The sequence below is a fragment of the Streptomyces sp. XM4193 genome (assembly GCF_023072595.1).
In the GTDB taxonomy this organism is placed as follows: domain Bacteria; phylum Actinomycetota; class Actinomycetes; order Streptomycetales; family Streptomycetaceae; genus Streptomyces.
The window spans coordinates 114,196-164,799 of sequence record NZ_JALLGK010000011.1 but is presented as its reverse complement, the minus strand read 5'-3'; the positions used below and the strand labels follow the sequence as shown (position 1 = coordinate 164,799).

Below are 50,604 nucleotides of genomic sequence, written 5' to 3'. Positions count from 1 at the left end.
AAGGAACGGACGCTTCCTTTGTACTCACCCAATCTCTCGGGCTTTCCTCCGGGCTTCCCTTCGGTGTTTCCAACCTTACCAGAGTATTTCCGGCCCGATTTCCATCGGAGCGAATCTGCTCTGCGGGCGGTTGAAAGCCCGTCCGTCTTCGGGCGCACCGCTCCGCATCGGAAGATGTGGATCTGGTTTGCCCCTCGGAGCCAGGTTGCTCGCAGTGTCTGCGGCGTGGCCCCGTCGACGGGTTCGTAAACGTACTGGAGCGGGGCGCTCGATTGCAAATCGAGGGCCCCGCTCCGGTTTGAGGCTGCTGAGGGACCGTCAGACCTCGACGACCACCGGCAGGATCATGGGCCTGCGGCGGTAGTTGTCCGAGACCCACTTGCCCAACGTGCGGCGGACGAGCTGCTGGAGCTGGTGCACCTCGGTCACCCCGTCCTGTGCGGAGCGGTTGAGGGCTTCCTCCAGCTTCGGGATGACGGCGGTGAAGTCCGCGTCGTCGATGCCGGATCCCCTGCTCTGGACGTGCGGACCGCCGGTGATCTTCCCGGTCGAGCTGTCGACCACCACGAAGATCGAGATGATCCCCTCGTCCCCGAGGATCCGACGGTCCTTCAGGGCGGTCTCGGTGACGTCGCCGACCGAGAGGCCGTCCACGTACACATAGCCGGCCTGGACCTTGCCGACGATCTTCGCCTTGCCCTCGACGAGGTCGACCACCACACCGTCCTCGGCGATGACGACCTGATCGTGCGGCACTCCGGTCAACGCGCCCAGCTCGGCGTTGGCGCGGAGGTGGCGCCATTCACCGTGCACCGGCATAAGGTTGCTCGGTTGGCAGATGTTGTAGAAGTACAGCAGCTCACCCGCGGAGGCGTGGCCGGAGACGTGCACCTTGGCATTGCCCTTGTGCACGACGTGCGCGCCCCAGCGCGTCAGGCCGTTGATCACGCGGTACACCGCGTTCTCGTTGCCCGGGATCAGCGAGGAGGCCAGGATCACCGTGTCGCCGGGGACGATCCGGATCTGGTGATCCCTGTTGGCCATCCGCGAGAGCGCGGCCATCGGCTCACCCTGGGAACCGGTGCAGACCAGTACGACCTCGTGGTCGGGGAGGTCGTCCAGCGTCTTGACGTCCACCACCAGTCCGCCGGGCACCTTCAGATAACCGAGGTCGCGCGCGATGCCCATGTTGCGGACCATCGACCGGCCGACGAACGCGACGCGGCGGCCGTACTCGTGGGCGGCGTCCAGGATCTGCTGGATCCGGTGGATGTGGCTGGCGAAGCTCGCCACGATGACGCGCTTCTGGGCGCCGGCGAACACCTGCCGCAGCACCTGGGAGATCTCCCGCTCGGGCGCGACGAAGCCGGGGACCTCCGCGTTGGTGGAGTCCGACAGCAGCAGGTCGATGCCCTCCTCGCCCAGGCGGGCGAAGGTGCGCAGGTCGGTGAGCCGTCCGTCGAGCGGCAGCTGGTCCATCTTGAAGTCGCCGGTGTGGACGACGAGGCCCGCGGGGGTGCGCACGGCCACGGCGAGGGCGTCGGGGATGGAGTGGTTGACCGCGACGAACTCGCAGTCGAAGGGGCCGATTCGCTCGCGGTGCCCCTCCTCGACCTCCAGGGTGTACGGCCGGATGCGGTGCTCCTGGAGCTTCGCCTCGATGAGGGCGAGCGTCAGCTTGGAGCCGATCAGCGGGATGTCCGCCTTCTCCCGGAGGAGATAGGGGACGGCGCCGATGTGGTCCTCGTGGCCGTGTGTGAGGACGATGCCCTCGATGTCGTCGAGGCGGTCCCTCAGGGTGGTGAAGTCCGGCAGGATCAGGTCGATGCCGGGCTGCTCCTCCTCCGGGAAGAGAACACCGCAGTCGATGATCAGCAGACGGCCGTCGAACTCGAAGACGGTCATGTTTCGGCCGATCTCGCCCAGGCCGCCGAGCGGTGTGACACGCAGGCCGCCCTCGGGCAGCTTGGGCGGCGGGCCGAGTTCGGGGTGTGGATGACTCAAAAGACTCTCCTCACCGCACACGCCACGCACCCTCGAAGGGGCACGTGGCGCGTGCGATCTTTGTGCGCTTGCAGTTGTGGGTCGTTCGCTATGCAGTTGTGGAGTCTGCGGGTGACAGGCGTACGCCACCGGCGGTCAAATCGCGACGGAGCTGCTCAGCTTCCTCGTCGGTGAGCTCGACCAGCGGGAGGCGCAGCGGCCCGCCGGGCAGGCCCTGGCTCATCAGCACCGCCTTGGTCGTGATGACGCCCTGGGTGCGGAACATCCCGGTGAACACCGGCAGCAGCTGCTGGTGGATCTCCGTCGCCTTGGTGACGTCACCGCTCAGGTGGGCTTCGAGCATGGCACGCAGCTCGGGCGTGACGACGTGGCCGACCACCGAGACGAACCCGACGGCGCCGACGGAGAGCAGCGGGAGGTTCAGCATGTCGTCGCCGGAGTACCAGACGAGTCCGCTGGTGGCGATGGCCCAACTCGCCCTGCCCAGGTCGCCCTTGGCGTCCTTGTTCGCCACGATGCGCGGGTGCTCGGCCAGACGCACGATCGTCTCGGTGTTGATCGGCACGCCGGAGCGCCCCGGGATGTCGTAGAGCATCACCGGCAGCTCGGTGGCGTCGGCGATCGCGGTGAAGTGCCGGTGCAGGCCCTCCTGCGGCGGCTTGTTGTAGTACGGCGTCACGGCCAGCAGGCCGTGCGCGCCCGCTGCCTCGGCAGCGCGGGCGAGCTCCAGGCTGTGCCGGGTGTCGTTGGACCCGGCGCCCGCGACGACGTGGGCACGGTCGCCGACCGCCTCCACCACGGCGCGCACGAGCGCGGCTTTCTCCGCATCCGTGGTGGTCGGGGACTCGCCGGTGGTGCCGTTGACGATCAGGCCGTCATTGCCGGCGTCCACCAGGTGGGCAGCGAGACGCTGCGCGCCGTCGAGGTCGAGTTCGCCGTCGGCGGCGAACGGGGTGACCATCGCGGTCAGGACCCGCCCGAAGGGCGTCTGCGGTGTGGAGGTCGGAGCCATGGATCCCACGCTACTCGCAGCAGGCTGTTCGGCGCTCCCTCGGGGGAGGTCATGAGGGAGCCCGGTACTGCCTGCTCGGGGGTTCAGGCAGTACCGGGTCCGGACTTCAGCCTAGATGAAAATGGAGAAAAGCCGCAATTCGGACACCGCGATCCGTGCACCCGCCGTTCGCCGCCGGGCGGGTCGGGCGCTTACGGAGCGACGCGACCGTTGGTGTTGAACGCCTCGTGGGTCAGCGGCATGAGTTTGGTCCACTGCTCCTCCATGAGCTCGGCGACCATCTCGATCTCGCGCTGCGGGAAGGACGGCACCTTCGCCTGCTCGTGCTTGGTGCGCAGGCCGAGGAAGTGCATCAGCGAGCGGGCGTTGCAGGTGGCGTACATGGAGGAGTAGAGGCCGACGGGCAGCGTCGCGCGGGCGACCTCGCGTGCGACACCGGCGGCCAGCATCTCCTGGTACGCCTCGTAGGACTGGCGGTAGGAGTCCGCCATGCTGCGCCCGACCAGCTCCAGCTGCTCCGGGGTGCCCTCGACGAACTCGTACTTGCCCGGACGGCCCTGCTGCACCAGCTTGCGGGCGGCATCGGGAATGTAGAAGACCGGCTCCAGCCGGCGGTAGCGCCCGCTCTCCTCGTTGTAGCTCCAGCCGACGCGGTGGCGGTGGAACTCGCGGAAGACGAACAGCGGGGCGCTGATGAAGAAGGTCATGGAGTTGTGCTCGAAGGGACTGCCGTGGCGGTCCCGCATCAGGTAGTTGATCAGGCCCTTGGAGCGCGCGGGGTCCTTCTCCAGCTCCTCCAGGGACTGCTCCCCCGCCGTGGAGACCCTGGCCGCCCACAGCACGTCCGTGTCGGTGGCGGTGTGCTTGACCAGCTCGACGGTCATGTCACTGCGGAAGCGAGGGGTGTCGGCGTCGGTCACCGGTGGGGTCCTTCCCAGGTGGAGCGGTGCGTGCGCCGTACAGCCTACGGCCGGGCAGTGACAGCCCGGGCCCGCCTCCCGCACTTTCGGGTGACACGAAACAGACGGTGTGACCAGAACGTTGCCGGAAGCGGGCAACGAACGTGCTCGTCCGCTCGTCTGTACCCATAGCACAGGAAGTAGCGGTTGGGGAGGGGTCAGAGATGTTCAGGCGTTCCGAGAGGGTTCCGTTCGCCTTCGTCGCCGAGGGCGAACAGTTCCGGGACAACGTCGCGCCGCCGCCGCGGGAGCGCGCCTCGCTGGGCCAGGTGGCCGGGCGGACGCTGACCGGACTCGTCGTGGTCGCCGGGCTGGTCGGCTCGCTCCTGCTCGGGATGCCCGCGCTCGACGCGGAGCAGCAGCGCGAGCGCGTCCAGGAGCAGGAGCAGGCCGGCCACGAGCGCTGAGCGGGTACGACGGGCGGGCCGGCGTGGTTGGCGGACGTGCGGCGGCCGGTGGGCGGTCGACGCGCGGAGTGTCGTGATCGGACGTACCCGGTCAAGTCGCGCTTCACGGGTGGGTGTTGAGGTGGCACGGTGGTGCGGGCTTCGGCCCGACCGCCTGGAGAGTGGGCGGACGGACCGCTAGCCTCACCCGTCACAGGCTTCGGCCTGCCACGAGATCGCGACCGTGAACGAGGATCCGCCGTGCCCATGCCCTTCCTGACGGCCGACCGTGAGCTGCACTCGCCGTCCGAGCCCGCCGACATCCCACTGCCGTACTCGGACCGGGGGCGCTGGCGGCGCCCCTACCGGCCCGGGCCGTGGCGGGTGGCGCGCTCCGCGGTGCTGCTGCTCCTGGCGGCGTTCCTGCTGATGACCGCGGTGCTGAGCACCCTCGCCGGCAGTCTGCCCGCGGCCGGGCTGAGCCTGGCGCTCGGCGTGCTGGTGATCGGCTGCTCCCTGCGGATGCTGCGGGTGGGGATCTGGGTGAGCTCTCACGGGATCCGACAGGTCGGCCTGTTCTGGACCACCACGCTCGACTGGCACCGGGTCGCCGCGGTGCGCACCGTGCAGCAGCCGGTGCGCTGGCTCGGACTGCCGCGCACGGTGCAGGGCCAGGCGCTGGTGGTGCACCGCCGCGACGGCGACCCGTTGCGAGTGCTGCTATCCGACCACAGCGCGGACTTCTTGAGGAAGCCCGCGGCGTTCGACCGGGCCGCCGACGTGCTGGAGAGCTGGGCCGAGGACTACCGGGCCGAGCCCGTCTGAGTCGCCCGGCGTGTGAAATCCCTGCGCCCCGGCCCCGGAACGGCATCTGCCGCCTCCGGGGCCGGGGCGCAGTGGTGCTCGGTCGGCACCGGGCGCGGAGGCGGTGGGTCAGAGGGCCAGGGGATCAGGGGGCAGAGGAGTCAGGGCCGGCGGTGCAGAGTGATGGCGTGCTGCATCGCCTTGCGAGCGCGCGGAGTGTCGCCGGCGTCGTGGTAGGCCACCGCGAGCCGGAACCAGCTGCGCCAGTCCTCCGGCTGCTCCTCGGTCTCCGCCTGTCGGCGGGCGAAGACCGCGTCCGCCGAGGCGCGGTCGATGCGGCCGCTGGGTGTGCGTTCGAGTTCGTCGACGGGCAGGCCGCCCTCCTCCTCCAACTGCTTGGACAGCCGCCCCGCCCGCTGGGCGAAGAGGGTGCTGTGCCAGAGGAACCAGAGCCCGATCAGCGGCAGCACCAGCACCGCGATGCCGAAGGCGACGGTGGCGGCGGTGCCGTGCCGGATGAGGGCCACGCCCCGGCCGCCGACCAGCAGGAAGTACACCAGCAGGAGGGCGACCAGGACGAAGTAGGTGATCTTCGCGCGCATCGGTGGACTCAGCCGTCCAGGTCGAGGAAGTGCTCGAGCCCGAAGGTCAGTCCCGGGGTCCGGGCGATCCGCCGTACGCCGAGCAGGACTCCGGGCATGAAGGAGCCGCGGTTCATCGAGTCGTGCCGGATGGTGAGGATCTCCCCCTCGCCGCCGAAGAGGACCTCCTGGTGCGCGACGAGGCCGCGCAGCCGTACGGCGTGCACGGGTACGCCGTCCACGTCCGCTCCCCTGGCCCCGTCCAGCGCCGTGCTGGTGGCGTCGGGCTGCGGCGGGCAGCCCGCCTCGTCCCGGGCCGCGGCGATCAGCTGAGCGGTGCGGGCCGCCGTACCGCTCGGGGCGTCGGCCTTGTTCGGGTGGTGGAGCTCGACGACCTCGACGGATTCGAAGAACCTGGCCGCCTGTTGGGCGAAGCGCATCGTCAGGACGGCGCCGATGCCGAAGTTCGGGGCGATGAGCACGCCCGTGCCCGGTGACGCGGCCAGCAGCTCGCGCAGGGTCGCCAGGCGCTCGTCGGTCCAGCCGGTGGTGCCGACGACGCAGTGGATGCCGTTGCGGACGCAGAACTCCACGTTCTCCATCACCGAGTCGGGATGTGTGAGTTCGACGGCGATCCCGGCGCCGGCTCCGGTCAGAGTGTCCAGGCTGTCGCCCCGGCCGAGCGCCGCGACCAGCTCCAGGTCCTCCGCGGCCTCCACGGCCTGTACGGCTTCGGCGCCCATCCGGCCCCTGGCTCCGATGACGGCGACGCGCGGCTTGCTCATCTCGTGGGTGTTCCTTCGCTGTTCCAGTGGTGCGGGACGTTGCGGTGGTGCGGGGACGGGAGTGGTCAGGCGACGATCCGGTCGAGCCGTGCGGTCTGCCGGTCCGTCAACGGGCCGATGACCGAGATCGAGGGCGTGCGCTCCAGGATGTCGGCCGCCACCTCGCGCAGTTCGTCCGGGGTGACCGCGGCGATGCGGCCGAGCATGTCGTCCACCGACAGCTGGTCGCCGAAGCACAGTTCGCCCTTGCCGATGCGGTGCATCAGCGCGCCGGTGTCCTCCAGCCCCAGGACGGTGGAACCGGAGAGCTGCCCCACCGCGCGGCTCAGCTCCTCGCCGGACAGCCCCTTGCGGGCGACCTCCTGGAGCTGCTCCCGGCACAGGCGCAGTACGTCGTACACCTGGTTCGGGCGGCAGCCGGCGTAGACGGTGAAGTGGCCGCAGTCGGCGAAGGCGGAGTTGTAGGCGTACACCGCGTACGCCAGCCCGCGCTTCTCGCGCACCTCCTGGAAGAGCCGGGAGCTCATCCCGCCTCCCAGCGCCGCGCTGAGCACCGACAGCGCCCAACGCCGGTCGTCGGTGCGGGAGATGCTCGGCATGCCCATCACGACGTGCGCCTGCTCGGTGCTGCGGCGCACCACCTCCACGCGGCCCTCCGCCGGAATGTGCAGGCTGCCGGCGCGCGGCGCCAGCGGTACGGCGTGCGGGTCGGTGGAGGCGCCGGCTCGCGCGAACGCGGTCTGCACCTGCTGCACGACGGTGTCGTGGTCGATGTTGCCGGCGGCGGCCACGACCAGCCTGGTGGGGTCGTAGTGCTCCCGGTGGAAGGCGGTGAGCCGGTCGCGGGTGAGCGCGTTGACCGAGTCGGCGGTGCCGAGCACCGGGCGGCCGAGCGGGGTGTCGCCGAAGAGCGTGGCGGCGAAGAGGTCGTGGACGCAGTCGCCGGGGTCGTCCTCGGTCATCGCGATCTCCTCGAGGATGACGCCGCGTTCGGCGTCCAGGTCCTCGGTGCGGATCAGCGAACCGGTGAGCATGTCGCAGACGACGTCGATGGCCAGCGGGAGGTCGGTGTCCAGGACGCGCGCGTAGTAGCAGGTGAACTCCTTGCCGGTGAAGGCGTTCATCTCGCCGCCGACGGCGTCCAGCGAGGCTGAGATGTCCAGGGCGCTGCGTCGCTCGGTGCCCTTGAAGAGCAGGTGCTCCAGGCAGTGGGTGGCGCCGGCCAGCGCGGGCGTCTCGTCCCGCGAACCGACGTGTGCCCAGATGCCGAAGGTGGCCGAGCGGACGGACGGCAGGCTCTCGGTCACCACGCGCAGACCGCCGGGCAGCACGGTTCTGCGGACGGTTCCGACGCCGTCCCGGCCCTCGACCACGGTCTGGGCGGAGGGCGTACCGGTGAGCGGCTGACGGGCGACGGCCCGCCCCACCTGTGCGGTGGGACGGGCCGTCGGGAGGGACGGGTGCGTCACTTGGCGGCGTTGTCCTTCGAGTCGTCCGCGGAGTCCTCGGCCTGCTCGCCGTCCTCGTCCTCCAGGACGGGGATCAGCGAGAGCTTGCCGCGCTGGTCGATCTCGGCGATCTCGACCTGGACCTTCTGGCCGACGCCGAGGACGTCCTCGACGTTCTCCACGCGCTTGCCGCCGGCGAGCTTGCGGATCTGCGAGATGTGCAGCAGACCGTCCTTGCCGGGCAGCAGCGAGACGAAGGCGCCGAAGGTGGTCGTCTTGACGACCGTGCCCAGGTAGCGCTCGCCGACCTCGGGCATCGTCGGGTTGGCGATGCCGTTGATCGTGGAGCGGGCGGCCTCGGCGGCCGGGCCGTCGGCGGCACCGATGTAGATGGTGCCGTCGTCCTCGATGGTGATGTCGGCGCCGGTGTCCTCCTGGATCTGGTTGATCATCTTGCCCTTGGGGCCGATGACCTCACCGATCTTGTCCACCGGGATCTTGACGGTGATGATCCGCGGGGCGTTCGGGGACATCTCGTCGGGGACGTCGATGGCCTCGTTCATCACGTCGAGGATGTGCAGCCGGGCGTCGCGCGCCTGCCCGAGGGCGGCGGTGAGCACGGAGGCGGGGATGCCGTCCAGCTTGGTGTCCAGCTGGAGCGCGGTGACGAACTCACGGGTGCCGGCGACCTTGAAGTCCATGTCGCCGTAGGCGTCCTCCGCACCGAGGATGTCGGTGAGGGTGACGTAGTGGGTCTCGCCGTCGATCTCCTGGGAGATCAGGCCCATGGCGATACCGGCGACGGCGGCCTTCAGCGGCACACCGGCGTTCAGCAGCGACATGGTGGAGGCGCAGACCGAGCCCATCGAGGTGGAGCCGTTGGAGCTCAGCGCCTCGGAGACCTGGCGAATCGCGTACGGGAACTCCTCGCGCGTCGGCAGCACCGGCACCAGGGCGCGCTCGGCGAGCGCGCCGTGGCCGATCTCGCGGCGCTTCGGGGAGCCGACGCGGCCGGTCTCACCAGTGGAGTACGGCGGGAAGTTGTAGTTGTGCATGTAGCGCTTGCGGGTCACCGGGGAGAGGGTGTCCAGCTGCTGCTCCATGCGCAGCATGTTCAGCGTGGTGACGCCCAGGATCTGGGTCTCGCCGCGCTCGAACAGCGCCGAGCCGTGCACCCGCGGGATGGCCTCGACCTCGGCGGCCAGGGTGCGGATGTCGGTGACACCGCGGCCGTCGATGCGCTTCTTCTCCTTGATCACGCGCTCGCGGACCAGCTGCTTGGTGAGCGAGCGGTACGCGGCGGAGATCTCCTTCTCGCGACCCTCGAACTGCGGGAGCAGCTTCTCGGCGGCCAGACCCTTGACGCGGTCCAGCTCGCTCTCGCGCTCCTGCTTGCCGGCGATGGTGAGCGCCTGGGCCAGCTCGTCGCGGACGGCGGCGGACAGCGCCTCCAGGACGTCGTCCTGGTGGTCCAGGAAGATCGGGAACTCGCCGGTGGGCTTGGCGGCCTTGGCGGCGAGGTCCGACTGGGCCTTGCAGAGCGCCTTGATGAAGGGCTTCGCGGCGTCCAGTCCGGCGGCGACGACCTCTTCGGTCGGCGCCTGGGTGCCGCCCTTGACCAGCTCGACGGTCTTCTCGGTGGCCTCGGCCTCGACCATCATGATCGCGACGTCGCCGTCGGGCAGGACACGGCCGGCGACGACCATGTCGAAGACGGCGTCCTCCAGCTCGCTGTGCGTCGGGAAGGCGACCCACTGGCCCTTGATCAGCGCGACACGGGTGCCGCCGATCGGGCCGGAGAAGGGCAGGCCGGCGAGCTGCGTGGAGCAGGAGGCGGCGTTGATGGCGACCACGTCGTAGAGGTGGTCGGGGTTGAGCGCCATGATCGTCTCGACGATCTGGATCTCGTTGCGCAGGCCCTTCCGGAAGGAGGGACGCAGCGGACGGTCGATCAGGCGGCAGGTGAGGATCGCGTCCTCGGAGGGGCGGCCCTCGCGGCGGAAGAAGGAGCCGGGGATCTTGCCGGCGGAGTACATCCGCTCCTCGACGTCCACCGTGAGCGGGAAGAAGTCGAGCTGGTCCTTGGGGTTCTTGGACGCAGAGGTGGCCGACAGCACCATGGTGTCGTCGTCCAGGTACGCGACGGCGGAGCCGGCGGCCTGCTTGGCCAGGCGTCCCGTCTCGAAGCGGATGGTGCGGGTGCCGAAGGAACCGTTGTCGATGACGGCCTCGGCGTAGTGGGTTTCGTTCTCCACTAGGTGTTTCTCCTCGTCTGTGTCCGCGACGCGTGTCGCCGCGGACTCCTCAGCGGTGGAGCGCCCCCGGTGCGGGCCGGTCTTCGATCGAAGCCCCCGGACGCGGTGTGCGTGTCCGAGCGCCACTACCGAGGACCGGCGTCGAGGGGGTGCGCTCCGCCTCGTGGTGCAGGCCGGGACTCGTTGTGCCCGGTCTGCCGTCAGTGGTGGTGCTGTGCTTGCCGTGCTCGTCGGTCTGTCGGGCCCGTGCGCGGCGCGTGCGCCTGCCTCGGGCCGGGGTCGTACCTCGTGACGAGCTGGAACCAGCCTACAAAGGTTCCGCTCCCGGGGCGGCGCGGCCCGTCGGGAGAAGCGAGGTACGACGAAGGGAGCGGTCCCCGGTCGGGAACCGCTCCCTGCACGTCATTCAGCGGGCGCCGGCCGCACCGCGGCGGATGCCGAGGCGCTCGACCAGGGCACGGAAGCGCTGGATGTCCTTCTTCGCCAGGTACTGCAGCAGGCGGCGGCGCTGACCGACGAGCAGCAGCAGACCACGGCGGGAGTGGTGGTCGTGCTTGTGGGTCTTCAGGTGCTCGGTCAGGTCGGTGATCCGCTGGGTGAGCAGGGCAACCTGGACCTCGGGGGAGCCGGTGTCACCCTCCTTGGTGGCGAAGTCCGAAATGATCTTGGTCTTGGTGGCAGCATCGAGAGACGACACGCGTACTCCTTGGTGAGTCGTTGCCCTGGTGGGGCAGCCTTCGAGTGCCCCTGGTCTCGTTCACAGGGGAGCTTCCGCAACTCGGGAGGCGGGCTCGCTGGGCGCTTCCGACGGATCTCCGCGCACGGCGGATCCGGGGTGCGTACACAAACGGCCGCCCTCAGGGTACACGAGGCCGGAGGGCGGCCATTCGGGGGTGCCGGGTGGGTGGGAACCGGGCTGTGCCGGGTGGGTGGGAACCGGGGCCCGGCCGGGTCAGCTCGTCATCGACCTGGCCGCCGCGTACACCTCGAGAACGGCGAGGGCGAGCGGCAGCAGCGAGAGCAGCACCAGCCCCTCGAACATGTCCAACAGCCTTCCCCAGAACGGCGACACGCCCTTGCTGGGAACGATCAGACCGACGCCGATGATGACCGCGGCGCCGATCGCGATGCTGCTGGCGAACCAGACGGTGTGGACGTTGAGCGGGCCGCTGTCGCCGTCCCGGTAGAGCGCCTGGAGCGCCTCGACGGGCGGGTCGAGCGTCATGCCCAGAAGCAGCAGCAGGATGGTCACCAGGCCGCCGATCATCAGGCAGGCGACCTGGGCGGTGTAGTCGAAGAGCCGGGCGCGCAGTATCAGCGCCAGACCGCAGGAGAGCGCCAGCAGTTGGGCCCAGGTGTTGTCGGTGAAGCCGAGGATGACGCCGGCGGCGACCGCGACCAGGGCGGAGGAGCCGGCGACCAGGCCGAGGAGCAGCTCGTGGCCGCGGCGGGCCTGGGCGCCGATGCGCAGGAAGTCGACGGCCTCGTCGTGGTTCTGGTTCTTGCTGTCGTACTCGCGGCCCTGGGCGATCTGGTCGGGCGAGCGGTAGCCGATCGGCAGGCGCGCGAAGCGGGCGGAGAGCCCGGGGAGCCAGGCGACCAGCGCGATGCCGACAACTGCGGTGATGGCGGCGACCTCGCGCGGCGGCGCGTCGGTCAGGATGCCGACGAAGGTGGCGACCGTACCGGCCGCGGCGAGGAACGCGGCGGCGACGAACGGGGAGTCGCCGTGCGGCAGCAGCGCGACCAGGAGCACCGAGGCGATCAGCACGACGACGCAGCCGACCAGCAGGTGGAGCCGGCCGGGGCCCTCGCCGTTGTCCAGGCCGAAGACGCCGGAGCCGGCGAGCATCAGATGCGGGAGGGAGGCGAGGCCGAGCGCGATGGCGGAGCCGCGGTCGTCGTAGACCCGCGCACGTACGCCGGAGAGCGCGACGAGCGCGACACCGGTCACACCGGCGATGATGCCGGCCAGGCTGTGCATGTCGCGCTCGAGCGGGTTGGAGAACCACAGGACGAACGCCATCATGCTGAGCAGGAGCACACCGGCGGTGAGCCCCGCGAGGTTCATCAGGTCGTCGCTCCAGCGCCGGCGGTCGCGGCGGACGGTGGAGGCGACCGCGTCGGAGACGTCGTCGAAGACGGCGGGCGGAAGCGATTCCGCGAAAGGCCGCAGCAGCAGTACGTCGCCGTCGAGAATGCGCTGTTCCGCGAGGGAGCGACCGGCGTCCAGCACGGTGCCGTCGCGGCGAACGAGGTGATATCCGGTCGGACTTCCCTCATTCTGCGACTGTCCGGAAAGCTGGAGGATTTCCGGATAGATATCGACAAGCGGCACGTCCTCGGGCAGCGCCACGTCTATCCGTGCGTCCGGCGCGGCAACGGTGACCCGGCAGAAGCCGGTACCTGCGGTCGTACTCACCTGGCGGTGCCCCCTCGGCCTGAAGTTTGGGTGTTGTCCGAACGCCTGCAGGGATATGCGGCGGCGGAGCGTCAGCGTACCGTCGGATACGGCAACGGCCCCACCCACCCCGGGTGTTGTTGCATGTCAGTAGGATCACGGGCAGGGCCAACTTCGATCGACGCGTGTCTGTCGGTACCTGTGCGGTGTATGTGACACGTGGGTCGTGGCAGTGGGTCGGGGGGATCGCTACACACGGGAGCGGTCCGACACTTGCGAGAAGCTGAAGGACTGGTGCGCCGGTGAGCGTGATTGTCGTCAAGCGCCCTCCTCGGGCCCTTCCGCCCGAAATACCCGATGAGGAGGTCACGCTCGAACCACCGCCGGAGATTCCGCGCGAGACCGACAACAACATGCTGATGAACCTCCTTCCCATGCTGGGAATGGGAGGTTCGGCCGCGTTCTTCTTCATGCCGGGTATGGGCAACCCGTTTATGAAGGTGATGGGCGTGATCATGCTGGCGTCCACGCTCGCGATGGTGATCGCGCAGATCGTCAAGGCCCGGCAGGGCCCTTCCGGCCAGATGACGCAGGACCGCCAGGACTATCTGAAGTACCTGTCCCAGAAGCGGCGCGAGATCCGGCGGACCGCGCACCGGCAGCGGGACAACCAGCTCTTCCTCCACCCGGCGCCCGACCAGCTGTGGTCGATCGTCGCCGAGGGCAGGCGAGTGTGGGAACGCCGCGCCTCGGACGCCGACTTCGCCCAGATCCGGGTGGGGCTCGGCCCGCAGCAGCTGGCCACCCCGCTCAAGGCCCCGGAGACGGCGCCGCTGGACGAGCTGGAGCCGCTGACCGCACACGCGATGAAGCAGTTCCTCGCGGTGCACGGCACCCTCGACGGTCTGCCGCTCGCGGTCTCGCTGCGCGCCTTCTACCACATCACCGTCTCCGGCGAGCCCGACACCGTGTACGGGACCTCGCGGGCGATCGTCGCGCAGCTGTGCACGCTCCAGTCGCCGGAGGACCTGACCGTCGCGGTGGTCGCCGCGCCGGGTGCGCTGGCCGAGTGGGAATGGGCCAAGTGGCTGCCGCACACGCAGCATTCGGCGCTGGACGGCGCCGGCACCAGTCGGCTCATCACCGACGACCTCGGCGAGATCGAGGAGCTGCTCGCGGACGCGCTGGACGGCCGTACCCGCTTCAACCCCAAGAGCGCACCGGTCGCCGACACCCAGCACGTGGTGATCGTGCTGGACGGCGGCAATGTGCCGCTGGACTCGGTGATCGCCGGCTCCGAGGGTCTGCAGGGCGTCACGATCATCGAGGTCGTACCCGGTGAACTCGACGAGCTGCGCAGCTCGTTGGCCGTGATGGTGCGACCGGGCCGACTGGAGCTGGAGTCCTCGGGCGGAGCGGTGTACGAGGGCGTGCCCGACGTGCTCTCGGTCTCCGAGGCCGAGTCGCTGGCGCGGCAGCTGGCGCCGCTGCGGGCGGGCAGCGCCGACGGCGACGAACCGCTGCTGGCCAACCTGGACTTCACCGATCTGATGAACATCGGCGACGCCGGCTCCGTCGACGTCTCCCGCACCTGGCGTCCGCGCACGCTGCACGAGCGGCTGCGGGTGCCGATCGGCGTCGGCCAGGACGGCATGCCGGTCATGCTCGACGTCAAGGAGGCTTCGCAGGAGGGCATGGGCCCGCACGGCCTGTGCGTCGGCGCCACCGGCTCCGGCAAGTCGGAGCTGCTGCGCACGCTCGTGCTCGGCCTCGCGGTGACGCACTCCTCGGAGACGCTGAACTTCATCCTCGCGGACTTCAAGGGCGGCGCGACCTTCACCGGCATGTCCGACATGCCGCACGTCGCGGCCGTCATCACCAACCTCGCCGACGACCTCACCATGGTCGACCGCATGCGCGACGCGATCACCGGTGAACTCCAGCGCCGACAGGAGCTGCTGCGCTCGGCGGGCAACTACGCCAACATCACCGACTACGAGAAGGCGCGCGCGGCCGGCGCACCGCTGGAGCCGCTCTCCTCGCTGGTGATGGTGCTGGACGAGTTCTCCGAACTCCTCAGCGCCAAGCCGGACTTCATCGAGATGTTCATCCAGATCGGCCGCATCGGCCGCTCCCTGGGCGTGCACATGCTGCTGGCCTCGCAGCGCCTGGAGGAGGGCAGGCTGCGCGGTCTGGACACCTACCTCTCGTACCGCATCGGTCTGCGGACCTTCTCCGCGGCCGAGTCGCGGGCGGCGATCGGTGTCCCGGACGCCTACCACCTGCCGAACGTCCCGGGTGCCGGCTATCTGAAGTACGACACCGAGACGATGGTGCAGTTCAAGGCGGCGTACGTCTCCGGCCCGTACCGCGCGGGCGGCGGGGGCGGCGGCGGGGGCGGCAGCCGTACCGACCGGCTGCCGGTGCTCTTCACCGCCTCGCACGTCGAGCGGTACGTCATCGAGGAGCCGGCCGAGCCGCAGAACCAACAGCCCGAAGAGGACGACGCGTTGGCCGACACGGTGCTGGACGTCATCGTCCAGCGGCTCCAGGGCCAGGGCCCGCCCGCCCACCAGGTGTGGCTGCCCCCGCTGGAGGACTCGCCGTCGCTGGACAGGCTGCTGCCCGCACTCGCGGTCACGCCAGAGCGCGGAGTGCACGCCGCCGAGTACACCGCCACCGGAAAGCTCGTGGTGCCCGCGGCGATCGTGGACAAGCCGTTCGAGCAGCGCCGCGACGTGATGTACATGAACTTCTCCGGCCAGCTCGGCCACGGCCTGGTGGTCGGCGGTCCGCAGTCCGGCAAGTCGATGATGCTGCGCGGCATCATGGGCGCCTTCGCGCTCACCCACACCCCGTTCGAAGTGCAGTTCTACTGCCTGGACTTCGGCGGCGGCGGCATGCTCGCCTTCGAAGGGCTGCCGCACGTGGGCGGCGTGGCGACCAGGCTCGACGCGGAGAAGGTGCGACGCACGGTCGCCGAGGTCGTGGGCATCCTCAACGCCCGCGAGGAGTTCTTCCGGGACAACAGCATCGACTCCATGGGCACCTACCGGCAGCGCCGCAACGCCGGCCAGTACCCGGACCAGGCGTGGGGCGACGTCTTCCTGCTCATCGACGGCTGGTCCACCTTCAAGACCGACTACGAGATGATGGACCCGGTCATCCTGGACATCGCCAGTCGTGGTCTGGGCTTCGGCGTCCACCTGGTCGTCACCTCCTCCCGCTACACCGAGGTGCGACCCGCGCTGCGCGACCAGCTGCTCAACCGCGTCGAGCTGCGGCTCGGCGACCCGATGGAGTCCGAGTTCGACCGCAAGCGCGCGGAGAACGTCCCGACCGGCCAACCCGGCCGCGGTCTGACCCCGGACAAGCTGCACTTCCTCGGCGCACTGCCGCGGATGGACGGCTCGGGCAACGCCGAGGACCTCTCGGACGGCATGACGCACTTCGTCTCGACCGTCTCCGAGCACTGGCAGGGCCGTCCGGCCCCCAAGGTGCGGATGCTGCCGACCATGCTCTCGGTCAACGAGATCCCGGCCGGCGGCGACTACCCGCAGCGCGGTGTCGCGCTCGGCGTCGACGAGACGACCCTCTCCCCCGCGTTCATCGACTTCGAGAACGACCCGCTCTTCGTCATCTTCGGCGAGAGCGAGTCGGGCAAGTCCTCCGTGCTGCGACTGCTCGCCAAGCAGATCGCCGAGCGGTACGCGACGGACAAGGCGCTCATGGTCGTCGCCGACTACCGCCGTGCGCTGCTCGGCGAACTGCCGGACAGCCATGTGTACAAGTACTGCGCGGCCGGACCGCAGCTCCAGGAGGTCCTGGAGGGTCTGGCCGGCTCGCTCGGACGCCGGATGCCGGGGCCCGACGTGACGCCCGAGCAGCTGCGCAACCGCAGCTGGTACGACCTGCCGGACGCCTTCGTCATCGTGGACGACTACGACCTGGTGGCCAGCGGTCAGAACCCGCTCAACCCGCTGCTGGAGTACCTGCCGTTCGCCCGCGACGTCGGCCTGCGGCTGATCCTGGCACGCAGCTCGGCGGGTGCGTCGCGCTCGTCCTTCGAACCGGTCATGCAGCGTACGAAGGAGCTGGGCGCTCAGGGCCTGATCCTGTCCGGCGACCCGGCGGAGGGCCCGCTGATGGGCAACTTCAAGGCGACCAGGCTGACGCCCGGCCGTGGGCAGTTCGTCACCCGCAAGGGCGGCGGACAGCTCGTGCAGACCGGTTGGATGCCGCCGCGGAGCTGAGCATCGTGTGACGAGAGGGCGGGCCCGGTGGAGTCTTCACCGGGCCCGCCCTCCGTCGTACGGGTGGGGTGCCGGGGTGCGGGGTGCGGGTGGGCGCAGACGCGGGTGGTGCCGGCGCGGGGGCGGGCTGGACGCGGGGTGCGGGTCTGGGTGCGGGACGCGGATGTGGTGCGGGACGCGGGTGCACGGGGTGGTGCGGACGGGCGGACGGCGCGGGCCGGTGCGCGTACGCGGGCCTCGGGCGCGGGCCTCGGGCGCGGGCCTCGGGCGCGGGCCTCGGGCGCGCGCGGTGGGGTGGGAACGTGCGCCGGCCGACCCGGCGGCAGGTGCGTACGGGCCGAGTTGCGCGCCTGCGGGCGGCGGGCGAGTGGGAGCGGTCAGCCGAAGGCGCCGCGGGGCGGGTGGTCCGCGCCTCCGGGCACCGTTCCCGCGATCGGCGCCGAACCCGCGGCGGGGTCGACACCCTCCGGGTCGACGCCTTCGGGGTCCGTACCCTCCCGATCCGGGCGGTCGCGGTCCCCCGTCCCCGTCCCGGTGTCGGGGTCGGCGCCGGGGTCGGTGTCCGGGAACAGGTCGCTGTCGATCCGGCTGCCCGCCGAGTCTCCTCCGCCCGTGGTGCCGTCCCGCCCTTCGCCGGGGGCGCGGTCCCCGGGACCTTCGCCCGCGCCGTCGCCGGGGTTGCCGCCCTCGATCGGTTCGGCCCCGGTGCTCTCGCCGAGCATGCCGTCCGAGCGGCGCAGGAAGGCCGGGTCGTACGGCGTGGTGGGCAGCGCGGGAGCGCCGGCACCCGCGCCGCCCCCGGTGCGCTCGAAAACGGTGGCGATGGTGGCGGCCAGCTTGGCGAGGGCGGAGACGACGGATTCGGTGTTCATCGGCGTCGGCAGCCCACCGCCCACCGGACCGTCCCCTTCGCTGCCTCCGGAGCCGACTCCGGCCCCCGGCACGGAGGCGCCTGTCGAGGTACCGGAAGAGCTCCCCCCGGGCGCGCCGGTGGCGGAGAGGTCGCTGTCGAGCGCCAGGCTGCCGTGGGTGAGCCCCGCGCCCAGTCGCTGACCGACGAAGCTGTCGAGCGCGCTCGTGGAGTCGCCGCCGTCGCTCGCCGCGCCGTCCGGCTTCCCGTCCGAAGCGCCGTGCGCCTCCGTACGGGAGAGGCTGCCCGCCGAGGCCGAATCGTCCGCGCCGCCCGGCTCGGCGCCCGCGAGCTGGTCGCCGCCGACACCGGCGTCGCCGGACCCCGCGGGGTCGCCGGCGAGCTGTTCGGCGGCGTCCGCCGCCTGTTCGAGATCGCCCGCGGCCAACTCGAAGGCGGGCAGGGCCTCTTGGACGGCGGAACGCAGCAGCGCCCACTGACCGGCGAACCCCTCGGCTCCCGAACCGCGCCAGTCGCCCGTGAGCACTCCGCCCACCTGCCGGTCGAGCGCCTGCACGGTCTCGTCGACCCTGGCGCCGAGCTCGCGCCAGCCCCGCGCGGCTTCCCGCAGCGCCTGTACAGCTTCGTTCCGGTCGCTCACAGCAGGTCCCTGATGTCGTCGGCGAAGTCGTCCTGGACCGAGGAGGTGTTGCGCACGACCTCCTTGACGCCGCTGGACGCCTCGTCCAGCCGGTCCTGGAGCTTGCCCACCACGGACCCGGCGAGCTCGACGGCCTCGGCCAACTGCTCGTAGGAGACGGAGTCCAACCGCTCCAGCACCTCGCGCACCGGTTCCAGGTCCGTGCTGCGGCGGAAGTCCGAGACGTAGCTGCCCAGGTCGTAGGCGTGGTGTGCGAGCGAGCTGCCGAGCTGCCCCAACTCTTCGATGTTCACATGGAGTCTGTCGGACATCTCTTCTCCCGCATCGGCCGCCGTACAGCTTTCACAGATGTAACACACATCATCCGACAAAGGTCCGCCCAGACCCCGTTCCCTCCGCCTACCCCGGTACGGGCGGCCCTACGACGGTTCGGAACGTGCCGCACACCACTGCCGCTTGGCGAAGCCCCCTGCCCGACCGTGCCCGGCTCGGCCAACCCTCTGGTGGGCAGCGGCGGCGAGGGCTGAGAATATGAGGACGCGGCCGGGAGCACGGGCCGCGGCAACGACGCGAGGGAGGGGAGCCCGGTGAAGGACGAGCGGGACATTCAGGAAGAGAACCTCATGGAGGATCTCGAGGACCCGATGCAGGCCCGCGACGTGCGCAGGTCGCTGGAGCAGCTGCGCACCATTCCCGGCGTCGACCCGCGCCTCCAGGAGATGGCGCGCGAACTGCTCTCCGGCCGCACGGGGCTCAAGGACATCATCGAGAACCCGCGCTACCTCGCCGCCCTCGGCGACAACATGCGCGAACTCCAGGAGCGGGACGACCGGATGACCCCCGAGGAGCGCGAGCGCTCCAAGGAGCAGGCCGCCGAGTTCTTCCGGCAGCAGGAGGAGGACGCGGCCCGCGAGGACGCCGAGCGCGAGCAGACCGCGCGGGAAGCCAGGGAGAACGGCCCGAAGCCGCGCCACCGCGGCGGTCAGTGACCAGCGAATCCCGTGTGACGACCCTGTCCCATCGGGGAGTTGACGGATGACGCCGTCCACCGACTGTGCGACGGTGGACGAGCCAGCAGCACCAGCGGCAGCGCGCGGCGTCCGGTGACACCGCGCGAGAGAGAACGGGGGTGGCCATGTCGAACGAGAGTCTGCAGTCCAAGCCGGCGGTCCTTCAGACCGAGGGCAAGAACATGCAGCAGGTCAGCAAGGACTTCAACACCGCGCTGACGACGCTGAAGAACACCTTGACCGGCATCGAGGCGGGCGACCGTCCACCGTGGGGCGGCGACGACATCGGCAGCAGCTTCGGCGCCCTGTACGAGGGGTTCCGGGACGGCATGTACGAGTCGATGGGGCACCTGGTCGGCCGGGTCGACGACATCGGCAAGGGACTGACCGGGATGGGCGACAACCACGAGGTCAACGAGGACTTCAACGACTCGCTCGTCAAGGCCGAGGAGGCCAGGGCCGAGAAGCTGGGCATCGGCAAGATCCCCCACCTCGGCGGCGGCTGACCCCGGGCGGCGGGCCAGGCGGGGCAGGGCGCGACGACGCGGCTGCGCGCGGGGGTCCCGGAGGTGCGCGGCGAAGGCTGATCCCGATTAGCGGGGCGCGACGACGCGGCTGCGCGCGGGGCGGGCTCGACGGCGGCGAAGGCTGACTCCGATTGCGGGGCGCGGGGGTACGCGTGCGGGGCGGGTGTGAGCCGCGGTTGCGCGCGTGAGGAGCGGCGGTTCTTCGCCTGAGCGCCGCAGTTCTCCGTGTGAGAACCACAGTCGTTCGCCCGAGGGCCGCCGTTCTGTTGGTTCTGTTCGGTTGAGGGGCTGAGGTCCACGCGCGACGTTGTGTGCCTCGCGGGCGGGAGCCTCCGACCCCACGGGCACCCGACTTCAGCGCGCCCGATGTTCGGACCGGACGCCGAGCTGCCGCGGGCGGGAGGTGTTGCCCACGCCGGCCGCCCCTCCTGCGACGGTTCCCGTTGCGACGGCTGCCGCGGGGGCGGGGGCTGTGGTGGCAGGAGCCGTGACAACCGGGCTGTGGCAACCGTGCCCAGTCTGCTGTGGTGAAGGTTCGTGCGGCGGCGACCCCCGCAAGGCGTACCCGCCCGCCCGCGTGAAGTGGCGTACAGCTGCGAGGAACGCGGACACAGAGTGCCCGGCCGCTGCCCGACCTCGTACGGATCCGGCAGATGCGGTGACGAGCCCGATCTCAACTGCCGTTACAGAGCGGGGAGTTGATTACGACTCGCGACGAACGGCCGTCCGTCCGCACCGGGTTCGTCAGTGCTCGACCCCGTCGTACCCGGCCCACTCGTCTCCACCAGTGGGCTCGCACATACGATTTCCACGTACGGTTCGACGTTCGCGTGCGGCACGGACCGTCGGCAGCGCCCCGGGATTCCGGGCGTCGTCGGCGTCGACGCGACAGCAGAGGAGGGGAGCACCATGTCCGGCTCGTCGCAGCCCCACAGGCCCCACCCCTACATCGGCGGGCGCAACGCCGTGCTGCGCACCCTCGCCGCCTGGCAGATGGACTGGCCGGGCGCGCCGCGCGTCGTCGTCCTCACCGGCAGCCCCGGCACCGGTCGCACCCGGATCCTCGAGGGCTTTCTGATGTTCGGCGACCCCGAGCAACGGGCCCGGCTCGACCCGGACTCGCTCGACCCCGCGACCGTACCGCCCGACCTTCCCCCGCCGACGGTCCTCTCCCCCGCCGGACGCACAACTGGCGAGATCCTCGCCGACCTTGCGGACGCGCTCGGTCTGCCCTCCGCCGAGCCGGACCGCGTCTTCGCCGAACTCGCCGCGCGTACGGAGCCGTTGGCGCTCGTCGTACCGGAGGTCGACCGTGCGGGACCGGTGGCGGCGGCGGAGGAACCCGTACGGCTCGTGCGCGAGCTGCTGAAACCGCTGGCCGCGCTGCCGACCGTACGACTGGTGGCAGCGGTGCCGCGCGCCCTCGCGACGGAGCTGAAGCGCGAACCGACGCCGGGCACCGCCCTGTTGATCGACCTGGACGAGAAACGCTGGTCAGACCCGGAGGGCCTGGCCCACCAGGCGGCGAGCCACCTGGACGCAGCCGCCGCCTCGGCGGACGCGGTGGGGCCGGCGGGATCGGCGGAATCGGCGGATTTGCCGGGCGCGACGGACACTACGGGTTCGCCGGGCTGTACGGGCTCCACTTTCGGGACGGCCGGGGCGGTCCACCCGCTCCTCGGCCCTGAGGCCGCGCACCGCCGCAACCTCGCGGAGGCGTACGTCGCCCGCCTCGACGCAGGCGCGCAGAGCCGGCTGACCGTTCGCCTCGCGCTCAACTCCGCGCTGGCCCAGGCCGATTGGTTCTTCGCACATCACGGGAAGGTCCAGGCGGAACCAGCACCCGATGTCTCGGAGGGGACGCCCGCGGCCGACCCCGTCACCGCGCTCGCAGAAGCGCTGCCGACCGACCTCTCCGCCGTACTCGACCTTCACGCCACTCGCGCGGGCGTCGAGCCGGCCACCCTGCGCGCCGTACTCACACCGCTTGCCCTGGCCGAGCACCAGGGGCTGCCGGCGGAGCTGCACGGCCCGCTGGCAAGCGCCGTCGCGGGACGCGACATGAACACCACGGTGGCCGAACTCGCCGCGCTCACCGAGCCGTTCGTCGAACGCGTGGAGGGTCACGACGGCGACCGGACGCGGACGCTGCTGCGCCTGGTCCACCCCGCCCTCGCCGACACCGTCCGCGCCGGGCTCCAGGACGTGGGCACCGCGCAGACCCGGACAGCGATGGCCCTGCTCGAGGAGGTGCCGGAGCAGGACTGGTCGAAGGCTGATCCGTACGTGCGCGACCACATCGCCTCCCACACCCTGGCAGCCGGGCTGCTCCCCCAACTCCTCACCGATCCCGGCCTGTTCACGTACGCGGACCCGGTCTGCCTGCACGCCGCAGTCGAGTCCGTACCGTACGACTCGCTCGGCGCCGCGGCCCGCACCTATCTGCGCACCGCTCCCGCACTCATCGACGGCGACGTCCCGCCGGGGCGCCGCGCGGAGCTCCTCGAAGCCGCCTTCACCGCCGACGGCCTCACCGCCCACGCCACCGCCCTGCGCCAACTCGCCACCCAGAGCGGCTAGCCACGGGCACGGGACGGCGTCGGACGTCTCGGGCGTCGGGTTCACAGAGCTGAGGATGGGGCTCGGGGCTTGAGTCGTGCCGGAGGAGGTTGCTGTCCAGAACTCGGCTACCTTGACCGCGTCCGGTTCACAGGGCGGGTCACAGCCAATGCAGTACGGCGGCGTCATCGCTGCCCCCGCCCTGCGCGTTCGGCGAACTCGACCCACGTGCTGAGGAGAAGCCAGGATGTGACCCCGACCATTGCCACGTACTGGATCACTCGGACCGTGTCGGGGCACGTTCGTCTCGGAAGGGACGACCTGACAGCTGAACAACCGCCCGTACACGCAGTGGTTCCCCGAAGCCCCAGTGGCTTCGGGGAACCACTGCGTGTACGTCAGTAGCCGCGTGGGCCGCCCGGCGGCGGGCCCTGCGGATGATGGCCAGGTGGCCCGGGCGGATGATGGCTGGGCAGGCTCTGGGGATAGTTGCCCGGCATGGGCGGCTGCCCCTGATGCGGAAACGGCCCCGGCGGGCCACCCGGCCCGCCCCAACCCGGCGGCGGAGGCGGATTGTTCCTCCTCCGCCTGTTCCGGGACACCAGAGCGAACACGGTGGCCAGAACCCCGATCGCACCGAAGCCCACAAGCGCCAGGATTCCGTGCAACTTGTAAGGGTTGGTGTCGTCGCCGCCGTTAAGGATCTCCTCGGCTGCCTTCGCCTCCCGCTCAGCACGGCCCCCGGTGTCCCTAGAGCCGGGCTCACCCGCCCCCTTCGGCGCGGTCAGCGGGCCGTTCACCGGCCCCTCGGTGAGATCGTCGGTAAGCGCTCGCAACGGACGGATCATTCCGTAGCCGTAGTACTCGTTGGGAGCCTTTCCCATTTCCTCCGGCAGCAGTGCAGTTCTCGTAAGACGACTGACGATTTGCCCGGCTGTAAGATCCGGGAACTTGGCCCTCAGCAACGCGACGGCACCGGAAACGTAAGCGGTGGCGAGGGAAGTACCGTTCGCCGACTCGTAATCCTTCCTGACCGCCGCAGTGTTGATGTTCACTCCTGGTGCGGTCAGAGTCAGGCCGTCGTCGTAGTTGGACTCCTCCCAGAGATTACCGGCCTCGGTGACAGCACCGACGGAGACAACTCCATCGGAATCCGCCGGGTAAGCGATTCCCCGCACTCCGTCGTTCCCTGCACCGGCGACGACGACCACGTCGTTCTCCCAGGCAAGCTTGATCGCCTTTTCTTCGGCAGAGGAAGCGAAGCTTCCGGCAATCGACACATTGATGATGTCAGCCTTCTGCTCGACCGCATAGTCAATGGCGGCACCCAGCGTGTGGCCGCTGTACTTGCCGTCAGGACGGTCGGCCTTTACGGGAAGAATCTTTGCCTTCGGCGCCAGGCCGACAATTCCGTCCCGGTTGCCCGGCCCGTGGCCGTGGCCCGCGATGAGCGAGGCGACACCGGTGCCGTGGTCCTTGCCATTCACGTTGCCCGGGCCACCGCTGTGAGCGTTCCAGCCAGGCAGCACATTGTCCTGAAGGTCAGCATGGCTGCCGTCAACACCGCTGTCGATCACGGCAACTGTGACACCTTGCCCCTGGGACTCCTGCCAGACCTTCTCGGCGTCGAATGCTTCCAACGCCCACTGACTGTCGCGCGTGCTGTCCGCCGCGGCCGCCGGCGCAGTTCCCGCCAGCAATGCTCCAGCCAGTGTCAAGCTGCCTACGACACGCGCTGAGTATGCGAGCTTCATCCTCTGACGTTCCCTTCACGAAGGCGCCCGCCTTCCCGGTTGGCAGATGACCTTCTGGTCACAGCCGCTGACGACACGTCGCCCTACTCAATGACGCGAGGAGCGACGTTCTTCTTCGGTGTCCAGGATTCCTCGTCCTCAACCAGGTAGTCAGGACGGTCACTTCGGTTCTTCTCGCTGCTCCCGGCGCCACGCGAGCCGGGAGCGCCCATCATGCCCATGCCACGCCCTGCGCCCTTACCCGCCTGGGATCCGCCACGGCTGCGGTGCAAGCCTGAGCCGCCCTGGGCCCCAGCGCCGCCACGACCGGGAGTGCCCACGGTACCGCCGCTCTTCCTGGCGAGCCCACCACGCCCAGCCCCGCCCTTGCCTGCCGCACCGCCGCCGGCACCACCTCCCATGCCCGGCATGCCGCCCATGCGCCCCGCACCACCGGCGCCCGCGCCACCAGCTCCGGACATGCCGCCAGGCAGTCCGCCGACTGCACCTGCTCCGCCGCCGCTTCCGGCTCCTGCACCCGAACCGACGCCACCGGAGCCGGACAGACCACCCAGGTTGCCCGCTCCGGAACCGGCGCCCCCCGCGCCCGCACCGATTCCTTCGAGCCCGGTACCGACCTCGCTGCCCGGCTTCGGGCCACCGATCCCGTCCAAATCGCCCGTGCCCGGCTTGAATCCGGGGCTCTGCCCCTCGTAGCCCGGCACGTCTGCCGTCGGCATCTCAGCGCCAGGACCGGCGCCCGGACCGCCGCCGCCGGGCTTGAAGGGCGAGATGTCCGGCATTCCACCAGGGCCACCTGGCCCGTTGGGGCCTCCAGGACCTTTCGGCATGTCGGGCCCTGTGACCTCCCGCCTTGCGTTGTCGATCTCCTTCGTGGCTGACCGGTAGACGGCCGCCAGTTGCTCTACATAGTGCGCTGCCTCGAGTTGCCGCTCACGGCCGATTGACAGGCTGCCCGCGTTGTTGTTCACCGCCTGCGCGATACTGATAGCGGGGTTATTCAGATCACGGTTCAGGCCGCTGTCGTCCCTGCCTGCGCCTGTGGCGAGGTTGAAACCTGCAATGGCGGGGCTAAGGACTGAGGCGGCGCCGACGGGACCAGAGCCCAACATGTCACTGCCCCGGTCTTTCAGCCGCTCCAATCGGCTCGGCTCCTTCACCGAGTCGACGAAGTCCATCACCTCGTAGAGACGTTGCGCGGTCTGCTCCAGCACACTGCCGACCGCGGAAGGCTTGTACGAAGCCTTGGCAAACTCCTGACTGATCTCCTGCGCGCGCTTCGCGAATTTCTCCGCAGATTTGCCGTGCCAGCTATCAAGCACCTTCAGGACTGCGTCGTCGAACTTCTTCTTCAGACCGCTGTCGCCATCCCTACCCACCAAGTCGTCGTGGAGCTCTACCCAGTTCTCGCCCACCGTCCGGACGTGGCCGGGGTCTGCCCCCGAGACCATCTCCTTGACCTCGCCGAGCCCCTTGTCAATGAACTGCTGACGGCTGACCAAGTCCGCGCCGGCCTCAGGCCCAGCACCCGCATTGGGCGGCGAAGCAGAGTACTCGCCCGAGCCGCTACCGGCAGGAGCCGATGGCGGAGGGACGTACGGTTGCTGCGAACCATACGGATTACCACTCGCACCGCTCTGCCCCACTTCTGCGGGCGTGTACCTCGAGTCAGAATCAGACATCAGCTCTCCCCCTGTTGCTCAGCACCGTGGCCCTGGTGACACAGGCTCGAAACCTGCACTTCTCAGGCCAGGTTGACCTTGTTGTCTGCTTCGGCGTTCTGATACGCACCCATCGTCTGATTGGACTTCTTTCCGAAGTCGTCGACGAGGTCCTCGATCTTGTCCACAATCTTTTCAATGTCTCGTTTGACCTCGCTGTGAGCATCGCGCAGGTCACTTTCCTCCTTGAACCCCTTACCCAGCGAACCTGGCTTGAGGTAGGTGGAGTCCTTCGCCTTTGACTTGGGCCCGCCCATGTCCTTGATCACCTGGTTGAGTTCCTTGACCACCTGGTCAAGGGCGTCCAGGTCCACCCCGTACTGATCGCCGGACAAAGCTTCCTCCCCAATGACGTGTTCTGAGGCACTGCCCACGTGCGCAAGTCGCATCGACCGACGCCCTCACGGCACAACACGAGGCGAGCGCACCTGTAGACAACTGTAGCCGTCAGCTTGATCCCACCCAATATGGGTGTGCGCGATTGTGACGCGCTCACTACAGCAACCGCCCGCTATGCAAGCGAAGTTGAGGATGAGGCCGGATTGCACTCTTTGCCACAGGTGCAGGTAGGCCGACCCGTCAACACGGGCCAAGGCCGCGCCCGGTGCTTGATCTGTGCACCGAACGCGGCCATGCGGAATGCTCTAACGACTGAATCGGGGCTACGGTCCGTAGTGGCCCTGACCGGGCGGCGGGCCCGGATAGTGGCCGCCTCCGTGTACCTGGCGTTCACGCTTCTTGCGCTTGGCACGTACGACGAGGAGTACGACGCCGAGGACCAGGAGCAGGAAGACACCGATCACGGCAGCGGCGACGAACACCGCGCCATCGTCGTCCGAGTCCGAACCGGACGCCTGGTCGGGCGACTTGGGCGCCTCGTCGTCGTACAGGCCACCGTCGGGGGTCTTCAACGGGCCCTGCTTCGAGCCGGCCGGAATGTCAGCAGTCAGTGCCTCGTAGGGCTGAATGATCCCGTAGCCGTACTTCGGATCCGCCTTGTCCTCCGTCGCGCTGCCTGCCCGCTTGGCGGTCTTGACGAGGCGGTTAGCCACCTGACCTGCGGTCAGGTCGGGGTACTTGGCACGAATGAGAGCGGCAGCACCAGAGACGTGCGCCGCAGCGTCCGAGGTTCCAGCGCCCGTACTGTAGGGCTTAGTAACGGCCGCCACCTGCATATCTACGCCCGGGGCCGTAAGCATCAAATGTTCGCCGTAGTTGGAGTCTTCCCAGACCTCACCATTCTTGTCCACCGCTCCCACAGCCAGGACACCTGAAGCAACAGCAGGTTGGTACGGATTGCCCGAGCCGCTGTTGCCGGAGCTAGCTACCAAAAGCACATCGTGCTCGGCGGCGTATTTGATTGCTTCAATATCATCGTCGCCTGGCTCACCCGCCGTTCCGAACGACATGTTGATGATCTTAGCGCCTTGGTCAACAGCATACTTCACGGGTTCCAGGTAAGAACCAACGACCTTGTCGTCACCTGTCTTGGTCTGCTTGATTGGAAGGATCTTCGCGTCTGGAGCTATTCCTTTGACCCCCGCGGAGCCATTAGCTCCATGACCGTGGCCCGCGATGATCCCAGCCATTGCAGTGCCATGATCATTCGTAGATTCACGGTGCGCCGGACCGGTGCCCGTGAAATCCTTTCCTTCAAGCACGTTCCGCTCAAGGTCGGCGTGGCTTCCGTCAACCCCATCGTCAATGACCGCAACCGTCACACCTTTGCCCGTTGATTCCTGCCACGCCTTCTCGGCGTTCAGGTAATCCAACGACCATTGATTCTCTCTGACCTCGTCCGCTGCGGCAGGGGTCGCAGTCGCGAACAGCACAGCCCCCGCACATACCGCGCCGCCCACTGTACGGAGTGCGCGAGAGATGAACATTGCTCCAGCCTTCCTTCTTGTGAGCCCGTCACGCCAGCAACGGGCTCACAGCCTATTTGCGTTGTGCCACATGAACTGGGGTCAGTCGACAATCCGTGGGGCGACAGTCTTGTTAGGCACCCAGGTTTCCTCGTCCTCGACAAGGTAGTCCGGACGCTCTTTCCTCTCCTTGTCGTCCTTGCCAGCAGTGCCCCGAGTGCCGGGCGCGCCCATCATGCCCTTGCCCTTCTGGCCTGCTGCCTGCTTGCCGCCACGGCTTCGGTGCAGTCCGGAACCACCTTGTGCGCGGGCCGCGCCCTTACCCGCGGCACCGACAACTCCGCCTCGCTGCTTGGCGAGTGCGCCGCGGCCCGAGCCGCCCTTTTTGTTGTTGCCACCTTGCCGCGCACCCGCGCCACCCCCCATGCCCGGGGCGCCCATACGACCTCCGGTGCCGGCAACACGACCACCGGCCCCTCCGGCCCGCATTGCTGCACCCCCAGCACCCAGAGCGCCGGGCGTGCCGATCCCGGTGCCATTCGCAGCTCCGGTCGGAGCACTGCCAGTCGACAAGCCGCCAAGATTACCGGCATTGACCCCGCCACCGCCGACACCCGGTCCTGCCGAGTTGAGACCGGTCCCCACCTGCGGACCCGACTGACCACCGGTGCCGATGCCGCCGGTGATTCCATCCGGTCGAGGGCTGGTCGGCGTCTGAGTGTTGATACCCGTACCATCAAGTCCAGTGGGCGTCGACATCGGCTTGACATTCTTCTGGTCAATTCCGCCGCCGGGGAACGGCACTACCGCGGGCACACCGCCGTCGTAGTCCGTGTCGTCGAAGTTCGGGTCTCTGAAGTTCCGCCCACTGGACTGAATCGATTTCGCGTAGGTGCGGTAGCCGCCGCCGACGTACTCCAGCGCGATCGCGGCCTTCAGCGCACGCTCTTTGCCCTCGGAGAGTTCCGTGGCGTGTTTGTCGAGGACTTCTTGCGTGGGCCGCCCGGCAGCGATGTCCGCGTTGGCCCCCGAGTCGTCCCGGCCGCCCTTCTTCCCGAGAGTGACCACCTGGACGACTACGTTGCCCGTCTTGTCCGCAGCACGGTCCAGCTTCCCGGGGTCCTTCACCTCGTTCAACTGGTTGATGCCGGACTGCAAAACGGTCGCGACGTTTCGCATCGGCTGTTCCATCGCCTTGGCACGGGAGGCCGCTTCGGCGATCTTCTTGCTGATCTTGTTGGCGCGCTTGCGGAAGCCCTCCGCGGCGTCACCGGACCAGTGCTCAAGAACTTCAGCGACGGCCTTGTCGAAGTCGTCCTTGAGGTTGCCCTCGGACTCCACCAGCACCTTGCTGATCCAGCCCCAACTGTCCGCGACCTTGCTGACCGTCTTCGGGTCGGCACCGTCCAGCATCGCGCGGAGCTCGCCGAGCTCCTTGTAGGCGAACGTCGTCTTGTGCGGCTCTGGCCAAACGCTCCCAGCGCTCATCTCATCCCCTCCATCCGAACGGAACCTGCCGCCACTTCACGGTCAACCCGGCTCATTACTTCTCCGGGTTGACCGCATTGGTCGCGTCGTACTCTCGATCCTCGTACGCACCGCGGGTCTTGGCGGTCTTCTTCGCCAAGTCGTCGATCAAGTCCTCTAGCTCCTTCAGGATCTGATCCTCGAGAATGATCTTCACGCGGTCGTGCTCGATGCGGATTTCCCTCTCTTCGCCGAACCCCTTGCCAAGCGCTCCGGCGGGAAGGTGTGTGCTGTTCTTCGCGTCGCCCTTGGTCTTGGACATCGCGCGCAGGACGCCGTTGAGCTTCTTGCCCACGTTGTCGAGAGCTTCCAGATCTACTGCGTAGTCGCCCTTAGCCATTGATGGCCTCCCCGTGAAGGTTGTGTGATGTCTTGCGGCGCCAGTCGCGGATGGCGATGGAGGTGCCGACGACGACGGCGACACCGAGTACGCCGCCGGTAAAGATGTAGAGCCCGTAGCGGACGCGGCGCTCCTGGGGGGTTTCGCCGAGGACGACGGGGGCCGGGATGATGTTGTCCGCGTTGACGCCGGTGTTCTCCGCCTTGTCCGGCGCGGGGGGCCCGGCGGGGGGTTCGCCGTCCCCGCTCAGCGCGGCCATCGGGTCGACCACGCCCCAGCCGACGTAGTTGTCGCGGTCGAGGCTGGCCCGGTCGGCGGTCTGCTGGAGGTGCCAACTGACCTGCTTGTAGTCCCACTTGGGGTACTTGGCGCGTACGAGGGCGGCGACGCCCGCGACGTACGGTGCGGCGAAGCTGGTGCCGTTGTCGACGCAGTGGCCGGCGCCGGGAACGGTGGAGACGATGTCGATACCCGGCGCGGCGATGTCGACGGCTTTGCCGGACTGGGAGAAGCCGGCGCGCTCGTTGTTGCGGTCGGAGGCGGCGACGCCGAGGACGCCGGGGATGGAGGCCGGGAAGTTGTCCTTCTCCTGGCCGGAGGCGCCGTCGTTGCCCGCGGAGGCGACGACGAGGATGTTCGCCCGTTGCGCACGCGCCACGGCGCGGTGCAGGGGCGAGTCGTCGGCGAGTTGGGCGCTGGTGCCCTGCGAGATGTTGATGATGTCGACCTTGCGGCTGATCGCGGCGTCGATCGCCTGCACCATCGTCTTGACGGTGCCCTTGACCTCGTTGTCGTTCTGCCGGATCGGGAAGAGGGTCGCCTCGGGCGCGATACCGACGAAGCCGGTGCCGTCCGCCGGGCGGGCTGCGATGATGCCGCCGACCTTGGTGCCGTGGCCGGCCTGGTCGGAAGTGCCGTCGCCCTTCTTGGTGATCACGTCGCGGCCCTTGGACACCGCGCTCTTGAGCTGCGGGTGCTGGTTGTCGGTGCCGCTGTCGATGACGGCGACCTCGACGCCCTTGCCCTTGGTCTCCTCCCAGATCTGGTCGAAGAGAAGGCGCTGGAGAGCCCACGGGGTGCCCGCGATCGGGTCGGCGGGGAAGTCGCACTCGCCGTTGTTCAGGACGGTTCCGGGGTCGTCGTTCTGCGCCCTCGGCCCTTCGTCCGCCTGGGCCGGCAGAACGGGCGCACCGAACAGACCGGTGACGCACAGCGTGATCACCGCTGTGCGCGCGCTGCGGCGCAGCCGCCCGGTTCGCTCTCCTGTGGCTCGGTGTCCCACGAGTGTTCCGCTCTTCCGTTTGCGAGTAGTGATCCGGCTCCGCCGAGGCGGACCTGGTGGTGGCGACGGCGGTGCTCCTGTGTGCCGGCACCGGGCCGGAGCCCCGAGCCGAACGGACCACCGCTGCCGTACGGACCACCACTGCCGTACGGCTTCAACTTCGCGCGGGCGGCGGTCCGTTGGAGGCGACCGCGCGCACCGGACGGGCGTCGTGCGGTACGCGACGGTGCCCGACCCAGGTGAGGGCGGACGCACTGTCCCAGCGCGCCCGCCCCTCGGCCCGGAAGTGCGGCGTGCGTACGACGCCGCGCCGGGCCGATCGGAAGTCCGAGGAGTGCCTCAGCTCCAGATACCCGCGTTCTTGCGCTCGGTGGCGTCGTAGTTGTCCGCCGCGGTGTCGAGTGCCTTGGCGATGGAGAGCAGCGTGGCGTGCAGGGAAGCGGCACGCTTGTCCCACTCCTGCTGACGCTGCTGGTAGCCCTCCTTCGCGGAGCCCTCCCAGCTCGCGGCGATCTTCTTGACGCCGCTCTCCAGCTCGTCGAGCTGGGAACGGATGTTTCCGGCGGTGGTGCGCACATCGCTGGAAGCCTGCTTGATGGTCTGGACGTTTACCAGAATCCTGCCGGACATGGTCTCTCCTCGGGGAGTTGAAGTGATCTGGGTGCGGTGACGTCCCGTGCGGCCCTCACGAGGCGCGGGAGATCAACGGGGGCGGATCACCCGAAGGGCGAGGACTCGCCTGCCGACTTGGTGACGATCTGACGCTGCTCCTCCTCGGAGGCGGCGTAGTTCTTGGTCGTGGCGTCGATCGCTTCCTTGATCTCGCCGAGCACCTGGTTGAGCTTGGTGGCGTCGGTGTTCACCTGGCTCTGCATGGTGTTGAACGAGGTCGCCGCAGCACCCTGCCAGCCACCGGTGACCGTGTCGACGACGGTCTGAAGTCGCTTGATCTCGCCCTGGATCGAGCTGTTGACAGAAGAGATCTTGTTGCTGAACGCAACCATCTCTTCTTCGGTCGTCGTGAATTTTCCGCCCATAAGTCAACGTCCCCCATGAGACTCGCACCTTGACCACGGTGCCGCCGAGGCCGCGCTGCCGTGGTGGCACCCCCTTGTCGGTGCCCATAACAGCCACTGTAACCACTGGGTCCGACACACCCAATGAGAGGGCTGCCTATTGTGACGCGTTCACTACACTTCCCAACTACCCAGGAATGCAAGCGAATTAGCCCATCGAAACGCCAATGCGGACACGGTGGACGGAACCGCTCCACCCTCCCCGGTGACACAGTCGATCTTCCGCCCGGGATGCCGGGCTACGGCCCGACGATCGGCCCCGATTCACCGTCGCCCCGATGGTCACCTCCGGCCCCACGTGTGCTCAGCTCCTCGATCCACGGAGGCACGGTCGCGCACCGCCGCAGCCTCCCGCTGTTACCCGTGGTGCTCGGGAACTCGCCGCACCGATGGCCGCGAGCGTCGGCGCCGGGAGCGGAAACGCCGGCGGCCGGCGGGGCAACCGCCCGCCGGCCGTGGGTGCGTGACCGCGCCCGGGGGCGCTCGGCCTCAGGAGCCCTGTGGCTGCTTGGCGTCGGCCGTGTTGAGGCTGGGGCCGCGCGACAGCAGCTTCGACCAGACCTGGGGAACAGCCGGTGGCTGTGCCAGATCGCCGTAACCGAGCCTGATCTGGGCCTGGTTCTGGTCCTTCTCCGCGTTGCCGGCGTTCTCGGAGTTGTCGTTGTTGGCGCGCACCGAGTAGCGCAGTCCGGTGTCCGTCACCAGATAGAGCGAACCGGTGTCCTTGGACTTGCCGGTGACCTCGCGGTAGAAGAGTCCGCTGCCGGGCGAGACGTACGTGCTGCCGCTGCCGTCCACGATGGGTGCCGGGTTGCCGGTGCCGGCCCAGGTCGTCATCTCCGGGACGGAGAGCTCCTGTCCGGCGATCTTCTGGTTGCCGCCGTGGTAGACGCTGCAGACGACGCGCCTGCCGTCCTCCTCGTGGGCGTTGTTGGCCTGCTGGGTCTGCTCCTCGGGCCAGACGACCTCCTGGCCGGTGGGGAGCTTGCCCATGAACTCGGGCTCCTCCGCCTCGATGCTGGCCAGCGGCAGCACCGCGGGCTCGGGCGCCTGACCGGGGTAGGCCAACTCTCCGACCTCGCCCTGGAGCAGCAGCTTCGCGACGAACGGCGAGACGTTGGCCACGCCGTCCTTCAGTACGACGAAGTACGCGCCGTCACCCTCGACGATCCGGCCGACCTTGCGGTGCTCCTGCGGCACGCCGTCGGTGTCCGCGGTCTCGCCCGCTCCCGGCACCGGCGGGAAGAAGATCGGCAGCTCGCTCTTGATCAGCGTGTCCATCCACTCCTCGCTGACCTTCTGCGGCTCGCCCTTCTGGCCGAAGAGGATGGCGCGCAGCAGACCGTTCAGACGCTCGCGCTCCTCGGGGGTCGCCTTGTCGCCGAGCTGGTCCTGGGCGGCGGTGGCGTCCAGCGGGTGGGCCACGCCGCGGTGGTCGACCAGGTAGTCGTCGCCCTTGGGGTCCTGGACGTAGAGCGAACTGCGCTTGCCCACCTTGCCCTTGCCGCCGGCCGTGAGCTTCCCGAGGTGCTCGTCGCCGTCCTTGAAGACGAAGGTGCTCTGCTGAATGCGGCCGCCTTCGCTGCTGGCCGGACGCTCGCAGCTGGCCCAGGTCTTCTTGGCGCCGGCGTCCTTGGAGTCCGGCAGCCGGTCCGGGGCGTAGGGGATGCCGATGGTGGGGCCCTGCGGCGGTGCGTCGCCGCCGTCCAGGATGGACTCCTTGACCTTGACCACCTCGAACTTGGAGGGGTCCAGCAGGAGTCGGGCCGAGCTGAGGTTGAGGACAGGGTGCAGCAGGGTCTTCGCCTTGCCGTCGGGGCCCTTCTCCTTGCTCTTCAGCACCACGTAGCGGGTGGTGGACTTGTCGCCCACGATGACCTTCTCGCCCGGGGCGTTCCACCCCTGCGGGGCTGCGGGCTTGAGGAGCCCGCAGCCGCCGAAGCCGACAACGATCAGCACGGACAGCACGATGGTGGGGACCAGCGCGCGAACGGGACGCGGGGCGCTCTCCACCGAGCCGTTCGGCAGCGGCTTCAGGAAGGCGGCAACGGTGCGCTTGCGCGCGAAGTTGTAGGCGTTCAGCTCGTCCCGGCGTGATGCCATGGTTGCGTTGACTCCCCGTGTCCCAAGTTCTGTCGGGTGACCACTGTCCGGCGGTGCCGGCGCGCCCTCTACTATGCCGTGTGATGATCGGTCCGTACGGTCCGGGTCTCGCATCGCACAAAGCGGGGCGGCCGAGCGATGCCGTACGGCGAGCCTCGTGCGAACTGCCTTGTTCCGCAAGGGTGTCCGTTGCACACATGCGCGGCGTACCGTCATCGGTGGGACCGGTCCCGCGGACCGGCAGGGCCCGAACCGCGACGGGTTGGGCCGACACGGGCGGGGGAAGACCGACCGGGCACGCACACGCCACATCGGCGTCCGCGGCGCGCGCATCCGCGTCAGCGCCGGACGCCCAGAACTAAGGAGCAGGCCGGGGGATGTCCACCGCCACCAGGTCACGACGCCGCAGCCGAGCGCGGCAGGCACCGCCGGCCAACGGCGGCGGCGCACACCCGCCGGCACACGGCGCACCGCAGCCGAACGGGCCCGTCACACCTCGGCTCCGGGCGCAGACCGGCAGCCTCGGTGTGGTGCGGGTGCAGCAGCTCGTTCTGATCCAGGTGGCGATCGCGCTGGTGCTGGTGGGTCTCGCCGTGCACCTGATCGTCGCCGCGCTGATGACGATCCTCGGCGCCGGACTGCTGATAGCGGCACTCGGCCGATGGCGGCAGATCCCGCTGCCCGACTGGTTCGCGACGGTGCGGGCGATGAAGCGCCGCCGCCAGGCGATCACGCCCGTGCCGCCCGGGGTCGAGTCGGCGTTCGCGCCGATCGTGGAGTGCGACCCGAGTCTGCGCACGTACGAGTACATGGACCGCGAGGGGCGTCCGGTCGGCTTCGTCGGCGACGGTACGTTCCTCACCGCGCTGGTGCAGGTGGAGGCCGAGGACGAGCCGCTGCGTCCGGCGCGCGGCAGTCGTACGGTGCCGCTGGACCTGCTGCACTCGGCGCTGGAGATCGAGGACATCCGGCTGGAGTCCGCTCAGTTCCTGCAGTACACGCAGCCCGCGCCCGCGCCGCACCTGCCCGAGCGCGCGGTGGCGGCCATCTCCTACGCACCGATCCAGGCGCAGACCCAGACGCCCGCGGTGCAGATGACCTGGATCGCGCTGAAGCTCGACCCGGAGCTGTGCCCCGAGGCGGTGGAGGCGCGCGGCGGCGATCTCGGCGGCGCGCAGCGCTCGCTGCTGCGGGCGGCCGACCAGTTGGTGAGCCGGCTCAGCGGGCTCGGCCTGGACGCCCGGGTGCTCGAGGAGCGGGACCTGGTCAACGCGCTCGGCATCGCCGTCTGCGCCAGTCCGCGCGCGAACGTCGTGGCGGGCCGGGACAACCAGACCCGCCGTCGCACCGAGGAGGCCGCCCGCGCCTGGCGCTGCGACGACCGCTGGCACACCACGTACTGGGTGCGCGGCTGGCCCCAACTGGGCGTCGGCGCGGCGCCGTTGGCGGGCGTGGCGCAGCTGCTGTCCGGGAGCAGGGCGATGGCCAGCGTCTTCAGTCTGACCGCGACGCGCGGCACCCACAACGCCCACGCGTTCGCCGGCCACCTGCGCCTGGCCTGCCGCAGTGAGAACGAACTGGAGGCGGCACAGCAGGAGTTGGAGGGCCGGGCGCGTTCCGCGAAGGCGGGGCTCGTACGGCTGGACCGTGAGCAGCTGCCCGGACTGCTCGCCACGCTGCCGCTCGGAGGTACCCGCTGATGTCCACTCCCACCTATCCCCCGCAGGCAGGCGGTTGGACGGGCGACGGCGGTTGGGGAGCGGCCCGGCCGGGGCGCCCCTCGCACCTGCCCAGTCCCGAACCGGACGCGGCTCCCGCCCAGTTGCCCGGCCAGCGCCGTTCACACGCGGGCTTCGGACTGCGCGGACCGCGCGGCGACCGGCATCTGCTGCCGAAGGAGTCGCTGGGGCAGCTCAGTCTGCCGGTGGGCGACGACGGGATCGTCATCGGCGTCGACCCGCAGAACCAGCCCGCGGTGTTGAGCCTGCTGCGGCCCAAGCCGCTGGACGTCCTGCTGGTGGGCAGCCTGTGGATCGCTCAGCTGCTGGCGCTGCGCGCGGTGGCGGTCGGCGCCAGGGTCGCGGTCGAGACCGCCCGTGCTCCCGCGTGGACGCAGATGGCACAGGCGGCGGGCGGTGGCCAGCAGTCGGTCTCCGTGCACGACGTGCGGCAGATCGCGCCGCAGGGGCCGTCGGTCTCCAGCCCGGTGCTGGTCGTACGGGACTGCGGCGCGCAGCCGCCCCGCAATCAGCTCGCGCCCAGCCCCTGGCAGGGCGTGGCGACCGTGCTGCCCTTCCTCGGTCCGAAGGCGCCCCGGCTGCTCAACCGAGCGGACCTGGTGGGGCTTCAGCGGCTCTCGCCGCAGGAGACGGAGGTCGTGGCGCGTGTCATGCGGCTGCCGCGGCAGGTCGCGGCGACGATACCGACGCTCTCGGACAACGCTCTGCTGTGGTGCACCAAGGACCACCAGCAGTTCGTCCTGACGGAGCCGACGGACGCCGAGACGGGTCTGCTGGGCGCTCCCCGGCGCATGGACTGAGGCGCGGTCGCCGGTCCGAGATCCGGACGGCGGCTCCCGCGGCCGGTGGTGTGCGCACTCGACGCCCACCACCGGCCGCGGGAGCCCCGAGTGCGCCCCGCGTTCCGGCAGCACCCGCTGCCGGCCGCGGGGCGTCCCCGTGTCCGGACGGCGTCGGGCGGCGGGTACGGGGCGTACCCCGCCGGGTTGTGACCGATTCCACACCGCCGGCCCTCAACAACCCCACCCGATCGGGTATTTGCCCCGTACGGGACTGCTCGCGCCCGTCGCGCGGAATCCGTGCTGCGCACCGCGCGCCGTACGCCCGAGGGGTCCCCCGACGGATACGACCGGGCCAACCGGCGGTGCCGGCGGGGGCGTTGGACGAGCGGCGGGAGTGACACATTGACCCGGCAGTAAGGAAGAGATTGACTGGGGTGTTCGGGCCGCACACAACCACACACTTCAAGCGCTCAGCCGGAACCGGCAACGAGGCAGACCTCAGCTGCCCGGCCGTCGGTGCGAGTGACTAGGCTGTCTTCCGAGCGGCAGGAACCACAGCAGGAACGCCACTTCGGGGGAGAGTTACGACGGTGAGGCACGACCTCGTGAACAGCCGCGCCAGCGACAACCGCATGATCCGCCTGTTTCCGGTCCAGCCGTTCAGGTGCGTTTCAGTCCAGGAGGCACAGTGAACCGCGATCGGGACGAGTTCCGTCCGGAAGACGACGACGGGGACATCGAGCTGACGGGCGAGTTCCAGCTCGACTTCACCGCGCCTGCCTGGTACTCGCAGGAGAGCGGCACCGGCAGTTCGACGGGCAGGGCCTCCTCTTCGCCCCCGCCGCCGGTGGGCACCCCGCTGCACGCAAGCGGTCCCGCGGGCCCGGGCGGCCCCTCGAGCCCCGCCTTCCCGCCGGCCGGTGCGCCCCCGCAGGGCGCAGGTCAGCCCGCCCCGCCGTCCGACGCACCGACGCCGCAGGCACAGCAGGCACCGGTGGACGGCGCGGCACCGCCCGCCTTCCCCACGCTCAAGCCCGCCGACGCCCCGGACTCCGCTCCTCCGGCACCGCCGGCCGGCACCCCCGCAGCGGGTGCGCCGGCGCCGCCCGCCTTCCCGACGTTGCAGCCGGCCGACGAGCAGCCGCCCGCTGCTCCCGTCGCGGCAGCCGCGCCGGAGCGGCCCGCCGCTGCCGAGGAGTCGCCCGCCGCTGAGCCCGAGCCTGCCGCGGCGCCCGAGAGCGACGAGCAGAGCGCACGGTTCCGCAGCGGTACGGGAGTTGACCCCTCCGCGGACGTGTGGGGCGACGACGATGACGACGACGAGCCCGTAGCGGCCGCGCCCCAAAGCTCTCGGGTCGAGAGCACCGACCACGGTGCGGACGGAGAGGCCGCCCGGACCGCGGCGGACGACCGGTCGCCGGCCGCGCCGCACCAGGACCACCAGGGCCAGCCCGCCGAGCCGGCTCAGCCCGAACCGGTCCAGCCCGAACCGGCCCAGGCCCAGCCGGAGCCGGTACAGGCCGCTGCCGAACCGCCGCACGCCCCGCAGCAGCCGGAGCCGGTACAGGCCGCGCCGGCTCCGCAGCCCGAGCCCGATTCCGTACCGCAGCAGAGCGCGCCGCCGGTCGCCGCCCAGGCCCCGGCGCCCGAGTCGGCCCCGCCCGCGCCCGAGGCACAGGCGCCGCAGCACCTCCAGGCGCCGTACCAGCCCGAGCACCAGCAGCACCAGCAGGCCCCGGCGTCAACGCAGCAGGCGCACTCCGCGCCGCCCGCCGGCGGTGAGCCGTGGGGAGCCGGTGCGCAGCCCCAGCAGAGCGCGCTGCCTCCGCTGCCGCCCAACTACCAGGCCGCCGACCCCCGTCAGCAGCACGCGGCACCGCCGCAGCAGGCCCAGCAGCCCGGTCAGCCGGGCGCTCCGCAGGACGGCTACGGATACCCGCAACCGGTCCAGGCGCAGGGTCCGCCCCCGCAGCAGGGCGGTTACGGCTACCCGCAGCAACAGCCCCCGCAGCAGGGCGGTTACGGCTACCCGCAGCCCCAGCCCGCACCGCAGGCCCAGCCGGCTCAGCCCCAGCCGGCAGCGCAGCAGCCCGCACCGCAGGCACCCGAGGCGCCGCACACCCAGCAGCCCGGCCAGTACCCGCCGCAGGCCCCGCAGGGCTACGGATACCCGCAGCAGGCTCAGCAGCAGGGCTACGGATACCCGCAGCCCGACCAGGCACCGCCGCAGCAGGCACCGGGACAGCCCGTGCCGGGGCAGCCGGCGCCCGGGCAGCCTCCGTACGCGCAGCAGTCTGCCGCGCAGGGGCAGGACCCGGCGCAGTTCGCACCGCACAGCGCCGGGCCCGCGCAGCCTCCGCAGCCCGGCCCGCAGCAGTCCGCTCCGCTGAACCCGAACCCCAACCAGCCGCAGGGCGCGGGGAGTTACGGGTTCGCGCAGCCGGGCGAGCAGCAGCCGCAGCGGGCCGCTCCCGGTGCACCGCTGGGCTACGGGGCGTCGGTCGAGCTCAGCTCCGACCGGCTTCTCCAGCGCCAGCCCAAGAAGAAGAAGCCGGGCGCCAACATCAACCAGCCCTCGCGCTTCAAGATCGGCGGCCGCAAGGAGGAGGAAGAGCGTCAGCGCAAGCTCGACCTGATCCGTACTCCGGTGATGTCGTGCTACCGCATCGCGGTGATCAGCCTCAAGGGCGGCGTCGGCAAGACGACCACCACCACCGCGCTGGGGGCGACCCTCGCCTCGGAGCGGCAGGACAAGATCCTGGCGATCGACGCCAACCCGGACGCCGGCACGCTGGGTCGCCGGGTGCGGCGCGAGACGGGCGCGACGATCCGCGACCTCGTCCAGGCGCTGCCGCACCTGAACAGCTACATGGACATCCGCCGCTACACCTCCCAGGCCCCGTCCGGTCTGGAGATCCTGGCGAACGACGTCGACCCGGCCGTCTCCACCACGTTCAACGACGAGCACTACCGGCAGGCCATCGAGGTGCTCGGCCGCCAGTACCCGGTGATCCTCACCGACTCGGGAACCGGTCTGCTCTACAGCGCGATGCGTGGAGTCCTCGACCTCGCCCGGCAGTTGATCATCATCTCCACCCCGTCGGTCGACGGGGCGAGCAGCGCCAGCACCACGCTCGACTGGCTCCAGGCGCACGGTTACGCCGATCTGGTCCAGCGCAGCATCACGGTGATCTCCGGTGTCCGCGAGACCGGCAAGATGATCAAGACCGCGGACATCGTGTCGCACTTCGAGACGCGCTGCCGCGGAGTGGTGGTCGTCCCCTTCGACGAGCACCTGTCGGCGGGCGCCGAGGTCGACCTGGACATGATGCGGCCCAAGACGCGCGAGGCGTACTTCCACCTCGCCTCGCTGGTCGCCGAGGACTTCTCCTACGCGCAGCAAGCCGAGGGGCTGTGGACCGCGGAGGGCCAGGCGGCCCACCCGCCGCAGGTCGCTCCCCCGCTGCCGGGCCAGCCGCAGCCCTACGGCGCACCGGACCAGCAGGGACAGCCGCAGTACGGCCAGCCCGGTCCGTACGGTCAGCAGGGCCCGCCCCAGCAGTACGGCCAGGGCGGCGCGCCCGAGCAGCAGCCCTACGGGCAGGGCGGTCCGGCCGATCCCTACGGCCAGGGCGGCCAGGGCGGACCCGCGCAGTACGGCCAGCCGGGCCAGGGCGGATACCCGCCGGCGCAGCAGCAGTACGGCCAGGGCGAGCAGCAGATCGATCCGCGGACGGGCCAGCCGTACCCGCAGCAGAACGCTCCCTGGCCGCCGCAGCAGCAGGAGGCACCGCCGGCCGGGCAGCAGCAGTCGGGTGCCGTGCCCGCTTCCTGGACACAACAGCAGCCACCGCCGCAGTAGTTCGGCGGAGAACGGAGAAGGGGCGGAACCTCGGTTGAGGTTCCGCGCCCCTTCTCCGTTCTCCGTTCCGGCCGGGCTCCGCGGACCGGACTCCGCGGGCCCGGTTCGGCGGGCCCGGTTCAGCGCGGCAGCGGCGCCCCGTGCGCGGCGACCAGTTCCCGCGAGCGCTGTACGTCCTCGGCCATCCGCTCCAGCAGCCCGTCCAGGGAGTCGAAGGTCTCCTGGCCGCGCAGCCGCGCGAGGAAAACGACCGACACGTGCAGCCCGTAGAGGTCGAGCCCGACGCGGTCGATCGCGTACGCCTCCACGGTCCGCTCGACTCCGTTGAACTGCGGGTTGGTGCCCACCGAGAGTGCCGCGGGCATCAACTCGCCCTCGACGCCCAGCCATCCGGCGTAGACGCCGTCCGCCGGGATCGCCGAGTGCGGCAGGGTCTCGACGTTGGCGGTGGGGTAGCCCAGCTCGCGTCCGCGCTGCGCACCGCGCACCACGACGCCCTCGACCCGGTGCGGGCGGCCCAGCACCTCCAGGGCCGCGGTCATCTCGCCGTCGCCGACGAGCTGCCGCACCAGCGAGGAGGAGAACGCGTCTCCGCCGCCCGCCTCGCCCCGCTGGTACAGGTCGAAGACGAGCACGTCGAAGCCGAAGTCCGGCCTCTCGCCGAGCTCGGTGAGGAGGGCGACGTCACCCGCGGCACGGTGGCCGAAACGGAAGTTGGGACCCTCGACGACGGTCCGCGCACGCAGCTTCTCCACCAGCACCCGGGCGACGAACTCCTCGGGCGGCAGCTTGGCGAACTCCGCCGTGAACGGCAGCACCAACACCGCGTCCACCCCGAGCTCGGCCATGAGTTCGGCCCTGCGGCGGTGCGGGGCGAGCAGCGGAGGGTGCGTTCCCGGGCGTACCACTTCGCTCGGGTGCGGGTCGAAGGTGACCACGACAGTGGGCAGTCCGAGCTCCCTGCCGCGTGCGACCGCCTCTCCGATGATCAGCTGGTGCCCGCGATGGACTCCGTCGTACGAGCCGATGGTGACGACACTGCGCCCCCAGTCATCGGGGATGTCCGCCAAACCGCGCCAGCGCTGCACTGTGCCCGCTCCTCGCCCAAAATGCGCATTGTTCCTGACGGTCCCCAGCCTGCCATGTCGGGTGGGGCCCGCGGCGCGCGGCCCCACCGGCGGGTGCGGCGGGCACGGGCCCGGTGGCAGCGCGGGACGCCGCGGGCGGAGCCGTCAGGAGGTGTCCAGGGCGAGGTGTTCGCGCACGCGCCCGGCTGCCGCCGCACCGTTCTCCGCGCTCTGCGGGCGCGTCCGGTCGTACGGGAGCGTCCGGTCCTCGTGCGGGGACGTCCGGTCCTCGTGCGGAGGCGGGATCGGGCACTCCTCCGCAACGGCCGCGGGCCGGTCCGGTGCCGGCGGTCGCCCGCCCGGCGGCCGTCCCTCGGACGGCTGCGGAGCGCCCCAGGCGCTGCCGGGTGCAGGAGCGCCGGAACCGTACGGCTGCGCGCCCGCCGCGTTCACGGACAGCGGCGGACGCGACGAACTCCCGCCCGCGTCGCCGTGTGCCGTGCCGCCGTGTGCCGTACCGCCGTGTGCCGTGCCGCGGACTTCCGGCCCGCCGGCTTCCGGGCCGAGAGGTGCCGAGGCGCGAGTCGCGGGATCGCGGGCCGTCGCGTCGCAGGTCGCAGAATCGCGGGGAGCAGGCGCGCGGGTCGCGGGGTCGCGCGGGACCGGGACGTGGTGCGCCGGGGCGCCGGAGGTCGGATCGCGGGGCCGGACGACCCGGGGCGAGGGAGCCGGGAGCGCGGGTACGGCCCCCGCCCCCTCGAGGGCGCCCCGTACCGCGGGGTCCCGCTCCACGGCGAGCATCTCCTGCGCCAACTCCTCCGCGAGGGAGCCCGGTTCGCGGTGCGCGGCGAGCACACGCGCCAGCGCCGTACGAGGGGCGGTGGCGCGCAGGCTGAGCAGCTCGCCGACCAGTGGCCGCAGCCCCGCCCTCGCCGCGGCGCCCGCGCCGAGTCTGCGGTCGACGAACCGGGCGATCGGCTCGGCTGCCGACTCGGGCCGTCTGCGGGCGAGTTCACCGACGATCACGGACAGCGGCCTGGCCAGCGCGGGGGTGTGGACGTCGGCGAGCAGGGTGAGCAGCCCGCGTGCGGTCTCCGGTCGTGCCGGTGCCGGTCCGCACAGCCGGTGCCGGAGCGCGGCGAGCACCTGCCGGGGGTGGGTGTGCAGTGCGCCGACGAGCGCACGGGCGAGGTCCTGGTCGAACGGCTCGCGGGCGAAGCGCAGTTGGGCGGCCGAGAGGTAGGAGGCACGGGTGGTCCGGTCCTGCACCAGCACCGCGTACGCGGCCGGGTGCAGTCTGCCCGCCTCGTCCGGGGCGCGCAGCAACTGCCGGGCCGCGGCGGCGAGTTCGACCGGGTCGGCCTCGGTTCGGGCGGCGAGGACCGGCAGATAGCGGGCCGCGGCGCTGCGGCGGTCCTCACGTTCGTCGCGGGACCAGCGGTGCACCGCTCGGCCCAGGCCCTCCGGTTCGTCCTGGACGAGCTCCTCCAGAAGACCGCGGGCCGCGCCGCCGCCGACCGTGGTCAGCGCGGCGACCAGTGAATCGGCCAGCTCGTCGGTGGCCACCCGGCGGTGCGCGTAGAGCAGCGCGCCCGCCGCGCCCGCCACGGTGGCTCCGGGTGCGCGCAGCTCCCGCCCGTCGCTGAACCAGCGGCACAGCAGCGGTGTGACGGCCCGGGGCCGCTCGGCGAGCAGTCGGGCGACCACGTCCAGGTACCGCTCCCCCGGGGCCGGCGGTGCGTCGTCCAGTGGCAGCAACTGGCGCAGCAGGTCCAGGAGTTGGCTGGTCTCCAGGGTGAGCCGGGCCCAGAAGGACGGGCCGAAGGCGGAGTGTCCGCCACCGTGCAGGAGTCGCGTCGCAAGCACTCTGAGCACCGGCAGGTACGGGCGGGCGTCCGGCACCCGCAGCAGGGTCTGGCGCAGCAGCCGGCAGGCCCACCAGCCCTCGTCGTCGTCGCGGTCGACGGCGTCGATCAGCTCGCGGAGCCGGGGCCCGAGCCCGCGCGGCCCCATCGTGTGGTGGCAGAGCAGCAGCGCCTCGGCCACCGGGCCGATCCGATGCCGCGGTACGGGTACGGCCTCGCTCCGCTGCGGGTGGTGCACCAGCGCGTCCAGCGCCGCGTCCACTTCCAGATGCGCCCCCTGCAACCAGTCGCCCAGCGCCTCGTCGCTGAACCGGTAGCCCTCGCCCGCGGGTTGGAGCACTCCGATCGAGAGCACCGCGGTCGCCCACCCACCGCTCCACGGGAAGACCGCCTCGAACTCGGCACGGCTCAACCCGCCCTGGCCGGGCCCCAGACAGCGGCGGGCCGCCAGATGCAGCCGTCCGGACGCGGTCGCGGCGAGCCGACGCAGTGCCGCGCCCTCGACCGGCGGTCGGCGGCTCGCGCCGAGGCTGGTGGCGATCCGCAGCGAGACCAGCGCCACCCACGCCTCGTACACCTCACGGCGGTCCGGCGGGCGAGGCGGGGTGTCCACCGGTCGCAGCTGCGCGAGTATCCGGTCGGTCAGCGGGTGACCGCCGGGAAAGGCGTCCAGCGGCACGTGCGGGCGCAGTTCCAGCCCCCAGGAGGGTTGCGGGGGCGAGGAGTCGGCACCGTTCGGGCCGTACAGCAGCTCCTCGGGGAGGCAGCGGCCGGCCCGGTCCCAGAACTCCGGGCGGCAGGCGAGTGCGAGTCGGGCTCCGGACACCCGCAGCCAGTTGGCGGTGCCCAGGCACCAGCGGCGGAGCTCGTGCGCCAGATGCGGCGGCATCTCCTCGGGCCCGTCCAGCAGGACGAGCAGCGGCCGGCCTGCCTCGGCGGCGAGCCGGGCCACCACGTCGGGATGCGCGGGGGGCGGGATCGTCACCGGCCCGGAAGCGTCGCTCTCCCGCCGACCGAGCAGGCTGCCCGCGTCGGCCAGCACCCGGTGCACGGCGTCCTGCACACCGTGGTCGCCGGCGCGCAGATCGGCGCCGCGCAGCCAGAGCGTCGGCCGGGGCTCGGCGGCGGAGACGCGGCGTGCCGCCCAGCCCGCCAACTCGGTGCTGCGTCCGGCGCCCGGTTCACCGACCAGGGCCAACAGGCAGGCGGGAGCGGCCAGGAAGTCCTCGAAGGCCTTCTCGATCGTCGGTCTGCGTCGCGCACGGGCGGTCGGCGGCGGCACCGCGGCGGCTGCGACGGAAGCGCCGGTGAGCAGCAGCACGCCGGCGAGGTTGAGGTCGGCGCCGTATCCGGGGGCGGCCAGTGCGTTGCGGCCGAGCAGCGCGGCGAGCGGTGCGTACTCCGGTGTGGCCAGGGCTGCCGGGTCCGGCCGCAGCGGCACGGCGTATCCGCAGGCCCGTCCGGGGCTGTGCAGCGCGGTGCCGAGAACGCCGACAACGGCGCCGGTGACCGCGTCCAGCACCGGGGCTCCGGTGACCCGGGGGCTGAGCCGGAGCGCGTCGCCCACCTGCTCGGGCAGCTCCAGCTCCAGGGCGCCCTCGAGGGTGTGGAAGCGGTCGGTCGCGGTGTAGGTGACGTCGACCGTCGCCCCGACCACGGTGTCCAGCCAGCCCTCGGCGGTACGGACGAGGACCCGGGTCCCGGGCAGTCGTGAGGTCGCGATCACCAGCGGATGGCCGGTCAGCTCGGGCGCCGCGACCAGTGCGAGATCGCAGCCGGGCAGCGGGGTGATGCCGTCGGACTCCACGAGCACGGTGGCGCCCTCGGAGGTGCGCAGCACGAGTCTGCTGAGACCGTCGACGGCTTCGTGGCTGGTGAGCAGGGTGCCCCGGTCGTCGGCGAGGAATCCGGTGCCCCGTGCCCGGCCTGCGAGGTCGCAGATCTGGATCAACCCGGGCGCCGCGGGTACTGCCATGTGCGCTGAACCTCCTGTGCCTGTCTCCAGACCGTATGTCCAGCCGCGGGGTGGAAAGGCGCACCGAGGGCGAACACGCCCCCGCGCGCCCCCTGTTCACTTCCAGCGCCCGCTCGATGGGGTGAACTTCCCCCGGTGATCGGACCGTTGAGCGAAGCCGGTCGACCGCTCGCTGCCGGTCGGGCGCACCCCGGCTGCCCCTGAACCGACTTCCGGAGCCGCCCACCGTGCGGCAGCAGGCCACCTCCGGACCGGGAGCGGGAACGGCAGAAGGGACGGGCCCCGCGCGCCGCGCGACGTCCGCCCCTTCTGCCTGCCCTCGGGCTCCGCCTAGCCGAACACCGCCAGGCTCTTCGCCTTGCCCTTGCGGTCCTCGACCAGCGCGAGGAAGCGCTCCCCCGGACCGAAGACCGCGATCGGCCCCGCCGGCAGCTCGGGCATCGCCAGCTGGACGCCGTTGCCCAGCAGCCTGGCCTGCTTCTCGGGCACGTCCCAGCGCGGGAACGCACGGGCCGCGGCCTCGGCGATCGGCAGCATGTCCAGCGACTCCTGGAGCTGGTCCAGTGTCCGCGCCTCACGCATCCCGTACGGCCCGACCCTTGTTCTGCGCAGCGCCGTCAGATGCCCGCCGACGCCCAGCTCCTCGCCGAGATCGCGCGCGATGGCCCGCACATAGGTGCCCGAGGAGCAGGTGACCGAGATCAGCAGGTCGGTGACGGGGGTCCCGTCCTCCGCCTCGGACTCGCTCACGTCGTGCACGACGAACGAGGACACGGTCACCGGACGCGCCGCGAGCTCGACCTCCTCCCCGGCCCGCACCCGGGCGTAGGCCCGCTTGCCGTCGATCTTCACCGCGCTGACCTTGGACGGCACCTGCTGGATAGCGCCGGTCTGCAGTGCCACCGCGGCGTCCACCGCGGCCCGGTCCAGCCCGACGGCGGGCGTGGCGGCGGTGATCTCGCCCTCGGCGTCGTCGGTCACGGTGGACTGGCCGAGCCGTACGGTCGCGACGTACTCCTTCTCGGTCAGCGCCAGATGCCCCAGCAGGCGGGTCGCTTTGCCGAGGCCGAGGACGAGCACCCCGGTCGCCATCGGGTCGAGCGTCCCGGCGTGCCCCACCCGTCGGGTGCGGGCGATGCCGCGCATCTTGGCGACCACGTCGTGGGAGGTGAAGCCGGCCGGCTTGTCGACGACGATCAGACCGTCCGGCCCGCCGCTGTCCTTCGCGGATCCCACGCTCAGTCGTCCTTGCCCCGGGCGGACCCGGTCGCCGGCTCGTCCCCGTCCTCCGGCTCCTCGCCGTCCTCCTCGGCGGCGGGCTTGCGGTACGGGTCGGCGCCGGCGGCGTACTCGGCGCCCGAGGATGCCTCGCGCACCTGCTCGTCCGACGCCTTGGCGCGGGCCAGCAGATCGTCGATGGTCTTGGCGTTCTCCGGCAGGGCGTCCGGGATGAACGCGAGCGTCGGCGTGTAGCGGACACCGGTCTGGCGGCCCACCTCGGAGCGCAGCACGCCCTTGGCGGACTCCAGCGCCGCGGCCGAGGCCTCGCGCTCCTGCTCGTCGCCGTAGACCGTGTAGAAGACCGTGGCCTCCCGCAGATCGCCGGTGACCCGGGCGTCGGTGATGGTCACATAGCCGAGCCGCGGGTCCTTGATGCGTCGCTGAAGAGTCTCGGCGACGACGACCCTGATGCGGTCAGCCAGCTTGCGTGCCCGCGCGGTGTCGGTCATGCGGCTCACTTCTCTCTGTTCGGTCAGTCGGTGTTTCGGTCAGTCGGTGTTTCGGTCGGTGTTTCGATCGGAGGGGCGGGGGCGCGGCACGGATTCCCGTACCGGCCCGCCCGTACGTCCGCTCCTCGGCGCGCTCCGCGCGGTGCCGCCGCGGCGGGCACGCGTGGCCGGGTGCGCTACTCGTCGTCCTCGCCGTACAGGCGCCGCCGTGCGGACAGCAGCTCCAGCTCGGGGCGGGCGGCGACAAGACGCTCGCAGCGGTCCAGCACATCGGTCACCCGGCCGACGTCACCGGAGACGACAGCCAGCCCGACGGTGGCTCTGCGGAGCAGATCCTGCCCGCCGACCTCGGAGACGCTCACCGCGAACGTGCGGTGCAGCTCGGCGACGAGCGGACGGACGACGGAGCGCTTCTGCTTGAGCGAACGCACGTCGCCGAGCAGAAGATCGAAGGACAGTGTCCCTACATACATGCAGTACGGGTCTGGCCGACCCGGAAGGCCTCAGTGGTGCTGCGGACTCGGGGTGGAACACAAGAACGGTACACGTCCGCGCGGGACGGTATCGACGCGTTTTCGCCCGGTGGGAGTGCGGGCCCGCAGGCCCGGATCGGGGACGGCCCCGGGGCCGGTCGGTAGCTTCACCGACCGGCCCCGGACCGCGTTCACCGCTGTGCTTCGCCTCAGCCGCGCGGCTTCTCGCGCAGCTCGTAGGTGGCGATGACGTCGTCGATCTTGATGTCGTTGTAGCTGCCGAGGTTGATACCGCCCTCGTAGCCGTCACGGATCTCGGTGACGTCGTCCTTGAAGCGGCGCAGACCCTCGATGTTGAGGTTCTCCGCGACGACCTTGCCGTCACGCACCAGACGCGCCTTGGTGTTGCGCTTGACCTCGCCGGAGCGGACCAGCACACCCGCGATGTTGCCGAGCTTGGAGGAGCGGAAGACCTCGCGGATCTCCGCGGTGCCCAGCTCGACCTCCTCGTACTCCGGCTTCAGCATGCCCTTCAGGGCCGCCTCGATCTCCTCGATCGCCTGGTAGATGACCGAGTAGTACCGGACGTCGACACCCTCGCGCTCGGCCATCTGCGTCGCGCGGCCCTCGGCCCGGACGTTGAAGCCGATGACGATGGCGTCCGAACCGGAGGCCAGGTTGATGTCCGACTCGGTGACCGCACCCACACCGCGGTGCAGGATGCGGATGTCGACCTCTTCGCCGACGTCGAGCTGGAGCAGCGAGGACTCCAGAGCCTCGACCGAACCGGACGCGTCGCCCTTGATGATGAGGTTGAGCTGCTCGACCTCGCCCGCCTTGAGCACCTTGTCCAGGTCCTCCAGGGAGACCCTGCGGGTGCGCTTGGCGAACGCGGCGTTGCGCTCGCGGGCCGCACGCTTCTCGGCGATCTGCCGGGCGGTGCGGTCCTCGTCTACGACGAGGAAGTTGTCGCCGGCGCCGGGGACGTTGGTCAGACCGAGCACCAGGGCCGGGGTCGCGGGACCCGCTTCCTGGATGTTGTTGCCCTTGTCGTCGAGCATCGCCCGGACACGGCCGTACGCGTCGCCGACGACCATGGTCTGGCCGACCTTCAGCGTGCCGCGCTGGACCAGCACCGTGGCGACCGCACCGCGACCGCGGTCCAGGTGCGCCTCGATCGCGATGCCCTGGGCGTCCTGCGTCGGGTTGGCGCGCAGGTCCAGAGCCGCGTCCGCGGTGAGGACCACGGCCTCCAGCAGGCTGTCGATGTGCAGGCCCTGCTTGGCGGAGATGTCGACGAACATCGTGTCGCCGCCGTACTCCTCGGCGATCAGGCCGTACTCGGTCAGCTGGCCGCGGACCTTGGTCGGGTCCGCGCCCTCGACGTCGATCTTGTTGACCGCGACCACGATCGGCACCTCGGCCGCCTTGGCGTGGTTCAGCGCCTCGATCGTCTGCGGCATCACACCGTCGTTGGCCGCCACCACGAGGATCGCGATGTCGGTCGACTTCGCACCGCGGGCACGCATGGCGGTGAACGCCTCGTGGCCCGGAGTGTCGATGAAGGTGATCTTCCGGTCCTCGCCGTTGACCTCGGTGGAGGCCTGGTACGCACCGATGTGCTGGGTGATGCCGCCGGCTTCGCCCTCGATGACGTTGGTCTTGCGGATCGCGTCCAGCAGACGCGTCTTGCCGTGGTCGACGTGACCCATGACGGTCACCACCGGCGGCCTGGCCGAGAGCTCTTCCTCGCCGCCCTCGTCCTCGCCGAACTCGATGTCGAAGGACTCGAGCAGCTCGCGGTCCTCCTCCTCCGGGCTCACGATCTGGACGACGTAGTTCATCTCTTCGCCGAGCAGGTTCAGAGTCTCGTCGGAGACCGACTGGGTCGCGGTGACCATCTCGCCCAGGTTGAACATGACCTGGACCAGCGACGCCGGGTTGGCGTTGATCTTCTCCGCGAAGTCGGTGAGCGACGCGCCGCGGGAGAGGCGTACGACCTCGCCCTTGCCGCGCGGCAGCATCACGCCGCCGACCGACGGCGCCTGCATCTGCTCGTACTCCTGGCGCCTCTGCCGCTTCGACTTGCGCCCGCGGCGCGCGGGACCGCCCGGGCGACCGAACGCGCCCTGTGTGCCGCCGCGGCCACCGGGACCACCGGGACGACCGGCGAAACCGGGACGACCGCCACCGCCACCGGGACGACCGGCGAAACCGCCACCGCCACCGGGACCGCCGGGACGACCGGCGAAACCGCCGCCACCACCGGGACGACCGCCACCGCCACCGGGACGACCGCCGCCGCCACCGGGACGACCGGGACCGCCGCCGGGACCGCCGCGACCGGGACCCGGACGGGGACCGGCAGCGGGACGCTGCGGCATCATGCCCGGGTTCGGACGGTTGCCACCGCCGCCGGGGCGGGGACCGCCCTGGCCGGCGCCGCCCTGCGGGCGGGGCATGTTGCCCGGAGTGGCGCGACCGCCGCCGGGAGCCTGCGGACGGGGGCCGCCCGGACCCGCGGACGGGCCGCCCGGACGGGGACCGCCGGGCTTGGGCGCACCGCCGCCGGGACGCGGCGACTGGGGACGGGCCATACCGGTGGAACCACCGGAGGTGAAGGGGTTGTTGCCCGGACGCGGGCCCGCAGAGCGGGGACCGCTCGGCTTGGGGGCCGCGGGACGCGGCGCACCCGGCTTCGGGGCACCGCCGGGCTTGGCACCGCCGGCGGCGGGCTTGGCGCCACCGGCAGCCGGCTTGGCCGGTCCGCCCTGCGGGCCGGGACGGCCCGGAGCGGGACGCTGCTCGGCGGGCGGCGCGGTGAACTCCGGCTTCGCCGGGCCGGGGCGCGGCGCGGAGGCGCCGGGCTTGGGCGCGGCACCCGGCTTGGGCGCACCGCCCTTCGGCTCCTCGGCTGCTGCCGGCTTCGGCGCTGCCGGACGGGGGCC

General features: G+C 70.7%; 36 protein-coding genes (1 of these 36 only partly in view). 9 read left to right on the top strand and 27 right to left on the bottom strand.

Annotation, left to right across the window (positions count from 1 at the left end):
- Window positions 1–318 precede the first annotated feature (318 nt).
- The 3 genes from MTQ01_RS23405 to thyX form a co-directional block, all read right to left on the bottom strand.
- Window positions 319–2,004, bottom strand: a complete 1,686-nt coding sequence (locus MTQ01_RS23405) for a ribonuclease J (protein WP_247492838.1) — start codon at window positions 2,002–2,004, stop codon at window positions 319–321.
- A gap of 88 nt (window positions 2,005–2,092) precedes the next feature.
- Window positions 2,093–3,016, bottom strand: a complete 924-nt coding sequence (dapA, locus tag MTQ01_RS23400; RefSeq protein WP_247492837.1) for a 4-hydroxy-tetrahydrodipicolinate synthase — start codon at window positions 3,014–3,016, stop codon at window positions 2,093–2,095.
- A 191-nt stretch (window positions 3,017–3,207) separates the two neighbouring features.
- Window positions 3,208–3,900: an FAD-dependent thymidylate synthase gene (thyX, locus tag MTQ01_RS23395; RefSeq protein WP_247492854.1), complete on the bottom strand. Its 693-nt coding sequence runs from the start codon at window positions 3,898–3,900 to the stop codon at window positions 3,208–3,210.
- Window positions 3,901–4,139: 239 nt separating this feature from the next.
- Here thyX and MTQ01_RS23390 point away from each other — a divergent pair, with 239 nt between their 5' ends.
- Both MTQ01_RS23390 and MTQ01_RS23385 read left to right on the top strand, forming a co-directional pair.
- Window positions 4,140–4,382, top strand: a complete 243-nt coding sequence (locus MTQ01_RS23390) for a hypothetical protein (protein ID WP_247492836.1) — start codon at window positions 4,140–4,142, stop codon at window positions 4,380–4,382.
- Window positions 4,383–4,622: 240 nt separating this feature from the next.
- Window positions 4,623–5,186: a hypothetical protein gene (locus MTQ01_RS23385; protein WP_247492835.1), complete on the top strand. Its 564-nt coding sequence runs from the start codon at window positions 4,623–4,625 to the stop codon at window positions 5,184–5,186.
- 140 nt (window positions 5,187–5,326) lie between these two features.
- Here MTQ01_RS23385 and MTQ01_RS23380 read toward each other — a convergent pair whose 3' ends face one another.
- The 6 genes from MTQ01_RS23380 to eccD form a co-directional block, all read right to left on the bottom strand.
- Entirely contained in the window at window positions 5,327–5,767 is a 441-nt protein-coding gene (locus MTQ01_RS23380) for a tetratricopeptide repeat protein (RefSeq protein WP_247492834.1), read from the bottom strand.
- 8 nt (window positions 5,768–5,775) lie between these two features.
- On the bottom strand, window positions 5,776–6,531 hold the full coding sequence (gene dapB / locus MTQ01_RS23375; RefSeq protein WP_247492833.1) for a 4-hydroxy-tetrahydrodipicolinate reductase: 756 nt from the start codon (window positions 6,529–6,531) through the stop codon (window positions 5,776–5,778).
- Window positions 6,532–6,596: 65 nt separating this feature from the next.
- Complete coding sequence (locus MTQ01_RS23370) at window positions 6,597–8,000, bottom strand: M16 family metallopeptidase (protein ID WP_374207847.1); 1,404 nt, start codon at window positions 7,998–8,000, stop codon at window positions 6,597–6,599.
- Window positions 7,997–10,234 carry a polyribonucleotide nucleotidyltransferase gene (locus MTQ01_RS23365; protein ID WP_247492832.1) on the bottom strand — a complete coding sequence of 746 codons (2,238 nt, stop codon included), beginning with the start codon at window positions 10,232–10,234 and terminating at the stop codon, window positions 7,997–7,999. The genes MTQ01_RS23370 and MTQ01_RS23365 overlap by 4 nt, the downstream gene beginning before the upstream one ends.
- Window positions 10,235–10,640: 406 nt before the next feature.
- On the bottom strand, window positions 10,641–10,931 hold the full coding sequence (gene rpsO, locus MTQ01_RS23360; RefSeq protein WP_247492831.1) for a 30S ribosomal protein S15: 291 nt from the start codon (window positions 10,929–10,931) through the stop codon (window positions 10,641–10,643).
- A 255-nt stretch (window positions 10,932–11,186) separates the two neighbouring features.
- Window positions 11,187–12,656, bottom strand: a complete 1,470-nt coding sequence (eccD, locus tag MTQ01_RS23355) for a type VII secretion integral membrane protein EccD (RefSeq protein WP_247492830.1) — start codon at window positions 12,654–12,656, stop codon at window positions 11,187–11,189.
- A gap of 281 nt (window positions 12,657–12,937) precedes the next feature.
- On the opposite strand from eccD, the gene eccCa reads away from it, so the two are divergent.
- The gene (gene eccCa / locus MTQ01_RS23350) at window positions 12,938–16,888 is read left to right on the top strand and encodes a type VII secretion protein EccCa (protein WP_247492829.1); all 3,951 of its coding nucleotides are present in this window, start codon (window positions 12,938–12,940) and stop codon (window positions 16,886–16,888) included.
- Between the two features lie 377 nt (window positions 16,889–17,265).
- Here eccCa and MTQ01_RS23345 read toward each other — a convergent pair whose 3' ends face one another.
- Entirely contained in the window at window positions 17,266–18,399 is a 1,134-nt protein-coding gene (locus tag MTQ01_RS23345) for a WXG100 family type VII secretion target (RefSeq protein WP_247492828.1), read from the bottom strand.
- Entirely contained in the window at window positions 18,396–18,710 is a 315-nt protein-coding gene (locus MTQ01_RS23340) for a hypothetical protein (RefSeq protein ID WP_247492827.1), read from the bottom strand. The genes MTQ01_RS23345 and MTQ01_RS23340 overlap by 4 nt, the downstream gene beginning before the upstream one ends.
- 276 nt (window positions 18,711–18,986) lie before the next feature.
- Here MTQ01_RS23340 and MTQ01_RS23335 point away from each other — a divergent pair, with 276 nt between their 5' ends.
- The 3 genes from MTQ01_RS23335 (at window position 18,987) to MTQ01_RS23325 (ending at window position 22,516) form a co-directional block, all read left to right on the top strand.
- Entirely contained in the window at window positions 18,987–19,388 is a 402-nt protein-coding gene (locus tag MTQ01_RS23335; protein WP_247492826.1) for a hypothetical protein, read from the top strand.
- A 146-nt stretch (window positions 19,389–19,534) separates the two neighbouring features.
- Window positions 19,535–19,915: a hypothetical protein gene (locus MTQ01_RS23330; protein ID WP_247492825.1), complete on the top strand. Its 381-nt coding sequence runs from the start codon at window positions 19,535–19,537 to the stop codon at window positions 19,913–19,915.
- A gap of 930 nt (window positions 19,916–20,845) precedes the next feature.
- Complete coding sequence (locus MTQ01_RS23325) at window positions 20,846–22,516, top strand: ATP-binding protein (RefSeq protein ID WP_247492824.1); 1,671 nt, start codon at window positions 20,846–20,848, stop codon at window positions 22,514–22,516.
- 377 nt (window positions 22,517–22,893) lie between these two features.
- Here the strand turns inward: MTQ01_RS23325 and MTQ01_RS23320 are convergent, their stop codons facing one another.
- The 10 genes from MTQ01_RS23320 to MTQ01_RS23275 all read right to left on the bottom strand — a co-directional run bounded on the left by MTQ01_RS23320 (window position 22,894) and on the right by MTQ01_RS23275 (window position 34,163).
- Window positions 22,894–24,249 (bottom strand): S8 family serine peptidase, encoded by a 1,356-nt coding sequence (locus MTQ01_RS23320; RefSeq protein WP_247492823.1) that lies wholly within the window; start codon window positions 24,247–24,249, stop codon window positions 22,894–22,896.
- Window positions 24,250–24,332: 83 nt separating this feature from the next.
- Complete coding sequence (locus MTQ01_RS23315; RefSeq protein ID WP_247492856.1) at window positions 24,333–25,751, bottom strand: hypothetical protein; 1,419 nt, start codon at window positions 25,749–25,751, stop codon at window positions 24,333–24,335.
- Between the two features lie 242 nt (window positions 25,752–25,993).
- Window positions 25,994–26,305 carry a hypothetical protein gene (locus tag MTQ01_RS23310; RefSeq protein WP_247492822.1) on the bottom strand — a complete coding sequence of 104 codons (312 nt, stop codon included), beginning with the start codon at window positions 26,303–26,305 and terminating at the stop codon, window positions 25,994–25,996.
- A 327-nt stretch (window positions 26,306–26,632) separates the two neighbouring features.
- Window positions 26,633–27,742, bottom strand: a complete 1,110-nt coding sequence (locus tag MTQ01_RS23305) for a S8 family serine peptidase (RefSeq protein WP_247492821.1) — start codon at window positions 27,740–27,742, stop codon at window positions 26,633–26,635.
- Window positions 27,743–27,937: 195 nt separating this feature from the next.
- Window positions 27,938–29,323, bottom strand: a complete 1,386-nt coding sequence (locus MTQ01_RS23300) for a hypothetical protein (protein ID WP_247492820.1) — start codon at window positions 29,321–29,323, stop codon at window positions 27,938–27,940.
- A 55-nt stretch (window positions 29,324–29,378) separates the two neighbouring features.
- The gene (locus MTQ01_RS23295) at window positions 29,379–29,702 is read right to left on the bottom strand and encodes a hypothetical protein (RefSeq protein WP_247492819.1); all 324 of its coding nucleotides are present in this window, start codon (window positions 29,700–29,702) and stop codon (window positions 29,379–29,381) included.
- Complete coding sequence (gene mycP / locus MTQ01_RS23290; RefSeq protein ID WP_247492818.1) at window positions 29,695–30,984, bottom strand: type VII secretion-associated serine protease mycosin; 1,290 nt, start codon at window positions 30,982–30,984, stop codon at window positions 29,695–29,697. Before mycP ends, MTQ01_RS23295 begins: the two co-directional genes overlap by 8 nt.
- A 339-nt stretch (window positions 30,985–31,323) precedes the next feature.
- Window positions 31,324–31,614, bottom strand: a complete 291-nt coding sequence (locus tag MTQ01_RS23285; protein WP_247492817.1) for a WXG100 family type VII secretion target — start codon at window positions 31,612–31,614, stop codon at window positions 31,324–31,326.
- Between the two features lie 86 nt (window positions 31,615–31,700).
- On the bottom strand, window positions 31,701–32,021 hold the full coding sequence (locus MTQ01_RS23280) for a WXG100 family type VII secretion target (protein ID WP_282614042.1): 321 nt from the start codon (window positions 32,019–32,021) through the stop codon (window positions 31,701–31,703).
- A gap of 528 nt (window positions 32,022–32,549) precedes the next feature.
- Complete coding sequence (locus MTQ01_RS23275) at window positions 32,550–34,163, bottom strand: type VII secretion protein EccB (RefSeq protein WP_247492815.1); 1,614 nt, start codon at window positions 34,161–34,163, stop codon at window positions 32,550–32,552.
- A 377-nt stretch (window positions 34,164–34,540) separates the two neighbouring features.
- Here MTQ01_RS23275 and eccE point away from each other — a divergent pair, with 377 nt between their 5' ends.
- From eccE to MTQ01_RS25190, 3 genes are all read left to right on the top strand, one after another.
- Complete coding sequence (eccE, locus tag MTQ01_RS23270; RefSeq protein WP_247492814.1) at window positions 34,541–35,863, top strand: type VII secretion protein EccE; 1,323 nt, start codon at window positions 34,541–34,543, stop codon at window positions 35,861–35,863.
- Complete coding sequence (locus tag MTQ01_RS23265; RefSeq protein ID WP_247492813.1) at window positions 35,863–36,702, top strand: hypothetical protein; 840 nt, start codon at window positions 35,863–35,865, stop codon at window positions 36,700–36,702. Before eccE ends, MTQ01_RS23265 begins: the two co-directional genes overlap by 1 nt.
- A 670-nt stretch (window positions 36,703–37,372) precedes the next feature.
- A complete protein-coding gene (locus MTQ01_RS25190) occupies window positions 37,373–40,546 on the top strand; it encodes an SCO5717 family growth-regulating ATPase (RefSeq protein ID WP_308294435.1) in 3,174 nt (1,057 codons plus the stop codon).
- A gap of 119 nt (window positions 40,547–40,665) precedes the next feature.
- Here MTQ01_RS25190 and MTQ01_RS23250 read toward each other — a convergent pair whose 3' ends face one another.
- The 6 genes from MTQ01_RS23250 to infB form a co-directional block, all read right to left on the bottom strand.
- Window positions 40,666–41,634, bottom strand: coding sequence for a bifunctional riboflavin kinase/FAD synthetase (locus tag MTQ01_RS23250; RefSeq protein ID WP_247492812.1), 969 nt, complete (start codon window positions 41,632–41,634; stop codon window positions 40,666–40,668).
- 144 nt (window positions 41,635–41,778) lie between these two features.
- Complete coding sequence (locus MTQ01_RS23245) at window positions 41,779–45,453, bottom strand: serine protease (protein ID WP_247492811.1); 3,675 nt, start codon at window positions 45,451–45,453, stop codon at window positions 41,779–41,781.
- 330 nt (window positions 45,454–45,783) lie between these two features.
- Entirely contained in the window at window positions 45,784–46,689 is a 906-nt protein-coding gene (gene truB / locus MTQ01_RS23240) for a tRNA pseudouridine(55) synthase TruB (protein WP_247492809.1), read from the bottom strand.
- 2 nt (window positions 46,690–46,691) lie between these two features.
- Window positions 46,692–47,183, bottom strand: a complete 492-nt coding sequence (gene rbfA, locus MTQ01_RS23235) for a 30S ribosome-binding factor RbfA (RefSeq protein ID WP_247492808.1) — start codon at window positions 47,181–47,183, stop codon at window positions 46,692–46,694.
- A 176-nt stretch (window positions 47,184–47,359) separates the two neighbouring features.
- Window positions 47,360–47,656, bottom strand: a complete 297-nt coding sequence (locus MTQ01_RS23230; protein WP_247492807.1) for a DUF503 domain-containing protein — start codon at window positions 47,654–47,656, stop codon at window positions 47,360–47,362.
- A 209-nt stretch (window positions 47,657–47,865) separates the two neighbouring features.
- On the bottom strand, window positions 47,866–50,604 hold the 3' portion of the coding sequence (infB, locus tag MTQ01_RS25185; protein WP_247492806.1) for a translation initiation factor IF-2. 306 nt of this gene lie beyond the right edge of the window; 2,739 of the gene's 3,045 nt are visible here — the last part of the coding sequence; its start codon lies beyond the right edge, outside the window — the gene reads right to left on this strand; its stop codon occupies window positions 47,866–47,868.

Coding starts and splice junctions, on each gene's coding strand:
- dapA (WP_247492837.1), bottom strand. CDS start 3,016: ATGGCTCCGACCTCCACACCGCAGACGCCCTTCGGGCGGGTCCTGACC.
- thyX (WP_247492854.1), bottom strand. CDS start 3,900: ATGACCGTCGAGCTGGTCAAGCACACCGCCACCGACACGGACGTGCTG.
- MTQ01_RS23390 (WP_247492836.1), top strand. CDS start 4,140: ATGTTCAGGCGTTCCGAGAGGGTTCCGTTCGCCTTCGTCGCCGAGGGC.
- MTQ01_RS23380 (WP_247492834.1), bottom strand. CDS start 5,767: ATGCGCGCGAAGATCACCTACTTCGTCCTGGTCGCCCTCCTGCTGGTG.
- dapB (WP_247492833.1), bottom strand. CDS start 6,531: ATGAGCAAGCCGCGCGTCGCCGTCATCGGAGCCAGGGGCCGGATGGGC.
- MTQ01_RS23340 (WP_247492827.1), bottom strand. CDS start 18,710: ATGTCCGACAGACTCCATGTGAACATCGAAGAGTTGGGGCAGCTCGGC.
- MTQ01_RS23330 (WP_247492825.1), top strand. CDS start 19,535: ATGTCGAACGAGAGTCTGCAGTCCAAGCCGGCGGTCCTTCAGACCGAG.
- MTQ01_RS23325 (WP_247492824.1), top strand. CDS start 20,846: ATGTCCGGCTCGTCGCAGCCCCACAGGCCCCACCCCTACATCGGCGGG.
- MTQ01_RS23320 (WP_247492823.1), bottom strand. CDS start 24,249: ATGAAGCTCGCATACTCAGCGCGTGTCGTAGGCAGCTTGACACTGGCT.
- MTQ01_RS23300 (WP_247492820.1), bottom strand. CDS start 29,323: ATGAGCGCTGGGAGCGTTTGGCCAGAGCCGCACAAGACGACGTTCGCC.
- MTQ01_RS23295 (WP_247492819.1), bottom strand. CDS start 29,702: ATGGCTAAGGGCGACTACGCAGTAGATCTGGAAGCTCTCGACAACGTG.
- MTQ01_RS23285 (WP_247492817.1), bottom strand. CDS start 31,614: ATGTCCGGCAGGATTCTGGTAAACGTCCAGACCATCAAGCAGGCTTCC.
- MTQ01_RS23280 (WP_282614042.1), bottom strand. CDS start 32,021: ATGGGCGGAAAATTCACGACGACCGAAGAAGAGATGGTTGCGTTCAGC.
- MTQ01_RS23275 (WP_247492815.1), bottom strand. CDS start 34,163: ATGGCATCACGCCGGGACGAGCTGAACGCCTACAACTTCGCGCGCAAG.
- eccE (WP_247492814.1), top strand. CDS start 34,541: ATGTCCACCGCCACCAGGTCACGACGCCGCAGCCGAGCGCGGCAGGCA.
- MTQ01_RS23265 (WP_247492813.1), top strand. CDS start 35,863: ATGTCCACTCCCACCTATCCCCCGCAGGCAGGCGGTTGGACGGGCGAC.
- MTQ01_RS23245 (WP_247492811.1), bottom strand. CDS start 45,453: ATGGCAGTACCCGCGGCGCCCGGGTTGATCCAGATCTGCGACCTCGCA.
- rbfA (WP_247492808.1), bottom strand. CDS start 47,183: ATGACCGACACCGCGCGGGCACGCAAGCTGGCTGACCGCATCAGGGTC.
- MTQ01_RS23230 (WP_247492807.1), bottom strand. CDS start 47,656: ATGTATGTAGGGACACTGTCCTTCGATCTTCTGCTCGGCGACGTGCGT.